Raw genomic sequence first — 56,396 nt, forward strand, 5'->3', positions numbered from 1 at the left:
GGAGCAGAGCCCGCTGGCGCAGACATTCCTGGCACTGGTGCACGAGGGCGAAGGACCACAGCTTTCATCGCAGCCGCCGGATGGCTATGGCTCCCTGGCAGACCTGGCCCGTTCAGAGGCAAAGCTCGACTGGCTGATGGCCCGACTGCCGGAGGTCTGGGACAGTGAAGATCCGCGCTTCGGCGCCGCCTGGTTGTTCGAGAAAACGGTCGAACACACGGTCTGGGCTTTCGTGGGCAGCTTCGCCGTTCACCACCGGGTGCCCCTGGTGGGCCCGGAGGCGGTTTGGGTCGCGTTTGATGAAGACGGCACCTGCTCCGCGCCGGTGGTGGCTGATACCCGCTTTGCCTGCCTGGCGGATGATCCGCACGCCGACCACCCCCAGGCAGAGGTCCTGGCTTCACTGGAGGCCCTACGGGATCGCCTGCTGCAGCAGTTGCATGATATCTATCTGCCCTTGGCCCGGGTGCTGGCCAAACCGGCCCGACGGGGACTGCGTACGCAGCTGCGCGTGGTGGCTGACCTGGCGGTGGTGGGCGGCTGGTGGTATGCCAGCGAGAGATGGGGCCAGGAGACCGGCTTCCGTTACGGCGAGATGCTTGGCCATGGCGGACCGCCCCTATGGGGACGGGATGGATTCCGTGCCTTTCCCCATCGTGGTCGGGTCTTCCACCACCGCGTCCGCAATACCTGCTGCCTGTTCTACACCCGCAGCGAGCGCCGGTTCTGCTTTACCTGTCCGCTACGCAGCAAAACCGACCGGCAGGAACGCTGGGCCCAGCATTTCGATGCCCGGATTGCGGAGGGCAAGGCATGATCAGGTCTGGCTGGCGATGGATTCTTATCCTGCTGCTGGGGTGGGTGGCTTCCGCCTCGAGTACGGAGCAGGGTCGTTTCCCCATGACCTTCGACCATGCCTTCGGCCAGACGGTGCTGCCCGAGCCGCCCAAGCGCATTGTCTCCCTGCAGCCGTCGGAACTTACCGACAGTCTGATTGCGCTGGGTCGCCCGCCGGTGGCCAGCACCAGCTGGGGTCTTGGGGATGCCCAGGCTGAGGCGGCCTGGCCACCGGTGATCAGCGATCCGGCGCGTGAGCTGGGAATACGCTCCATCGGCACGCCGACCGAGCCAAGCCTGGAAGCCATTGCCGTGCTGGAGCCGGACCTGATCATCGCCTACCCCTGGCAGGCCGAGACCTTGTATCGCCGACTTTCCCTGATTGCGCCCACCTTTGTTGTGACGACCGGCCAGCGGGATTTTCGCCCGGTGCTGCGCCAGGTTGCCCAGGTGCTGGGCGCCACAAGGCAGGCTGAGACCCTGCTTGGCGAGCTTCACCATCTCCAGGATGAGATCCGCCAGGCCCATGGTGGCACCGACATCGTGATCATTCGCCCCCGGCAGTTTTCCAGCTGGCTCTATGGCCCGGGGTCCAATGCTGGGCAATTGCTGGAAGAGGCGGGGCTCAATGTGCTGGTACCCATCGAGAACGCCTCGGTGACGCCGGACAGCCCAAACGCCATCAACGATCTTTCCCTGGAACGGGTTCCGGGGGTTGAAGCCGATTTTCTCTTTTTCATCCAGTACAACCTGGAGGAGCCGTTGGCCCAATACCTCCGTCATCCGATCTGGCAGCGCAACGCTGCGGTAAAGGAGGGGCGTCGGGCAGGCGTGCAGGGCATTGCCTGGACCAATCACGGACCGCTGGGCGCGCTGGAAATGCTCCGGGAAGCCAAACACGCGCTGGACAGCCGGTTGGCCCCGTAATTTTCTTGAGAATCATTACGGGTTTTGCGCTTTCGTTCGGAAGAGGAGATGGAACCGATCAGTTCACTTTCGAGGAATCATTCCATGTGCTCCATCTCCCCGCTTTCAAGACCGCAAAAACCGCCCGTACACAAGCTTTCTCTACTGGCGCTGGGTATTGCCGTTGCCCTGGGTACCGCGACTCCCTTGCAGGCACTGGCACAGGCGGGTGCCAGTGAAGAGCAGGCCAGCGCAAAGCGGCAGTATGACATCGCCGGTGGCTCCCTGGATGCCGTGCTCAACCGCTTCGCCCTCGCTGCCGGCATCGATCTCTCCGTTTCTTCCGAACTGACCTGGGGCAAGACCAGCCAGGGTCTGGAAGGACTGTACTCGCCGGAGGAGGGCCTGCGAGAAATACTCGCCGGCAGTGGCTTGAGCTACCGCGCCACCGGTGCCAACAGCGTCACCCTCGTGGAGAGCCCGGATGACGAGACAATGTCACTCGAGCCGATTATGGTGACGGGCAGTTCAGCTTCTGCGTTGCATAACGGCTATGCCAACACCTACGAGCGCCCGCAGCTGTCCGGCATCTGGAACCGCCCCTTGGTGGAGATTCCGCGCAGCGTCCAGGTCTACGAGCAGGAGCTGATCGAGAACCAGCGCGCACTCAGCACCCGCGAGGTGGTCAAGAACGACCCCAGCGTGCTGGCCCCGGACGCCAAGGTCGGCTGGTACGACAATTTCGCCATCCGCGGCTTCGGGCTGAGCAACGTCCAGAGCTACTTCATCGACGGCCTGCCCATGAACAACCAGGCCGAGCAGCTGATCGACAACAAGGAAAGCGTGGAGGTGCTCAAGGGGCCGGCAGCCTTCGAGTTCGGCTTTGCCCCTCCCGGCGGTGTCATCAACTACGTGCGCAAGCGACCCACCGATGAGCCTTACCGCTCGGTGACCGTCGATGCCGACAGCAACGGCCTGCTCTACGGCCAGGTGGATGTCGGCGGCCGACTGGGCGAGGAGCAGCGCTTCGGTTATCGGGTAGTGATGGCCGGCGAGGACACCGAGAGCTTTGTTGACGAGGTCGACGGCGACCGTCAGGTGTTCTCCCTGTTCACCGACTACCGCTTAACCGATGACCTGCTGGTGGAGGCCTCCTACGAGCACTACGACCGCAGTATCACCACCATGATGGGGGTGCCCATTCCCGTCACCGGCGAGTTTTTCGACCTTGATCCGGATACCTTCATCGGCCAGGACTGGGCCGATTACGAGACCGAAACCGAGACCTACATGGCGGGCCTGGTCTGGGATATCAATGCCGACTGGCGCCTGACCAGCCGCACCGCCTATCAGGACCTTTACCGCAGCGACCATCGCGCCTGGCCCTGGGATGCGAGCGCCAACGGCGACTGGGACGTCTACGAGCACTGGGAACGGGGTGAGCGCCCGACCTGGTCGCACCGCACTGCCGTGGAAGGCGGCTTCGACACCGGTGCCGTGCAGCACCGCCTGGTGGCGGGCGCGGACTGGTCCGAGGCCGAGCTGCACTACGATACGCTCAGCTGGGAGTTCGTCGGCACCAGCAATGTCTTCGATCCTGTCGAGCTTGCCCCCAGCGGCAAGCAGCCGGGGGACCCGGTGCTTCGCAACGCTTTTGAGCAGTACGGCCTGTTCGTACTTGACGACATGGCCTTCGGCGAGCATTGGGCGCTGGCCGCAGGTGGACGCTACGCGCGCCTGATAAACCGCAAGTATGATGCCACCGGAAGCGAGAATCGCGAGGATCGCTACGACGAGAACACTTTCCTGCCCATGGCCGCGCTGAGCTACTTCCCGCGTCCCGGCAGCCAGGTGTATCTCTCCTACGCCGAAGGGGTGGAGCAGGGCGGCCGCGCGCCCGCGTCGGCGACCAACGCCGACGAGTTCATGGACCCGCTGGATAGCCATCAGCTTGAACTGGGCGCCAAGATGGCGCTGATGGAGGATCGGCTGCTGCTCAGCGGGGCGATTTTCCGCGCGGAGAAAGGCCTGGAGTACACCGATGCTAGCAACACCTACGTGCAGGATGGCGAGCAAGTGCATACCGGCCTGGAGCTCAGTGCTCGCGGCGATATCACCGAGCGCCTGCGCTTGATTGCCGGGCTGATGTGGCTAGATGCCGAGCAGGAAGACACCGGTGACGACAGCCTAAACGGCAAGGACGTTGCCGGAGTGCCGGAATTCAGCGCCAGCCTCTACGGCGAGTACAGGCTGCCTATGCCGGGCCTTGTGCTCACCGGCGGTGCCTACCATGAAGGCGAGCGCTACCTGGACGGCAACAACGTGTGGAGCATCGACGACTATACCCGCCTGGACCTGGGTGCCCGTTATGGCTTCAAGGCGCAAAATCTGGACTGGACGCTGCGCTTCAACGTGGAGAACGTGACCGACGAGGAGTACTACGTGGGTGGCGGCGCCTGGGGTACCCTCGGCAACTACCCTTATGGCCGGGTGACCCCGGGGGCATCGCGTACTGCTCGCGTTTCCCTGCAGGCAGAGTTCTAACGTACGTCCGCGTTTTCTGAATGTACTGTGCTCGGGATGATGGTTCGCCATCATCCCTTTTGCTTTTCGGTTGAAATAGTATCAAATAAAAACTATTATCATTAGTATTTGTATTATAGCGAGCCTCCCATGCAATTTCTGTGTCCCATGCATCGTCAGCATTTCGCCAGATTCCCGCTGGAAGCCAAAAAAGATCTCTGGCTGCGCTGGATGGAGAACGCACGCACTCACAGTGAACAGGGGCAGTGGCGTGAGGTGATCGCGCTGGCGGGCAGTGCCTTTGAGCTAGCCTGCCTGGAGGGCGCCCCCGATGAGCCATGCCTGCATATTGAACTTACGCTATCCGCTATTCTGCTATCGGGTGTTCTGGCGGATCACGGTGACAGCGCGGCAGTGGAGCGGGTGATCTACCGCGCGCTGTCGTATTTGCAGGATGATGGCCATCACACCGCCTCGCAACACTGCTGTGGGTTGGGGGAGTGCGTTTCGGTGCTCATTGACCATTCGCGCCAGGCGGCCTTTTTTGCCGATTATCTCAACTGGCCTTCACTGCCATTCGGTGATCAGCACCGCGTCTCATTGGCCGTGACCTTTCACTGATGTAGTCACTACCATGTAGCCGCTATCGTGCCGGTAGCAAACGCGGTAGTGCTATAGGCCACCGGTAACGTGGCCGGTGGAAAGCTATTTCGGTAGCGGCTCAAGGAGGACCAGGCGGTCTCTCCTTCGCTGCGTGCTTCATGGGAGCAGTGTGCCATCTGTCAGCCTACTCACCGGCGTTGAACGTTGGTTCGAAATAAATGGATAACATTGTAACTATTAAGTCTGTTTTTTCGATATAATGGATATTATATTATCCAATATAGAGTTCAGTATGCGCCTTTCTCTACTCACTGCAAGCGACATCCAGCATGAGCTGGCCAATGCCGTTCGTCGCCGCCGGCGCGAACTGAAATGGTCACGTAGCGCCCTGGCCGAGCGCAGCGGGGTGCCGGCACCGACGATCAAGCGCTTTGAAACCACAGGGCAAATCTCGCTGCGCCAGTTCCTGCTGCTGTGGCAGTGCGTTGATCGGCTGGAGCGCGTGGCAGTGTTGGCGGCGCCTACGTCGGATACACCCCGCAGCATCGAGGAGGTGCTGCGCGATGACTGATTTCGTTCCCGTGCGGCAGTTGGACGTGCACCGTTGCCTCAGCGATGGCCGCCACGTGCGGGTGGGTCGGCTGGCGCAGAGCCGCCAGGGCGTGTTTTTTCAGTATGACGATGCTTACTACCGCACCTACCATAGCCTCTCGCCGTTTCAGCTGGCGTTCGATACCCGGCTGCATGCCGCTCCACCCACCCCGCACCGGGGGCTTCATGGTCTGTTTGCCGACTCGCTGCCGGATGGCTGGGGGATGATGCTGATGGATCGCCTGTTTCGCCAGCACGGCATCGCGCCTCATGACGTGACGGCATTGGACCGCTTGGCTTTCGTCGGCGAGCATGGCATGGGCGCCCTGAGCTACCGTCCGGTATTGGCGCTTGGTGCTATCGGCGAAGCCGCGCCTGAGTGTAGCCTGGGCGAATTAGGCGAGCAGGCTCGTCGTCTCTTCGAGGGCCAAACTGATACCGTGCTTGCCACCTTGGCCCAGGCCGGCAGTTCGGGCGGGGCTCGCCCCAAGGTGCAGGTGTACCTTTCCTCGGACTCCACCGATCAGGCCAGCACACACCCCCGCGAAGGGTGGGAGCCCTGGCTGGTCAAGTTCACATCCGGCGCGCTGGCATTGGGACATGAAGAAGGTTTATGTGAAGCCGCGTACTTGACCCTTGCCCAGCAGGCCGGCATCGAAACCCCGTGCTGGAAACTGATCACGCCGCCCGAGGACTCTCCGGCACGTGCCTGGCTGGCACTGCGACGCTTCGACTGTAGCGAGCGATCCGGGCGCTACCACATGATCAGTGCCTGCGGGCTGCTGGATGCCGACTTTCGCCTGCCATCGCTGGATTACGAGGACCTCATCAAGGCCGGCCAAGTTCTGTGCGGCAGCCCTGCCGTGGGACGAGAGCTGTTTCGTCGCTGCATCTTCAACCTTTTCGCCTGCAACCAGGACGACCACAGCAAGAACTGGGCGTTTCTCTTGGACGACGAAGGCCAGTGGCGCCCCACTCCCGGCTACGATCTGACCTTCAGCCCCAGCCCCTATGGCGAACACGCGACGGCGTTCCAAGGGCATGGTAAGGGTCCGCCACTCAAGGTCGTTCAGGCGTTAGCCGATCAGGCTGGTTTCAACCGCTGGAGCGAAGCAAGGCAAGCGATAGAGGAAATCGTAGCGGCAATCAGCGGCTGGAATGCAACCGCCAAGGCACTCGGCGTCAGCCTCCAAGTCAGGCGGGATATACAGCAGCGGCTGGACGCCGTTCACAAGGTAAACCGCCCACTCTGGAGTGCATGAAACCGGCGCTTTCTCATTGGCGCAACAGATGACATCTATCGTCCAAGCCGCGACAATAGCGCTGCATTAAGGCCCAAAGGGCAGGTTTGAGTTGATGACTGGCTGAGCGGTTATCGGGGGAGCGATGTTGCCACTGAACATCCTTTATCAGGATGAATCTCTTGTCGCGGTGCATAAGCCCTCGGGGCTTTTGATACACCGCTCGGCGTTGGCGCGGGGCGAGAGCGAATTTCTGCTTCAGCGTCTGCGCGACCAGATCGGCCAGCGGGTCTACCCGGTGCACCGGTTGGATCGGCCCACGTCGGGTGTCATGGTGTTTGGTCTCTCCGCCGAGGTGGCGGGGCGCTTGAGCGAATCGTTTACCGAGCGGCAGGTCGACAAGCGCTATCTCGCGGTGGTGCGCGGCAAAGCGCCCGCCGAGGAGCGCCTGGACTATCCGCTGCGCGAAGAAGATGGCACGCGCCCCAAGGCTGAAATGCCCGCGATGCCGGCGATGACCGATATTCGCTGCCTGGATAGCGTCGAGCTTCCCGTGCAGGTCGACCGCTACCCGCAAGCGCGCTACTCACTGGTGGAAGCGCGGCCGCTGACCGGGCGCCGCCATCAGATCCGGCGCCATCTGTCGCGGCGTGGCTACCCCATTATCGGCGATGCCAAACACGGGAAAAGTGTTCACAATCATTTTTTTGCCGATAAGCTAAGCGCGCCAAGGCTGTTGCTTGCCGCCACTTATTTGGCTTTCGACCACCCGGCGCTGGCCAAACGCGTGCAGCTAAGCTGCGCGCTGGACGCGACCATGACGGCGCTGTTTCACCACCTGGGTTGGGCGGGGCATTTGCCGCTGGATAGCGTACGCACGCCGCCGCGCAGCGCCGCTACTGCGCTCACGTCATTATCTTGAAGGGCTATTTTGAGGGGGACTATGTCGTCTGCTGATTACGACTTTCGCTTTGGCGGTATTCGCCGCCTCTATGGGCAGCGCGCCGCCAAGACGTTTCGCCAGGCCCAAGTGGTCGTCGTGGGCGTGGGCGGTGTCGGCAGCTGGGCGGTGGAAGCGCTGGCGCGTTCGGGCATCGGCAAGCTCACGCTGATTGACCTGGACGATGTGTGCGTCTCCAACGTCAATCGGCAGCTCCACGCGTTAAACACCACCTTCGGACAGCCAAAAGTCGAGGTGCTGGCCGAGCGCTGCCGCTTGATCGCCCCGGAGATTGAGGTTGTCGCCGACACGGCGTTTGTCACCCCGACCAATCTGGCCGAGCGTATCCCCAGTGACGCCGATCATGTGGTCGATGCCATTGATAGCGTGATCGCCAAGGCGGCGCTCATCGCCTGGTGCAAGCGACGTAAACTCCCCATCACCGTGACCGGTGCGGCCGGCGGGCAGACCGATCCGACGCGGATTCAGGTCGCCGATCTCACCCGCACCGAACACGACCCGCTGCTGGCCAAGGTGCGCTCGCGTCTGCGCCGCGACTACGGCTTCTCGCGTAACCCCAAACGGCGCTTTTCGGTGGCGTGTGTTTACTCCGACGAGCAGCTGGTTTATCCCGCCCCTGACGGCGAAGTGTGCCTGCACAAGCCTGGCGGCAATGAGGCCACGCGGCTTGACTGCGCCACGGGCTTTGGTGCCGCGACCTTTGTCACTGGCACCTTCGGTTTTGTCGCCGCCGCCAAAGTGCTCGAACGTCTGGCGAAAAAAGGCGCTCGGGCGGCCCACTCAACGACTACCCCAGAGGAGCGCCCATGACCGCCCCCGTTCCCGGTATTTACCGCCACTATAAAGGCAGCCTTTACGAGGTGATCGGCACCGCTCGGCACAGCGAAAGTGAGGAACCCCTTGTGGTGTATCGGGCACTGTATGGCGATTACGGCCTCTGGGTGCGCCCGCTGACAATGTTCACTGAAAGCGTCACCAAAGACGACCGCACCCAGCCGCGCTTCGCGCTGGAGAAGGCGTTTTAAGTTCGCATGGGTTAACCAAGGAAGCGCTTAGGCCCTCGATGTCGCCGCGGCAGACACTCAAAGATACCTTCGGTTTTGATGATTTTCGCGGCGGCCAGCAGGCCGTCATTTCCAGCGTTTTGCAAGGCCGCTCAACGGCGGCGATTTTCGCCACCGGCGCCGGTAAGTCGCTTTGCTATCAGCTGCCGGCACTGCACTTGCCGCACCTGACCCTGGTGGTGTCGCCGCTGTTGGCGCTGATGCAGGACCAGCTCGCGTTTCTCGAACGCCAAGGCATCGCGGCGGCCAGCATCGATTCCACTCAGGATCGCGAGACGGGCCGCGAGGTGATGGAGCGCGCTAAACGCGGCGAGTTGAAGATTTTGATGGTGTCGGTGGAGCGGCTGAAAAACGAACGCTTTCGCCACTTTCTCCGCCAGGTCCCTATTTCGCTGCTGGTGGTCGACGAAGCCCACTGTATTTCCGAGTGGGGACATAACTTTCGCCCCGATTATCTCAAGCTGCCGGACTACCAGCGCGATTTCGCCATCCCCCAGGCGCTGCTACTCACCGCCACAGCAACGCCCGCCGTTATCGCCGATATGCGCGAAAAGTTTGCCATTGCCCCCGAAAATGTCATCACGACCGGCTTTTATCGACCCAACCTTGAGTTGCTGGTGGCGCCCGCGCGGCAAGACCGCCAGCAGCAGCTGATTGACTGGCTCAAGCCGCAAATGCAGCCGGGGAGCCAAGCGCCCACGATTGTTTATGTCACTCTCCAGCACACCGCCGAGCGGGTGGCGAAGGCGTTGACGGCTCAGGGTATCGTCGCAACGGCGTATCACGCGGGGCTGGATGCAGCCCGCCGGGATGATATTCAGCATCAATTTATGCGCGGCGAATCGCCCTGTATCGTCGCCACCATCGCCTTTGGCATGGGCATCGACAAGGGCAATATTCGCAACGTGGTGCACTTTGATCTGCCCAAATCGATCGAGAACTACAGCCAAGAGATTGGCCGGGCGGGGCGCGATGGTTTGCCCTCCACCTGCCTGACCCTGGCCGGGCGCGATGGCCTACGGGTGCTGGAAAACTTCGTGTACGGCGATACCCCCGAGTACCGCGGTATTTATCGTCTGCTGGAAGAGATCGCAACGGCAGGCGCCGCGCCCGAGTGCCAGTGGGAGGTGCTGCTCAATACCCTTTCTCGCGATACCAATATTCGCCTACTGCCGCTAAAAACGCTGTTGGTACGGCTGGAAATGCACGGCATTATCGCCCCGCGCTTCGCCTTTTTAGCCGAGTACCGGCTGCGCTACCACCTTGAACCCGAATCAATAGTGGCGCGCTTTAACGGCGAGCGGGCCGCTTTTGTGCGCCTGTTGATCGACCATATTCCCATTGCTCGCACATGGGGCACGGTGGATTTCGAGCGCTTGCACCGAGCGGGGCAGGCGCAGCAGATTGATACTTCCCGTGTCCGCGTGATCACAGCGCTGGAGTATTTTCAAGATAAGGGCTGGCTGACCCTGGAAGGCAAGCGCATGACCGACGTGTTCGAGGTCTGCCAGCCACACTTCTCGATTGAGACACTCGCGGGTCAGCTTTACGACGAGTGCTTGGCCCGAGAACGCGCCGAAATCGAGCGGCTGCACGCCATGCTGGCGCTGTTTGAAACCGAGAGCTGCCTCACGCGGCGCCTGGCCGAGCATTTTGGCGACAGCACTTTTGATACACCCGGCAATACCGAGCAGGGCCGCTGTGGGCACTGCTCGGTCTGTTACGGCCACCCGGTGCGGCTACCGGAGGCGCCGCCCCACCCCCCGTTATCGGCGACGGATTTTCAGCGCCACGCACTGCCCTTTATAGAGCGCCACCATGCACAGTTTGGCCAGCCACCCAACGCGCAGCGGCTGGCGCACTTTCTGTGCGGCCTAACCATGCCGATCTTTACCCCGCTAAAAGCGCGTGGCCTCAATGGCTTTGCGCTCTTTGAGCAGCGCGCCTACCCCGAGGTGCGTGACTGGGCGGAGGGTTTCTTGGTCAATGCAAGCAGAAACTGAGAGCGTCAAAGGCGGCTTTTTTTACCGCTTATACTGCGTCGGGCAGTAGCCGCGCATGACATCCGGTGAGCGCAATGCGCGGTGTTTGGTATTGCGCCCCGAAACACGTTGGCGCCAGAGCCGAAATGAGGCCGGCTTGAGCTGATGACGCATGATCTTGATCACATCCGATTCGGTCAAGCCAAACAGGGTTTCGATGGCCTCAAAAGGCGTGCGGTCTTCCCAAGCCATCTCGATTAGGCGCGACTGTTCATCGCCTGGAAGACGGTGAAAGCGTTTGACACAAGCATGGGACATAGAGTGTTTCCTTGCGCTTCAGTGGTTTATGTTGTCGGCTTTTTAGCCGCCAGCAGGGCGCGAAATAGCGACCCCATCAGTACCGGCTCGTCGTGGCGAATCCAGAACCCCGCCTCATGCAGCAGTGGTTGCGCTTGCCGGGTGATATCGGTGGCGAGAGTTGATGTGATGGCATTCAGCGCTTTGCGTGCGCTCCCCGCCGGGTGGTCATCGGGCTGAAATTTATCCATGACGCAGAGTTGGCCATCGTCCCTCAGTACGCGGTGGGCCTCGGCAAGGCCACGCTGTGGGTTGGGCATGACGGCCAGTATCAGGTGCATCACCACGACATCAAAATGCGCATCGGGATACGCAAGGGCTTCGGCATCCATGACGTGGCAATCCACATCGCGCTGCAGGTGCTCGGCACGCTTTGCCGCGCGCTTCACCATGGCCGGGCAGAGGTCGGTGGCGTGGAGTTCGACTTCCGCGGGGATAAAAGGAACATCCAGCCCGGTACCGGCGCCCACCAGCAGCACCCGCATGCCGGGCTCCCAGTCGACTTGGCCCAACGCAATACGGCGTGGGCGGCGAAGTAGGCGCTCGGTGAACGCATCATAGAGCGGTGCATAGGCGGTGTAGCGCACTTGATTCCAACGAGTCGTGTTGAACATGCTTTCTCCCAGCGCGTTAACAGTACTAGTCTAGGCGATGACACGCACAATGTACCTTCGGAGTTGAAATGAACGCGTTAACATTTGAACACTCAGACGAAGCCAGCCGCTGGTACGCAGTAAATGACGATGTGATGGGCGGCGTCTCGCAGAGCGGTTTCACCGTGAAAGCGGGTGAAGGCCAGTTTCACGGCGAAGTGTCGCTGGAAAACGGCGGCGGTTTTGCCTCGGTGCGTCGCGAACCGGGCGATTTTGAGCCCACGCTGCATACCGCGCGGGGTGTTACCCTCACCGTACAGGGCGATGGACGCACCTACCAACTGCGCTTGAAAAGCTCACAGCTGACCGATGCTAGCGCCTACCGGGTGACCTTCACCCCACCTCAACACCAATGGACGACACTGCACTTCGCATGGCACGAGTTTGAAGCCGTGCGCCGGGGCACGCTGCTCACCGATGCGCCGTCGCTTGCGCCGCAAACGATCCACCAACTGGGGTTTCTGATCGCCGATCGCACTGCGGGGCCGTTCTGCCTGCGCGTTACCGAATTGAAGCCGCTTGAGTGACGTCCCACCAAGGTCGCCTCGTATGTCGTCGCGCAATCGGGGAAGCTAGGGAAAACTGAGAGGAGACCACCGTGAAACTGTCACCCGCTTACCGTCTCGCTGCCACCATCTTGCACGGCTTCGATGAGTACCGCGCACGCTTTAAAGACATCACTCAGGATGCCAGCCGGCGCTTTCGCGACGCCGCCTGGCGTGAAGCGCAGCAAGCGTCGGCGGAGCGTATCAACCTTTACGAAGAGAAGGTGGGCGACACCTTGGGGCGGCTAAAGCGGACCTTCCATCACGATGTGCTCACCCATTGCGAGTGCTGGCGCGAAGCGCGCATCCACTACGCCGACCTGATCAATCAGCGGCTGGACTACGAACTCTCGGAGACGTTTTTCAACTCGCTTTTCTGCTCCATTTTTCACCACCGCCATATCCGCAACGACTGGATGTTTGTTTACAGCTCGCGGGAAGGGGCGGCGCACCACTCCGGTATCGAGCTGTGTCGGCGCCAGCCGGTGAACGGCGACTGGCAAGCCGCCTTACGCTGGGCGCTAGAGGAGGCGCCGTTTGAAAATCCTTTTACCGATATCGACCGTGACACGCAGTTAGGGGCTGAGTTTCTGGAGGCCAATCTCCCCGAGGCGATTGTGCATGCCGACGACGCCGAGATGGAACTCCTTAAAAACGTGTTCTACCGCAACAAAGGCGCGTACCTCGTTGGGCGGATTTATGGCGGTGGCGAGCAGGTGCCGCTGGTGCTGCCGGTACTCCATGGCGAAGGCTTCGGCGAACAGGAAGACGCTGACCCGCGTCTGCACCTGGACACGGTGTTGATCGAGTCAGACGAAGTCTCGATTATTTTCTCGTTCACTCGCGCCTATTTTCAGGTCGAGGTGCCGGTGCCGGGGGAGTTCGTCGCTTATTTACAGGAGCTGATGCCGCAAAAGCCGGCGGGGGAACTCTACGCCTCGATTGGCTTTTTCAAACACGGCAAGACCGAGTTTTTCCGCGCCCTTAACCGCCAGGTCGCCAAGCGCGAGGATCAGTTCATTATCGCCCCGGGTGTGCGCGGCATGGTGATGGCGGTGTTCGTGCTGCCCTCGTTTCGCACGGTCTTTAAGATCATTAAAGACAAATTCGACCCCACCAAGGAGATGAGCCGCGAGAACGTGCGCGAGAAGTACCGCTTGGTCAAACGCCACGACCGCGTCGGGCGCATGGCGGATACCCAGGAGTTTTCCAACTTCATTGCCCGCCAGGATCACTTCTCGCCAGAGTGCTTGGAGCACCTTTTGGAAGTGTGCCCCTCGACGGTTTATCTGCGCGACGACAAGGTGATTATCAAGCACTGCTACACCGAACGCATGATGACGCCGCTCAATATCTACCTGGAAGAGTGCAGCGAGAAGGAGAAAGTCACCATTCTCAAGGATTACGGTAACGCCATTAAACAGCTCGCCGCGGCGAATATTTTTCCCGGCGATATGCTGCTGAAAAACTTCGGGGTGACCCGCCACGGGCGAGTGATCTTCTACGATTACGATGAAATCTGCTATTTGACCGAGTGCAACTTTCGCCACATTCCTGAGCCGCTCTACCCCGAGCAGGAGATGTCCAGCGAGCCGTGGTACTCCGTGGGGCCGAATGATATTTTCCCAGAGGAGTTCGGGCCGTTTCTGTTTGCTAACGTGCAGCTACGCAAGCTGTTCTATCAGTTGCACCCGGAGCTTTTCGACGCGGATTATTGGCAAGGCCTGCAGCAGGCGATCCTTGACGGTCGCGTGATTGATGTCTACCCGTACCGCAACAAGCAGCGATTCGCCGGCAGCGCCGGGCAGTTGGTTTATTGAGGCCCCTATTAGTGTATTAAAGCCAATATTCGTTGGTTGAGACCTCAAATAACCCGTTCGGGCTGAGCCTGTCGAAGACCGTGCGCGATATACGCACCCTTCGCAAGCTCAGGGGGAGTGGTTAGGGAGCGAAGCGTATGGCAGACGTACCCCATTTGGTGGTGTTTACCGGCTCGGGGATTAGCGCCGAAAGCGGAATAAAAACCTTTCGCGCCAGCGATGGCCTGTGGGAGAACCATCCGGTGGAGGATGTCGCCACGCCCAGCGGCTGGCGGCGTGACCCTGAGCGGGTGCTAGATTTCTATAACATGCGCCGCGAGCAGGTGCGCAAAGCCAAGCCCAATGCCGCCCACAAGGCGCTGGCCAGCCTAGAAAAAGCAGGCTTCAAGGTGAGTATCATCACCCAGAATATCGATGACCTGCATGAGCGCGCCGGCTCGCGCCATGTACTCCACCTGCACGGCGAGATACTCAAAGCCCGCTCCAGCGTCGATACGCGTATGCAGTACCCGCTACCCAAGGGCGGAATCGGTATCGGCGATTTGTGCGACAAAGGCAGCCAGCTACGCCCGGATGTGGTGTGGTTTGGCGAGTCGGTGCCGCTGTTTCCCGACGCCTGCGATCTCGCCGGCGAGGCGGATTTTCTGCTGGTAGTGGGCACCTCGCTTGCCGTGATGCCCGCGGCGTCGCTGTTAACCCATATCGACTACGAAACGCCCTGTGCCGTGGTCGACCCCAACGCCGACGAGCTAAGCCCGCCCGGCGTGCTGGCGATCAACACCACCGCAGGGGAGGGCGTGCCCGCCTTGGTCAATCAGTGGAAGCGCCAGGGCAACCTCTTGCTGCCTTAAAAAAACCTACGGCTGCCTTAAGCGTTTCGCGTTAAAAACCACGCTTTCATCACGTCGGTAATGTGGGTCATTTCCGGCTCGGAGGTGATATAGGCGGGCATGGTGTAGAGAAAGCGGCCAATCGGGCGCAGCCATACGCCCCGTTGGCGGGCAAAATCCCCCACTCCTTTGAGTGCCTGCGCCGAGCGTGCCTCGATCACCGCTGTGGCGCCCAGCACGCGCACATCGGCGACGTCCGGGTGGCCGTTTAGCGTCTTATCGTCGCGCAGTTCGCGCTGCAGCAAGCCGTTGAGGGTGGCAATTTTGCCCAAGTAATCCTCCTCCTCAAACACGCGCAGACTCTCCAGCGCCACGCGGCAGGCGAGCGGATTGCCCATGAAAGTCGGGCCGTGCATAAAGGCGTGGTGCTCGCTGTCGCCAATAAAGGCGTCGTGCACGCGGTCATGGGCAAGCGTGGCCGCATGGCCCAGATAGCCGCCGGTGAGCCCCTTGGAGAGCACCATGATATCGGGGGTCACCTCGGCGTGGTCGGCGGCGAAGAGCTTGCCGGTGCGGCCAAAGCCGGTGGCGACTTCGTCAAAAATCAGCAGCACGCCGAACTCATCGCACAGCGCGCGGGCGCCGCGCAGGTACTCCGGCGAGGTCATGTTGAGTCCGCCAGCGGCTTGGAGCAGCGGCTCCATCAGTAGGGCGGCGATCTCGTGGTGGTGACGCACGAGCACCTCGCGAAGCGCGGCTAAATCCAGCGCCACCTGATCGGGCGTGGCGTCAAATCCCGCCTTGGGCGCGGGGGCAAAGTGGTGCTCCGGCAGCAGGCTGGAGAACAGGCTGTGCATGCCCTCTTCCGGGTCGCACACCGCCATGCAGCCGGTGGTGTCGCCGTGGTACGCCTTCATCAACGAGAGCATGCGCTGCTTTTCCGGGTGGCCCGTGAGCACCTGATACTGCAGCGCCATCTTCATCGCCACCTCCATGCCCACCGAGCCACTGTCGGAGTAGAAAACGTGGTTAAGCCCTTCTGGCGTAATGCGCACCAGTTCCCGCGCCAGCCGGTCGGCGGGCTCGTGAGTTAACCCACCCAGCATGACATGGCAAAGCTCGCCGGCCTGCTCGCGAATGGCGTTGACCAGGCGCGGGTGGCGATAGCCGTGGATCATGCACCACCAGGAGCATGTCGCATCAAGCAGGCGTTCGCCGCTTTCGAGCGTGAAGTGGGCGCCTTCACCTCCCACCACTTTGGGTGCGGGTGTCTGGGTTTTGAGGTGCGCGTATGGGTGCCAAACGGGCGAGGTCATAGCGGCTCCTGGGAGAGTGCTGAAGAGAGTAGCGGGGCCAGCGAGAGATAGCGGTGCGCGGTCTGGGCCGAGGGAGCCTCAAGGTGAGGGATGACGCCCAGGCACGGCGCGGGCAGGCGGGCTTCCAGGTGGGCCAGATTGGCGCTGTAGCGCGCGGGCTCGGCGGCAAAATCGGCATCCACCACGCTGCCCACCCAGCCCGCGAGCGTCAGGCCATCATGGATAATCGCCTCTGCCGTGAGACGTGCATGGTTAATGCACCCGAGCTTCAGCCCTACCACCAGGATAACCGGCAAACCCATGGCGCAAGGAATAGCGGAGAAGTCCTCGCGCGCGTTGAGGGGAACGCGCCAGCCGCCGGCGCCTTCGATCAGGGTGAGGTCTCTTAGCGTCTCGGTGCGCGCTGCGTTGAGGGCGGCCACGACGTGGTGGGCACTGAGCGTTTGGCCGGCCTCGCTCGCCGCGATATGCGGGGCGATGGCGGGGGCAAAGGCCCAAGGGTTCACCGTTTGGTAGGCCACTGACGGCTCGCTTTGCGCTTGTAGTGCCAAGGCATCGCTGTTGCGCAGCCCCTCGGCGGTCATGTGGCTGCCGGAAGCGATCGGCTTGAGCCCCAGCGTGCTAAGGCGCTGCTTTTTGGCGGCATAGAGCAGCGCGCTTGTGACCAGGGTTTTGCCTGCGTCGGTATCGGTGCCGGTAACAAAAAAGGCGTTCATTGGGGATTTTCCAACTGCAGGGTGAAACAGTGATAGCTCACGGGCAGGCCTTGAGGCTCGCGTAGCGTTTCAAAGCGTGCTTTGGCGGCGGCAAGCTCGGCGCGGGTGAGCCGGGCGTCCGCTCTTGCTACCTGAGCGCCGACGCCTTTGATCGATGCCATGACGGCGTGAAGGTCGGGGTAGTAAAACGTGCGCGGCTCAATGGATTGCCTTAGCAATACCAGCCCGCTTGACTCAATGATGCCGTGAAGCTCGCGGGCACCGGGCAGGGGCAGCAGCGCCTCGGGGCGCTGCCAGGCGAAAGCGACCTCCGCGAGCGTACCGGGCAGTAGGGTGGTGATATGCGCCTGACCGCCAACGCTTAATACCCGCTTAAGCGCGCGCATCACGGCGTGGTTGTCGCGGCACCACTGAATCGCCAGATTGGAGAACACCACATCAAAAGCAGGCTTTTCAAACGGCAGGGTTTCGGCATCGCCCTGCTGCCAGGTGATGCGCGTGCCGTAGCGCACCCTGGCGTGCGCCAGCATGCCAGGGGCAATGTCGAGCCCGGTGACGCGGGCGTGCGGGTAGCGTGACGCGAGCCGGTTGCTCCAGTAGCCGGTGCCGCAACCCAGATCGAGTACCCGGGTGGCCGTCTCGGGTAAACCTTCCCAGAGTGACTCGCCAATATGGCGCTGAGCGCTGGCAAGGCGGTCATAATGCGGCGCCGCGCGGGAGAAGGCGTGCGCGACTTTCGCCTGCCATAGGCTTGCGGGCTCTTCGAGTAACGCCGCTGAGGTGCTCATGGTGTCTCCCCCGAGGTCAGTGTGTCGGCTTGGGCAGCAAGCAGCGCGGCAAGGCGCTCAGGCTGAGAGAGCATGGGGCAGTGCCCGGCACGCGCAAGCGTGGTGGCCTTGGCGCGTGCCGCACTGCCCAACAGCGGGTCGTGCTCACCCACCACGCGCGCGACCGGGCAGGGGGCATTCGCCAGGCGCTGGTGATTATTCAGCGTTGCTAGCCACGTAAGACCCTTCGCCAAGGTGGCGTGATCAGCGCTCGGCGCGTTTCCCAGCAGGTCACGCATCTGCGCGTGCGCGTGGCGGGCGTTGGGCTCCCCCTGCGCCTGCCAACGTAAGAAGTGCCGCCAGGTGGCGTTGGGATCGCGGGCAAAAGCACGGCGAAAGCTTGCCAGTTCGGCTTGGGTCACGCCGTCATCGCTACAAAACGCCGCGCCGGCGCCCAGCAGAATAAGCGCGCGCGGCGCGGGGAGCTTATCGAGCAGCGCGGTGGCGAGCAGGGCACCCAGCGACCAGCCGACCCACACGGCGTTATCGGGCAGTTGATGGGCCATGGCGTCGGTAAGTGAATCGAGCGTGGCGTTTTCGGGGAGCGCCGACGTATCGCCATAGCCCGGCCAGTCAACCGCACAGACGCTAATATGGGCAGGCCAGTAGCGCGCTAGCGGCTGCCAGATGCGTTGATCAACGCCCCAGCCGGAGAGCAGCACTAAGTGTGGATACGGGCGTTGGCGTGTCACGGTGCCTCCTCGCGCTGGCAAACGTCCAATCCTTCGAGCAAACGGTCGATGTCGTGGCGGGTGTGGCGAGCGCTTAAGGTGATACGCAGGCGGGCCTCGCCGTTGGGCACCGTGGGCGGGCGAATGGCGCCCACGCTAATACCGTGCTGCGCCAGTTGTGTCGCCCATGCCAGCGTTCGGGCCTCGCTGCCAAGTAGCAGTGGTTGAATGGGCGTGGTGGAGTCGCCCAGCGGTAACGCAAGTGCGCGCGCCTGCTTGCGGAAATAGGCAATATGGCGGTGAAGCCGCTGGCGGTGCTCGGGTTCGTGCTGAACAATGGTGAGGGCTTTTAGTGTTGCCGCGGCAATACTCGGCGGCTGGGCGGTGGTGTACACATAGCTGCGGGCAAACTGGGTGATATGCTCGATCAACGCGGTATCGCCGGCCACAAACGCTCCCGCCGTGCCGAGCGCCTTGCCCAGCGTGCCGACCAAAATAGGCACGTCGTGGCTTGAGAAGCCGCCGACACAGCCATGCCCCTTTTCGCCCAGCACGCCAAGGCCGTGGGCATCGTCGATCATCAGCCAGGCGCCATGCCGGTGGCTAACTTCGGCGAGGGCGTGAATATCGGCGATGTCGCCATCCATGCTGAACACGCCATCGCTGACGACGAGTTTGTATTGGCGCTCGCTGCGCGCTAACAGGCGCGTGAGGTCATCAGCGTCGCGGTGGTGGTAGCGCCGCGAGCGGGCACCGCTCAATGTAGCGCCATCGAGTAGCGAGGCGTGGTTCAGGCGGTCGTGAAAGATCGCCGTTTGCGCATCGGCCAGCGCCTGCAGCACCCCTAGATTGGCCATATACCCGGTAGAGAATAGCAGCGCGCGCGGGCGTCCGGTCCATTCGGCCAGGGCCTCTTCCAGCGCCTCGTGGACGCTCAAGTGGCCGCTGACCAAGTGCGAAGCCCCGGCCCCCGCGCCAAAGCGGCGCGCGCCTTCACTCTGAGCGGCTTGGACACGCGGGTCGTGGGCCAAACCGAGATAGTCATTGCCGGCAAAATCCCGCATCCCGCCTTCGTTCACACGCCGGCTACGCCAACGCTTTTGGGCAAGGCGCTGCTCGCGCGCGCTGACGAGCCGCTGTTGCCACGCTTCAGACACTTGCATCCACCGCCAGGGCCGCCACACGCTCGGCGCGGGCGTGTTGCTCGGCTTGTCGGGCTAAGCGCTCGGCATGAGTATCGTCATCTTCGCAGGTGGTGCGCCGCTCAGGGTGCAAGCCGAGTTTGGCGAACAGCGCCCGGTCACGCTCTGCCTGGGGGTTGCCGGTGGTGAGCAGCTTATCGCCGTAGAAAATCGAGTTGGCGCCGGCCATAAAGGCCAGTGCCTGGGTCGATTCGCTCATCTGCTCGCGGCCGGCGGAAAGGCGTACGTGGCTTTGCGGCAGCATAATGCGCGCCACCGCAATCGCCCGAATAAACTCAAGTGGGTCCAGGTCCTCGACATCCTCCAGCGGCGTGCCGGGGACTTTGACCAGCATATTAATCGGCACGGACTCGGGGTGCGGGCTGAGCTTGGCGAGTTCCTGCAGCAGCGCGCTGCGATCCCTAGCGCCTTCCCCCATGCCGAGAATGCCGCCCGAGCACACCTTCATGCCCGCTTCGCGCACGGTGGCCAGCGTTTCCAGGCGATCGCTATAGGTACGGGTGGTGATGATCTCGCCGTAGTAATCCGGCGAGGTATCCAGGTTGTGGTTGTAGTAATCCAGCCCCGCCGCAGCCAGTCGGTTGGCCTGCTCGCCATCGACCATGCCGAGCGTCATGCAGGTTTCTAGCCCTAAGGCTTTGACCTGGCGAACCATCTCTTCCACCGCGAGAAGGTCTTTATCCCGCGGGCTGCGCCACGCCGCGCCCATGCAGAAACGGCTGGCCCCCGCCTCTTTGGCCGCTTTGGCTTGCGTCACCACTTTTTCAATCTCAAGTAGCTTCTCTTTTTCGAGTTGAGTGTTGTAGTGACCCGACTGCGGGCAGTATTTGCAATCCTCGGGGCAGGCGCCGGTTTTGATCGATAGCAAGGTCGAGACCTGCACCGCATTGGCGTCGAAGTGCGCTCGGTGCACTTGCTGGGCTTGAAAGAGAAGATCGTTGAACGGAAGCGCGAACAGCACATTGATTTCGTCGAGCGTCCAGTCGTGTCGAGGGGCGGCAATATTGGCGGAAGCGGCAGCGGTGGTCACGGGTAAACCTTTTTGATTTTGAAAGTTGACGCGACTTTATCGGCCAAGGCTTTTTGTTGTCAACTTGGTTTTTATCATTGGTTTACGCAAGTGCCGGCATCAGCTTAATAAGGCAGCAGTGCGCATAGGCGCTTTTATCTCAGCCCAAACTTCGCCAATGTGATTGACCCCGAAGGTGAAATCCGTATAATGCCCAGCCATTGCCGGTGTGGCGGAATTGGTAGACGCAGCGGATTCAAAATCCGCCGCTGTAAAAGGCGTGTCAGTTCGAGTCTGACCACCGGCACCACTTTAAAATCAGGCGCTTAGGCGCCTTTTTTTGTGTCTGATGTTTTTGTCAGTCGACAAAGCACAGCACAAAACGCAAAGTAACCTTCCCATTAGTCGATAAACATACTGTGGCGAAGGCGGATGTTGACCCCCTCTCTTTATTCGGTCGAAACAGTGCTCGCGCTTATGCTGATTGGTGCGTCGTGGGCGACGCTGTTCGATCGGCTTCTGCTGCGCGCTTGTGTGATGTTTGTGGTCTTCGCACTAGCGTTGACGCTTGCCTGGTGGCTCCTTGAAGCGCCTTGGCTCGCCCTCGCCGAGCTGCTCTTGGGCGCGGTGCTAACGCCAGCGGCGCTCTTCTATGCCTTGGGCGTGCTGCCGCTGGGTTCGCCGCTATTGCCTAAGCGCGATTGGCGGGTAGAAACCTGGCCACACGCCGGTGTTCGGGTGTTACTGGCGCTAGGATGGTTGGTGCTTTTACTCTTGGCACTCTATACCTTGACGCCTACCTTTTCCGATGTCTTCGAGGAGAGTCCACTAATGGTGGCAGGCGCCATTATGGTCGCCAGTGGCTTGGGAGCTTTTGCGCTGCACCGTCATTCATTACGTCGCTTATTGGCATTCAATGTACTGGGGTCGGGCGTGTTTCTACTGTTGGCAGGGCTTGCGGGTACGCTAATCAAAGCGCAGGCGTTGATTATGGTCGGGTTGTTGGTGGCTTGGTTGGGCACGCTACTCGGGTCTTTGTTGATACGGCGTATCTATTGGCTGCAGGGCCAACGGAGCCTAACGGGTGGTGGCGAGAGGGAGGCGGGATGATCATGCGTTGGGGGCTGTGGGAGGCGCCGCTGCCAGCGCTTATGAGTACGCCCTGGCTGATGATGGCCAGCGTGTTACTGCCTGTTTTGCTGGGTGCTTTAGGGGCATGCTTTCCCCCTCGACGCGTTTGGCCGGTGTTATTAGCCGGTCTATTGGTGATGATGAGCGGCGTAGCGCTGCTGGCCAGCTTCATCACGGCAGGGGTTCAGCAAGTGGTGTTCTCGCTTGGCAGTATTGCGTTTACTTTGCGTTTGAACGGCGTCGCGGTGCTGATGCTGCTCGTCACGCAGCTGATTGCGTTGGCAGCGGCGCTGTACACGCCAAGCATGCTTCGGCAAATGCTCACGCCTACGCTGGGCCGCTGGCTGTGGGGAATGATGGGTGTGCTGGTCGCCACGCTCTCGCTGATCTGGATGGCGGTGGATTTGCTCACGCTCTATTTAGCACTGGAGCTGATGGGGCTGTCCGCCGTGGGCATGCTGTTGTTATCAGGCAAAAGCGCTGCCTTGGTCGCCGGGATGCGTTACCTACTATTGGCGCTGGTGGGGTCGCTTTTGTATCTGCTTGGCGTGGCGCTGATCCTGGGACAGTGGGGAACGCTATCGCTGGTGGTGTTGGCGGATCAAGTCAGCCCAGGCCCTGTGGCCGGGATTGCGGCGGCGCTAATGGGAGCGGGGCTGGCGCTGAAAGCAGCACTCTTCCCTTTGCATGCCTGGTTAGCCCCTGTGCATGGCAACGCTTGGACGCCGGTGAGTGCGCTGCACGCAGCGTTGGTCATCAAGGCGTCGCTCTATATGTTACTTATGCTCTGGAGTTTGCTGCTACCGACAAATGCTGCCGTGCCGGCTCTCGTGGCGATGTTTGGGGCGCTTGCCATCGTATGGGGTGGGTTGACCGCGTGGCGTGCGGAGACGCTCAAAGGGTTGGTGGCTTCTTCCACAGTGGCACAACTCGGGTATCTCATGTTGGCCTTTCCGCTGTTGCTAGCGCCTTATGTCAGTGCTCAAGCACAACAGTTGGCGTGGGAAGGGTTTTGGCTGCAGTTGACGGGCCATGCGTTGGCAAAAGCCTCCATGTTCATGGCCGCGGGTAACCTGATTTTTGCCACCGGCGAAAGCACGTTGAAGGGCCTGGCGGGTACCAGCCGCCGGTTACCCCTTTCACTTTTAGCGTTTGGTCTTGCTTCGGTGACCTTGATGGGGTTGCCGCCGAGTGCTGGGTTCATCGCCAAATGGCAGTTACTCCACGCGATAATGCTCACCGCTCAGTGGTGGATGATCGTCGTGCTTCTTATCGGCACGTTGTTAACCGCCGCCTATATTTTTCGTCTGTTTCGCTACTCTTTTATGGAGTCAGCCCCGCGCAATGTCTTTAAGCCACTTTCGTTGGAGATGAACGTGATGGCGCTCTTTTTGGCGCTAGCCTCACTGTTGTTGGGCCTGTTTGCCTACTGGCCTTTGTGGCTGTTGCAGGGCAGTGGCGTATGAACATGGCGTGGCTTCCGGTTGTTGCCCTGGCCATGTCGTTGATGGCCGCGGCGATTATTTTCTTGCTGCCGGAAAACGCTTGGCGGCTGCGTACCTGGGTCAACTTGAGTGCCGCGGTGGGTAAAGCTCTCCTGGTGGGGATTATGGTGGTACGCATCGTCGGTGGCCAGGAGGATACCTTTAGCCTGCCGGTGGTTGAAGGCGTCACCTTTGTGCTGCGCGCCGACGCGCTGGGGGTAATGTTTGCCGGGTTATCGTCGATTTTATGGCTATGCACCACGATCTATGCCATTGGCTATTTGGAAGACTCTCCCAACCGCAAGCGCTTTTTTGGTTTCTTTAGCCTCTGTGTCGCCAGCACACTGGGCATCGCGCTGGCGGGTAATCTTTTCACCTTTTTGATTTTCTACGAAATACTCACTCTCTCAACTTACCCTCTAGTGGTGCACCGTGGGAATGACACGGTGCTGGCGGCAGGGCGCGTTTATTTGCGTTACACCATGACCGCGGGAGTGGTGCTGTTTTTAGCGGTGGTATGGCTGCATAGCCTGGCCGGTAACCTCTCTTTTTCCGAGCCTTCGACGCTTAGTGACTATCTATCAAGCCACGGCATACCGTTAAGCGTGATTTTTGTGCTCTTGGTGGGCGGGTTGGGTGTCAAAGCGGCGATGGTCCCACTGCATGGATGGCTACCACGCGCCATGGTGGCCCCCGCACCGGTCAGCGCTCTGCTTCATGCGGTGGCGGTGGTCAAGGCAGGGGCGTTTGGTATCTTGCGCGTGGTGTATGACGTTTACGGCATTGCGCTGACCAGTTCGCTTGGCATGACCACGCTGCTGGCGGTAATGGCCTCGATCACTATTATTTACGGCTCCTCGCGAGCGATTGCCCAGCAGGAACTGAAGCCTCTATTGGCTTTTTCGACGATCAGTCAAGTGTCATACGTGCTGTTGGGGGTGAGCCTCTTGGGGCCCTTTGGCACCATTGGAGCGCTGGTGCATCTTCTCCATCAGGGCTTCATGAAAGTGACGCTGTTCTTTTGTGCGGGCAATTATGCTGAAGAGCTAGGGATTCACCGGATTGACGACCTCAACGGCGCGGGACGGCGCATGCCGCTGACCAGTATCGCGTTTACGATAGGGGCGTTTGGGATGATAGGTCTGCCGCCGATCGCCGGTTTTATCAGCAAATGGTATCTCGGCGTGGGTGCTGTTCAGGCAAATATGCCCATTGTGGTACTCGTGCTGGTGCTGAGCAGCACATTAAACGCATGTTATTTTTTGCCCGTGCTGCACCGTCTCTGGTTTCGCCAGGGACCATCGCACGGTCAAGGCGAATGGCCTGAGGAGCGCAAGTTGGGGCGTCTGGAAACCAGTGGCTGGCTGCTATGGCCGGCCATGTTGACGGCGCTTATCAGTGTATTGGCAGGGCTTTTGGCCGGGCTGCCCTTTAGCCCATTGGACTGGGCCACGCGGGTAGCGACGCAGGAGTATATGCCATGAGCCTCGTCGATCTGGTGCTACCGTTGGCGCTGGGTTGGCCGCTCGTATTGGCACTCAGGAGCCTTGCCTGCTTTTACAACCAATCTCCTGTAAATCAGCCCGTTTATCTCACCTGGGCATGGGTGTCGGCCCCTTGGCCGGCGCTGTTACTGCCCTTTTTGGGTGAAGCTCAGTGGACCATGGACAGTTGGCTATTGGGCTCGCTATGGGAGCTTGATGCTATCAGCCGCGCTTGGCTGGCGTTTACGGCGCTGTTATGGAGCTTTTCGGCGCTGTATGCGCGGGGCTATTTCGCCGCTGAACAACAAAAAGCGCAAACGGGGGAAAGCGATGCGCAGCGTCGCATGATGCGTCTGGCGGTTCTGTGGCCTTTGACGTTGACCGGCAACCTTTTGCTGATCATCGCGGAAGATATCGCCAGCTTCTATCTGGGGTTTGCATTAATGACCTTCGCCGGTTACGGCCTGGTGGTGCATACCGGCACCCGTCGGGCACTGCATGGCGGCCGTGCCTACCTGATTCTGGCCATACTCGGCGAAGGGTTGATGCTGGGGGGATTGCTGTGGGGCGCTGGCGAGGCACAAACCGTAACGCTGCCAGGCCTGCGCGAGGGGATTGCCAGCGCTGAACAGGGGGTATGGATGGCCTTACTGCTGTGGCTTGGGCTGGGTGTGAAAGCGGGCGTGATTGGGCTGCACGTGTGGCTTCCGCTGGCGCATCCGGTGGCACCGGCGCCCGCCAGTGCGGTGCTTAGCGGAGCGGTGATCAAAGCGGGCTTGTTAGGCTGGCTTAACGTGCTGCCGCTTGGCGTGTTAGAGGCTCACGGTGACTTTGCCGTGCTGGGGCGTTTTATGCTGGTCTTAGGGTTAGTCGCGGCGTTTGGAGCGGCGCTCTATGGCGTTTGGCAGCGTCACCCAAAAGCCGTACTGGCATACTCCAGCATCAGCCAGATGGGAATGCTCACAGCGCTGGTAGCGATGGGCTTGATTGCCCCTGCTACCTGGCCGCTTCTGTTGCCGGCGATTGTGCTTTTTGCCGCGCACCATGCCCTGACAAAGGGGGCGCTGTTTATGGGCACGGGCCTCAGTGAGCATCCGCCGCGTATGCCAAAGGTGTTACTGTTTGGGGGGTTGGCATTGCCTGGACTCTCCTTGGCGGGCGCAATCGGTGCCGGCATGGTAAGCAAATGGAGCATAAAAAGCGCACTTTATGCGCATGAGCACACAGGGCTGATGACGCTTTTAACCGTTGCCGCCGTGGGTACCTCGCTGCTGATGAGTGCCACGCTTTGGCGTCAGTGGCAGCAGTGGGGCGAGCCAGGAAGTAACGCCTGCTCGCTTGGTGGCTGGTTAGCCGCGATCATGGCCGCGCTGCTCACACCGTTATGGCTGCCGCTTCCACCCGATAGCCTTGAGTTTCCATCGGTGAGTGAATGGTGGGGCTTGATATGGCCCTATGTCGCCGGCGTAGGGTTAGTGACGGTGGGATTAGGGCTATTACGTCGCTGGCCGGTGTCGGACGTTCGCCTACCGGCAGGGGATGCGTGGTGGTTGTATGCTTCTTGGGCGGCATGGGTGCTGACGCGTGTTCAAGCGCAGGCCGAGAATTTATCCGCGCGTAAAAAGCGTACGGTGAAAGCCTGCTTGCGGGCTGAGCAACGCATGATGCGGATACTGGCACGCATCATTTCCTACGAAGTCTGGATGCGCCAGCACACAAGCGGCCTGATGATGGCGCTGGCGCTGGTGTTTGCCTTGTTGATGCTACTTTAGCAATATAAAAATAAGCCAAGTAAGGGGGAGTTGATGCCAAACCGTTCCACACTGTCCAATCAGGCCTTGATAGAAGAGCTTGATAGCGCGCAGGCGTACCTGTTGCAGTCAGAAAAGCTGGCCTCCATTGGCCAGTTAGCGGCAGGGGTGGCGCATGAGATCAATAACCCGGTGGGGTATGTCTTCTCCAATTTGACGACCCTTGCCGATTACGTCCAAGAGTTAATCAAGCTAATCGATACCATCGATAACGTCTCCTCTCTGGATGAGTTGAAGCGCTTCAAGCAAATGAGCGATTACGCCTATATTCGCAGCGACGTTCAGGATTTGATTCGCGAGTCTGAGGAGGGTATCGAACGGGTTAAAAGCATCATCACGGCGCTTAAGGATTTTTCGCATATTGAAGAGGATACGTTTAGCTACGCGGATATCCATCGCGGCATCGACACCACGCTGAACCTGGTGAACAACGAAATCAAATACAAAGCCGACGTGAAGAAAGCGTTTTCCGAGTTGCCCGAGGTGGAGTGCTTGCCGTCGCAGCTCAACCAGGTGGTACTGAACCTGTTGACCAATGCCGCCCATGCGATTGAAAGTCGCGGCACGATTTACGTGCGTACCGGCCAGGAAGGCGATCTCGTTTGGTTTGAAATTGAGGATACCGGCAAAGGCATCTCTCAGGAGCAGATTCCACGTTTATTCGAACCTTTTTACACCACCAAGCCCATGGGCGAAGGCACGGGGCTTGGACTTTCACTCTCCTACAGCATTGTGACCAAGCACAGCGGCGATATTGAGGTCTTCAGCGAGCCGGGCGCGGGCACACGTTTTCGCGTTTGGCTACCGATTCACCAAGACGCGCGACCGCGGGAGGCGAGCGAATGAGTCAATCGGCCAGGGTATTGATCGTTGATGATGAACCGAATGTGCTGAGCGCCCTACGGCGGGTACTACGAGGCGAGACGTATCGCGTTCAGACGGCTAGCAGCGGTGAAGAAGCGCTGGAAATACTGGCTGACGAGCCCACCAACGTCGTGGTTTCGGACAGCAAAATGCCTGGTATGGACGGTGCTGAACTCTTGAGCCGCGTTCAAGCCCGCTACCCCGACTGCATCCGCATACTGCTCACCGGTCATCAAGATTTAGAGGCGGTGACGCGCGCGATTAACGATGGTCATATCTACCATTACATTGCGAAGCCGTGGAACGATGACGATTTACGCTTCAATTTGCGCCAGGCGGTTGCCTTCCACGAAAGCGAGCAAGAGCGCCAGCGGCTAGAGGCGCTGACCCACGCACAAAATGAAGAGCTTAAGCGCTTTAACAGCGAACTCGAAGCGCGGGTTGAGGCGCGCACCTCGGAGCTACAGCAGGTGGCGAGCCAGCTTGATAGCGCCCACGAAGCACTCAAGCGCAGCTATGTCACCACCACCCGGGTGTTTTCGTCGCTGATTAATATGCGCTTACCCAAGCAGCATCAAACCAATAGCCAAATTACCCAGGTGATCAAGGCATTTTTGCAAGTTCATCCGGTGGATGAAGCGCTAAACCGTGACCTGCTGATGGCCGCCTCGCTGTATAACCTGGGCAAGCTTGGCTGGGACGACCACCTGCTTGGGCTTGCGTCGGAGAAGATGTTTGGCGATGACCGCGACCGCTACCAGAAATATCCTGAAACGGCGGGTGAGCTGTTGATGGCGCTGGAGCCTTTGCAAGGCGCGGCCAAGCTGATCCGCCACCATCAAGAGCGCTGGAATGGCAGTGGCTTTCCTGATCACCTTAAAGAGGAGGCGATCCCTTGGGGGGCGCGCCTGCTGCGCTTATGCGTCGATTTTATTGAGCTGCAACGCGGGCTGATGCTGGATCGCCACGTGAGCCGCGATAATGCCCTTATGCTGCTCGAAAAGCTCTCGGGCCGGGTGTACGATCCGGCGCTAAGCCGCGAGCTGGTGGCGTTTTTGCACGACCACGCGCCGGATATGGGCATTACCGATGCCTCGGTATTGGCGCTGAGTACCGATAAGCTGGAGCCGGGCATGATCCTGGTGCGCGACTTGCACTCCAAAGCGGGGCATTTGCTGCTGAATGAAGGTCGCGAATTGACCGCAGGGCTGATCGATAAGCTTATCAGCTTCGAGAGCACCGAATCGATCCGCTACACCCTGCTGGTGCGCACGCCGGATGAAGAGGCGCTGGTTGACGATGAAGAAACGGAAACCTAACCCCTTCCCGCCGATGTAGGCAGGAAGGGGTGGAAAGACATGGGTCTATAAAAGCGCTTCGGCGGCCAGGGCCAGGCGCGAGCGCTCCACGCTTTTCAAGGTGATGTGGCCGGCGTGGGGCCAGTCGCGAAAGCGCTCGACCACGGCGGCCATGCCGCAGGTGTTGGCGGTGAGGTAGGGCGTATCGATTTGGCCGACGTTGCCCAGGCACACAATTTTGGTATTGCGCCCGGCACGGCTGATCAGGGCTTTGAGCTGTTTGGGGGTAAAGTTCTGCGCCTCATCGATGATCAAAAACGTATCGTTCAATGTGCGCCCGCGCATAAAGCTGGGGGCGCGAATCTGCACCCGCGAGCCGATCAGCTGCCGGGTAGCGCCGCTGTCCCAGCTCGATTCGCCCTCCTCGTTGCGTAACAGGTTGTCCATGTTGTCGTGAAACGCGCCCATCCACGGCGACATCTTCTCCTCTTCGGTACCCGGTAGAAAGCCGATATCCTCGCCCATGGGAATCGGCGCGCGGGTAAACACCACGCGTTCAAACTGTTTAGCATCAAGGGTTTGTTGAAACGCCGCGGCGAGCGTCATAAAGGTCTTGCCGGTGCCGGCGTTGCCGGCAATGGTCACCAGATCAATCTCGGGATCCATCAGCAGGTTTAAGGTAAAATTCTGGCGGCTATCGTGGGCGTGGACACCCCATACCCCGTCATGGTGACGATAGTTGGTTAAAAGCTGCAGGCGAGCGGTGGAGGGCGAAAGCTCGCGGACGATGGCTTCGAACTCGGCGCCGTTTTCGCTGTCGGAGACCAGCATGCCGACGTGCCATTCGCGTGGCATCTGGCCTTTGAGTTGATAAAAGGTACGGTGCTCGACGCGTTCCACGGTGACATCGACGTTAAGCGACTCCCATAGCGTTGTCCCGCGCTGATCAGCGCCGGCGTAAACCTGGGCGCCCTCGATCATGGCGTCGCTGTCGTCGAAGGCGCGATCGCTAAGATAATCCTCCACCGGTACCTTGAGCGCCGCGGCTTTGACCCGCAGGTTGATATCCTTGCTGATCAAAATCACCGAGGCATCGGGGCGCTCTTCGCGCAGCCGGCAGGTCTCTGCGAGCAGGCGGTTATCGGGGCTTGCCTCCAAATTGTCGAGCGGTTTTAGGTCGTTGTAACAGAGAAAGCGCAGGCGGCCGGCCGTGCCGGTGGCGCGGGGAATCGGAATGCCGCGCTGAATATCGTCAAAGGTAGCGTGATGGGTAAGGTCGGAGAGGGTACGGCTGATTTGCCGAGCGGTGCGGGCAATTTCGCGGATGCCGTTTTTATGTTTATCCAGCTCCTCTAAAACGGTCATGGGAATGACCACATCGTGCTCGTCGAAGTGGTAAAGCGCCATGGGGTCATGGATTAAAACGTTGGTGTCCAGCACGTAAAGCCGCGTGGCTTTCTTCTCAAGTCGAACCATTATGGGTAGCACTCCTTGGTTGACGGCAACGTCGACACTGGCAGGCACGTTTTACAACGGTGTGACAGGCAAAACGTGGACATAACCGTGTCGTTCCCCGGCGTACTCACTTGACTCCTCTTTGGCCTATATTTGATCTTAGCGTGGTGGGCTTTGTGCGGTTTTGCCAGATTCGCGCTTCAACGCACGGTTTTGAGCGTCCCAGTTCAGTGACACGAAAGCGAGTTAACGATGACGCCAGCGGTGGAACAGGCCAAAAAAGCCGGGATTGCCTTTCAGCTTCATGAGTACCCGCACGACGCAGCGGCGCCCTCGTACGGATGGGAAGCGGCGGAGAAACTCGGCGTTGCTGCCGAGCAAGTGTTTAAAACCCTAGTGGTGGCGCTGGATGGCAAGGCGCTTGCCGTCGGCATTGTGCCGGTCAACCGTCAGCTAGGCTTAAAGCAGATCGCCAAGGCAGCGGGGGCCAAAAAGGCCGCCATGGCCACCCCCGAAGAGATCGAGCGCGCAACCGGCTACGTGCTCGGGGGCGTCAGCCCCTTGGGGCAGAAAAAGCGCCTCTTAACCGTGGTGGATGACAGCGCCCAAACCCAGGCAACGCTTTACGTCAGCGCCGGCCGCCGAGGGCTTGAGATGGTGCTAGCCCCAAGCGATCTTATCGCGCTCACCGGTGGGCGTTTGGCGGCGATCGCGGTGTAATCGCCGCGCGGCCAAAGTGCCTTTCTGATACTGTAATGGATAGTGAGTGTACTGAATAGACAGTGGCGTGCCGGGTAACAGGCCCCGTGCGCCGTTTTTGTTTTGCCGGGCTTTTCGCCCCTTCAGGAATTTTTTGTGTCCGACACCTCTTTTGCTTCTTTAGCGCTTCCGCCAGCGCTGCTGTCTAACCTTGACGCCCTTGGCTATCACCACATGACCCCGGTGCAAGCGCAAAGCTTGCCGCCGATGCTGGCCGGGGGCGATGTGCTCGCAAAGGCCAAGACCGGCTCGGGTAAAACCGCCGCGTTCGGGCTGGCGCTACTGGCGGGGCTGCGCGTGGAAGACTTCGCGGTGCAGGGTCTGGTGCTTTGCCCCACGCGTGAGCTGGCCGACCAAGTGGCCGAAGAGCTGCGCCGCTTGGCCCGCGCAATGCCCAATGTGAAGGTGTTAACCCTGTGCGGTGGCGCGCCCTTTGGGCCGCAGCTAAGCTCGCTTGCGCACGGCGCGCATATTGTCGTGGGCACGCCCGGGCGCATCGACGAGCACCTGCGCAAAGGCTCGCTTTTGCTCAACGCGCTGACAACGCTGGTGCTGGATGAGGCTGATCGGATGCTCGATATGGGCTTTCAAGCCGCGATCGATGCCATCATTGCCGATACCCCCGCCAAGCGTCAGACGCTGCTGTTCAGCGCGACGTTTCCCGATGAGCAGGCAGCCGGTGGCCTGGCGGCGATGACGCGCGGCGTGATGCGCGACCCCGTGACGGTGAACGTGCATGAGACCCACGATGCCAGCAGCATCGCGCAGCGCTTTTATGCCGTCGCAAACGATGAGTCGCGCTTTGCCGCGCTCAAAACGCTGCTATTGGCAAAACGGCCGACAAGTAGCGTGGTGTTTTGTAATACCAAGCGCGAAACCCAAGCGGTGGCCGATGGGCTGGTCGAGGCAGGTTTTGGCGCCTTAGCGCTACACGGTGATTTAGAGCAGAAAGATCGCGACCGCGTACTCATCCTTTTTGCCAACCAGAGCGCCTCGATTCTGGTGGCGACCGATGTTGCCGCAAGGGGCTTGGATATCGCCGAGCTCGACGCCGTCTTCAACTACCAGATTGCCCGCGAACTCGAGGTGCATGTCCACCGTGTGGGCCGCACCGGGCGGGCCGGCGCGAGCGGCGTTGCCTGTACCTTAGTGGCGCCCCAGGACACCTATCGGCTGGAGCGCTTAGCGGATCTGCTGGGTGAACCACTTACCACCGAAGCCTTACCCAAGGCGCCGAACAGCGCCCCGTTTGAGCCCCCCATGGCCACGTTGCAACTCGCGGGGGGCAAAAAAGACAAGCTGCGCCCGGGCGATATTCTCGGGGCACTGACCGGGGAAGGGGGCTTGCGTGGCGAACAGGTAGGCAAAATCAAAGTGCTGGCCCGTAGCGCTTATGTCGCGGTGGAGCGCCGCGCGATTCAACCGGCTCAAGCCAAGCTTGAGCGCGATAAATTAAAAGGGCGAGCCTTCAAGGTCCGTCGTGTCCGTTTTTAAGTGTGTGCGATGAAAATACCCAAACGATTACAGCCCCTGGTCGACGATGGCATGATCGACGAGGTGCTGATGCAGCTGATGAGCGGCAAGGAAGCGCAGGTGTACGTGGTGCGCTGCGGCGATGACGTGCGCTGCGCCAAGGTGTTCAAAGAGGCCAAGCAGCGCAGCTTTAAGCAGGCGGTGCAGTACCAGGAAGGGCGCAAAGAGCGTAACAGCCGCCGGGCCAGGGCGATGGCCAAGAAGACACGTTACGGACAAAAAGAGCAGGAGCAGGCGTGGCTAACCGCCGAGGTCGACGCGCTCTATCAGTTGGCCGGGGCAGACGTGCGCGTGCCAAAGCCCTACGGCTTCGTCGATGGTGTGCTATTGATGGAGATGATCAGCGACGCCGAGGGCGATGTGGCACCGCGCCTGGGTGATGTCACGTTGACCCAAGAGCAGGCGCTACGCTACCACGCCAAAGTGATACAAGACGTGGTCAAGATGCTCTGCGCCGGTTTGATCCACGGGGATTTGTCGGAGTTTAACGTGCTACTCGACGCCGAGGGGCCGGTGATTATCGACCTGCCCCAGGCCGTGAACGCCGCCGGCAATAACAGCGCCGCCGCGATGCTGGAGCGCGACGTGAACAACATGCGCGCTTACTTTGGCCGCTTTGCCCCCGAGCTTTTGACCACCCAGTACGGCAAAGAGATGTGGGCGTTGTACGAAGCCGGCGAGCTGCACCCGGAGAGTACGCTTACCGGCCACTTTGAGGTGGATTCGCACATCGCCAACGTCGACGAGTTGATGGAAGTGATCGACGATGCGAAAGAGGAAGAGGCCGAGCGCCAGGCGCGTATGCGCGATGACGACGATGATTGAGGGCGGTTGAAGCCGTATCGCCAGCGGGTTAGCACGCCAAAGAGCCACAGAGGGGGAGACGACGCACTAGTCACGCGGCCGCCTAGCGGTGTAATCTCAGCGCTTCTTATCGCCACAGAGGAATTTCTTATGACGTGTTCGCGTTGGGTAAGCGCCGCTACCGCGAGTGGTTTTCTGCTCTCATCAATGCTGTTGAGCGCCCCTTCCTTGGCGCAAGATAACGCTGAGACAGTGCGTTTTGCCGTGCCGGCGTGGCCCGGTGTCACGGTCAAAACCGCCCTGACGGCACAGCTACTGGAGGCGCTGGGCTACGAGGTGCGTCAGCAGGAACTTGGCTCCACGATTACCTATGAAGCCATGAATCAAGGTGAAATCGATGCCTTCATGGCCGCCTGGCTCCCCGCGCAAAACGGCATGTACGAGACGGCCATGGCGCGCGATACCATCGTGGATTTGGGTAACAACGTGGATGGCGCCCGGCTGGGCTTTGCCGTGCCAACCTATGTGTACGATGCTGGACTCACCTCCGCTGCGCAGTTCGCCAACGAAGCGTTTGCTGAGCGTCTTGATCAGACGATTTACTCCATTGAAGTCGGCTCGGGAATGAGTGACCTACTCAATGCCGCCGTAGACGACGATGTTTACGGGCTGGGTGACTGGAAGCTCTCGGAAACGTCCACGCCGGGCATGCTGAGTGCCGCCGCTGATGCCATCAACCGAGACGAGTGGATCGTTTTTGCCGGCTGGACGCCGCACTGGATGAATATTGAGTACGATATCCGCTACCTTGACGACCCTGAAAATATCTGGGGGGAAAGCGGCGGCAGAAGTGATGTCAAAACGCTGGTGACCCGTGATTTTTACGCGGCGAACCCCAACGCGACGCGTCTCTTGGATCAAATCGCGTTTAGCGCAGAAGATCAAAGCGCCATGATTTATGGCTTTAGCTATGAGGAGCGTGAGCCCGAGCAGGTAGCGCTAGAGTGGATGCGCGATAACCCCGAACGCGTGCAAGCCTTTCTTGAAGGCGTAACGACCACAGAGGGCAGCGCCGCCTGGGAGGCCGTTAATACGCAGTTGAAGCTAGAGGCGGAATAAGCGCAGTCACTTTTGCAGTGCTTCTCGCTCTTGAGAGGACGTTTGATCAGCTGGCCCGCGTGACGCGGGCCTTTTAGGCTCTGGCCGTTTCAGCCCTTGACGTCACCGCTGACCGCCCCAAGGTCTACGCTTGAATGACACTTCTGATTAGGAGACAACGACGATGCAAGCGATTCAAGTGAAAGCACCGGGTGGCTTAGACAACCTCAAAATAGTCGACATGCAAGCACCTGGAGAACCCGGGCCAGGCGAAATACGCGTGCGCCTGCACGCCAGCTCGCTTAATTTCCACGACTACGCCGTGGTCACGGGGATGATTCCCACCGAAGAGGGCCGTATCCCCATGTCCGACGGCGCGGGCGTTGTTGACGCCGTGGGTGAGGGCGTAAGCGAATTCGCCGTGGGCGATCGCGTGGTCTCCACCTTCTTCCCCCAGTGGCAGGAGGGCCCGGCGCGCGTGGGCGATTTTCGCACCACGCCGGGCGATGGCGTTGAAGGCTACGCCCGCGAACAAGTCGTTGCGCCAGCGACCTCCTTCACCCATCAGCCAGAGGGCTACAGCCACGCCGAATCCGCCACGCTGACCACCGCCGGGTTGACGGCTTGGCGTGCGTTGGTCGTGGATGGCGGCCTGAAAGCTGGAGAAACGGTTTTAGTGTTAGGGACCGGCGGCGTGTCTATTTTCGGGCTTCAGATTGCCAAGATGATGGGCGCCCGCGTGATTGCCACGTCGTCGTCCGATGCCAAGCTTGAGCGGCTCAAGGAGATGGGCGCCGAGCATGTGATCAACTACAAAACCACTCCCGAGTGGGGCAAAGAGGTCAAAGCGTTAACCAATGGCGAAGGCGTGGACCATGTCATTGAGGTGGGTGGCCCCGGTACCCTGCCGCAGTCGATCGACGCGGTCAAAATCGGCGGCCACATTGCCCTGATTGGTATTCTCACCGGCCGCGAGGGCGAGGTGCCTACCGCCAAGCTCATGGCCAAGCAAGCGACCCTCAAAGGGCTGATTGTGGGCAACCGTCGTGATCAGATTGAGTTTGTGCGCGCCATCAACGCCACTGGCATGCGCCCTGTCATCGACCGCGAGTTCGCCTTGAGCGAGATCGCCGATGCCTTCCGTCACGAAGAAGCCGGGAAGCACTTCGGCAAGATCTGCCTGACGTTCTGATGAGTGAAAGAGGCCGTGCAGTGTATCTTGGCTGGGATGTCGGCGGCTGGAACTGCGATCACAACCCGGCCAGCCGTGATGCGCTGGTGCTGCTGGATGCCTCGTTAAATATGCTAGGCACGCCGTGGCGGGGCAATCTGCGCGAAACGCTAAACGCGGCGGCCTCGCCACGAGATTTGGTCACACGGCTGCTGGCTGTGTGGCCTCACCGCAAGCGGTAACGAACGGTTCGTGATGGCGATCGATACGCCGTTGGCGCTACCCCAGGCGCTTTTAGCCTTGGCCCGTGGTGAGCCAGCCGCCTCCTTGGGCCGCTCCCAAGATAACCCCTACCTATATCGGCAAACCGAGCGCTGGCTGTTTAAGCACGGCGTGACGCCGTTATCGCCGATCAAGGACATGATTGGCAGCCAAGCCACCAAGGGTATGCACCTACTGGCACGCTTTGCGCCGCATATTATCGCGTGTGGACAGTGGCAGAGTGACGATGGGGCGCTCATGGCGGTTGAAGGGTACCCATCCCCCGCCAAGCGCTCAGCGGCGCTGGCAAACCTTCAAGCACGCTGTCAGCTTCCCGCCGAGTGGCAAAGTGCGCTCACCACGCCCACGCCGAAGCAGCAGGATCTGCAGGATGCCTGGCTGTGTGCTTTGGTGGCGTGGAGCTTGGAGCACGCTTGCGCGCTTCTCGCCTGGCCGCCGGCTGAGATGCCAGCGGCAGAAGGGTGGATATTTGTGCCGCAGGATGCCCTATTTAAAGCACCAAAGTAAGTTTAGGAAGCGCTGAGAACCAGTGTAATCATCAATCAGTGTGGCTCGGCCAGACTGTCTTTAACGGGTTTTAATCCGGCGAGTAATGTCTCAGGCGCAATATCTTGCTCATGAGGCCAAGTGACAGCCCCTAAAAAAACGCCAACCTGCGAGAAATACGCTTTGTCTTTCAGTTCCTTAAATATGCCGTGGTTGAGGTACGGTTTAAGGTCAAAAACGCCCTTCCGGCCATCTTCAAGCTCAACGAAAATTTGATAGTTGTCCATTGGGCGCACTTCTTTTACATCCCAGTACATCGTCACACCTCATAAGGGGTCAATTTTGTAAAGGGCTTCTCCGGCGATGGCCAACTCCCAGTCGGCCATCAATTCATCGCGGTGCGGGTTCAATCCATACATTGAAATGACGGGCATGGTGAACCTTTACCAGTGGTGTTTACGCGTTCTCCGGCAGCTCGCCGCTGTGGTAGACGTTTTGCACGTCGTCGAGGTCGTTGAGCATATACAGCAGTTTCTCGAAGGCCGCGACGTCATCGCCCTCCACCGGAGTGGTGGTTTGCGGCAGAAACTGAATCTCGTCAGCCTCGAAGTCGATCTCGCCGAAGGTGTCGAGCAGTGCTTGTTTGGCCTTGGCGTAATCGGTGTGAGGGGCGAAGACGGTGATGCGGCCCTCTTCGTGCTCGATGTCGGTGACATCCACGTCGGCTTCCATCAGCGCTTCGAGCACGGTCTCTTCGTCGTCGCCTTCGAAGGCGAAAATCGCGCAGTGATCAAACATGTGGCTGACGCTGCCGGGGGTGCCGATCTTGCTTTTGGTTTTGGTAAAGCAGCCGCGCACATCGCCAAAGGTGCGGTTAGGATTATCGGTCAAGCACTCAACGATCACCATCGCATTGCCGGGGCCAAAGCCTTCGTAGCGCGCGGCGGAGAAGTCTTCGCCGCCGGCGCCGCTGGCTTTATCCAGGGCTTTGTCGATCACATGCGAGGGTACCTGGTCTTTTTTGGCCCGTTCGATCAAACCGCGCAGCGTCAGGTTACTGTTAGGGTCGGTGCCGCCGGATTTGGCGCAGACGTAAATTTCGCGCCCATATTTGCTGTAAACCTTGGTTTTAGCAGCGGCCGTTTTGGCCATGGATTCTTTACGGTTCTGAAAAGCCCTACCCATCGTCAACTCCTGTGTCGTTGATATCGCTGGTGGTATGAAAAGCCACAATCTTACTCGACAACCCCTTTGCCTAACAGCGTTATTGCGCTCTCAGTAGGTCGGGATTTGCGCTACACTTGAGCGTTTTTGTACTGCTCAAGGAGGAACTTCATGCCGTTTTCGCTATGGCTATCATTGGCCGCTATTTGCGCCATGGGGGCGATGTCGCCGGGGCCGAGTTTGGCGCTGGTGCTGCGCCACACCTTGGGCGGGGGGCGCATGCCGGGAGTCACGGCGGGGCTTTTCCATGCCTTGGGCGTGGGCTTTTACGCACTGCTGACCGTATTGGGTTTGGGCGCGTTGATGGCAAGCTTTCCGCTGCTGTTTCAGCTGGTGACCTGGGGTGGGGCGGCCTACCTCTGGCAGGAGGCGATCACACCGCCGAGCGCGGAAATGGTGGCGCTACATGGCGTGGCCTCGGTGTTGCTTGCCGAGGGACTGCGCCGCGCGCTTCCCACCGCTTACCGGCGCCGGCGCGGGCCGTGGATGAGGCCGTGCGCGAACTGGAGCAGCGGCTTGGGCGGGCGCCGGAAGAGGGCGAAATCGCCGCCGAGCTGGAGATGCCGCTGGGTGAGTATCAGCAACTGCTGCACGACACCAATAGCGGGCAGCTTTTGCCCTACGAGGCGCTGGTGGAGGAGAGCGGCGAGCCCGCCGCCGAGCAGGGGGCGCAGAGCCAGCCGTTTGAGCAGCTGCTCGATAGCCAGCAGCGCGAACGCCTCGTCGCCGCCATCGATCTGCTGCCCGAGCGGGAAAAACTCCTCATGGCGCTCTACTACCAAGAAGAGCTGAACTTAAAAGAGGTCGGGGCGGTGCTTGGCGTGACCGAATCGCGGGTATCTCAGCTCCACAGTCAGGCGGTCAGCCGCCTGCGGGCAAAATTGAACGACTCCGCCTAAGCGGAGCCGTTGCACTTCAGGCGTGCCGAGCGCACGCGTTTTTTTGACTTGACGTGACCGGCAAGGAGCCGTTGATGAATCCTTCAACGCTAATCGGTATGTTTGCCAGCATCGTATTGCTGGTGAGCGTGCTCTTTTTTACCGCGGAGTCGCCCGAAAGCTTTCTTAATTTGCCGGGGCTGGCGATTGTCATCACCGGGACGCTGGCGGCGACGTTTATCAGTTACCCCCTGCGCGAAGTGCTGCGCGTGGTGCGCCTGGTGGGCGTGGTTTTTCGGCGCGAAAACACCTATGTGCGCGACGACATTAAAGAGCTCGTGGACATGTCGCGGCTCTGGTTTAAAGGCGACGTGCGCGCGGTGGAAGAGGCGTTGGAGTACACCCGCAACCCCTTTCTGCGCTCGGGCATTCAGCTGGTGATCGCCAATACCAAAGAGGATGAGATTTTCGACATGCTGCGCTGGCGGATTGCGCGGCTGAAAGCGCGCGAGCACGCCGAGGCGCAGATTTTTCGCACCATGGCCACCTACGCGCCGGCGTTCGGGATGATCGGGACCTTGGTGGGGCTCGTCAATATGCTGGAAGTCATGGACGCGGGGGATTTAGAGATCATCGGCCCGCGCATGGCGGTGGCGCTGCTGACGACCTTCTACGGCATCTTGCTCGCCAATCTGATTTTCAAGCCCATCGCGGTCAAGCTAGAGCGGCGCACCGAAGAGCGCTTGATCACCATGAACATGGTGCTGGAAGGGATCTCGTTGATCACTAAGCGCCGGCTGCCCTCGTTTATCGAGGAGACGCTCAACTCCTTTGTCGCCAACTACCACGACGAAATTCGCGATCCTAATGTCAAAACGCGCAAGGGTAAGGGGTAGCGGTCATGCTAGATCGCGATACCCGCCGTACGCTAGAGCCGACGCCGGCAGGCGATGGTGGTGAAGACGAGAGCTGGCTAACCAGCTACCTCGACGTGTTGACGCTGTTGATCACGCTGTTTGTGCTGCTACTGGCGCTGACGCCTTCGGGCGGCGGGGAGGCGAGCGACAGCGAGCGGCCACGACCGCCAAGCGCGGTGCCATCGATGTCACTGGCGACCATGGCCACGGGGATCATGCCGCGTCATGATGGCTTGCAGCCGCAGTTCTCCGGCCTCAGCGTGCCGGGGGTGAGCGTTGATCAAGGGCGCGAAGGCGTTACCCTGCGTATCGATGATAGCCTGCTGTTTTCCAGCGGCCAGGCGCAGCTAACCGCCCAAGGGCGTGGCGTGATCGATAGCCTGGTCTCCGTGCTTGAAGAGTTTGATGGGCAGATCTCCATTGAGGGCCATACCGATAACATCCCCATCTCAACCGCGCGCTTTCCCTCCAACTGGGAGCTTTCCGCGGCGCGGGCGATTGCCGTGCTGCGCCACTTAGAGAGCAAGGGGCTCAAGGTTTCGCGCATGCGCGCCGTCGGCTACGCCGACACCCAACCCATGGAGAGTAATGACACCCCGCAAGGCCGCGCGGCCAACCGGCGTGTCGAGCTACTGCTGCGCCAGCCGGCGGGCGGTTAATCTGTTTTTGAGGTAACACCGGTGACGCGATCGCCTGCAAAGAAGCGCTCAGCCTCATTGCTGTCAGCCCATATTCAGCCTTTCGGTGCCTTGATGGTGCTGGATGGCGAGTGTCGCCGTGTGCGTTCGGTGAGCGCGAACCTTGACGCGCTGCTGGATACGCCTTTGCCCAACCCCGAGAAACTCGCGCTTTCGTACCTGTTGGGTAAGCGGTTAAGCCAGCGCGTTCGCCGCGAAATGCAGGGGCGCGAGCGCTTGCCGGCCCCGCTCACCTTTGTGCGCCAGCGGCATGGGCGCAACGTGCGCTACCAGCTCCATGCGCTGCGCAGCGCGGGGCAGGTGTTGCTCGAAATTGAGCCGCTTCAGACCCTGGGTAAATGGCGCCTGCTCGGAGCCGTGAACGAACGGCTGATGAAGCTCGCCGATGCCACCCACCAGGACGAGCTGATCGACTACCTAGTGGCGTCCATCCAGCAGATAACCGGCTACGACCGGGTGGTGGTGTGCCACTTCGATAGCGACTGGCACGGCTTTATTGTGGCGCAAGCGCTGGGGGCGCGATTGCCCTCGATCCTAGGCCAACGCTTTCCCGCCCGCGATTTCCCCGCTGCGCTGCGCAGCGCCTATGAGCGCAACCCTATCCGCTACATTCAGGATGTTGAGGCCCCCGCCATCGGCTTTTACCCCTCGTCGGCGGCGCCATCGCTGGAAGACAGCCTGCTCCGCGCCCCCGCGGCGGACCGGGCGCGCTACTTAAAAAACCTCGGTGTGCGCGGCTCGTTAACCATCGCCATGCAGGGAGATGCCGGGCTTTGGGGCATGGTGGTCTGCCACGCCGCAACGCCGTATCCCACCCCACCGCCGGTGCGGGACGCCGTGCGCGCGCTGGTGCAAATGGCCACGCAGCGCCTGTTGCTGCTGCGGGCACGCCAGGAGGCACGCTATCTGCAGCGCGTGCAGGACAGCCTGGTGCTCTCCAGCACCGCGCGCAAGGAGCCGCGAAGCCCTTCGCGTTTGTTAAGCGCGCAGGCGGAGACGTGGATGGCGCTCTTTCGCGCCCACGGCGTGGCGCTCTGGATGGATGGCCATTGCTATCGTGCGGGCACTGCCCCGGCGCCCGACGTGATCGATCAGTTAGCCCAACGGCTGGGACGCAGCCACACGCACACGGGGCCCTGGTGCAGCCGCGAACTGGCGAAAGAGCCGCTCACCCGCTCGCTAGCATTGGATGAGCAGTGCGGCGCGCTCGCGGTACCGCTGCCGGTCAGCCAGCAGCAGCGCGGCTGGCTGCTGTTTTTCCGCCCTGAGCAGATCGACACGCGGTATTGGGCCATGCAGCCGGCGCAGGCCCCGTCGACGCTGGCGCTGCCGTCTTCGGCGTGGTGTGAGGAGGTGAGAGGCAAATGCGAGGCGTGGCAGCGCGTGGAACGCTTAGCGGCGGTGGATCTGGGCGAAGACCTGACGCTGGCGATTTCGGCCTATGAAATCAGCAAGCTTAACCGCCACCTGGAGCAGGAGCGCAAAGCGCTGGCGGACGCCAATCAACGCCTTGAGCAGCTGGCGCACTTCGACCCCTTGACCCAGGTGTGGAACCGCTACCGCATCGAGCAGGCCATTGACGCCGAACTGGTGGCGGCGCAGCGTTACGGGGCCTCTTTTGGGCTGCTGCTGTTTGATGTCGATCACTTTAAGGCGATCAATGATACCCATGGCCACGCGCTGGGCGATGAGGTATTGGTGGCGCTGGCGCGCTTGGTGGAAAACTCGCTGCGTGGCTGCGACCACTTAGGCCGCTGGGGCGGTGAGGAGTTTATCGTGCTGGCCAAGCACGCTGATCGTGAGGCGCTGGTCGGGTTGGCCGAACGGCTACGCGAGCTTGTGACCCTGCTCAGCGTCGAGGGGCTTCATAGGCCGCTGACGGTGAGCATCGGCGTGGCCGAATGGCAGCCCGGCGATAGCTGCAAAACGCTGGTGGCACGCGCCGATCAGGCGATGTACTGCGCCAAGCACGGCGGGCGTAACCGCGTGGAAGTCGCGACGGGGGAGGCATTGTGACGCTACGTTCGCGATTTGAGAGCTGGATGTCGCCGCGGCGCGCGACCTGGAGTGCCGTGGTGATGTTTATGGGCCTGTTGCTGCTGGTGGCGTGGGAAATGCGCCACTTCTACCTGACGCAGCAGCAGCAAGCGAAGACACACACCGCCGCGCACGCCCAGATGGTGGCTCATTGGCTGGAGAGCGCGCTGGAGGCGTCGCACCACTCGCTGCAAGGGGTGGGCGAGCTGTATCACTTAAGTCAAAGCGCGAGCCTGGAACAGGCGGATTTAGCCACCCTGTTAAAGCGCCGCCGCGATAGCTTCAACGTGTGGCAAGACGTGGCTTTGCTATCGCCCGGCGGCGAGGTGGTGGCCGCCACGACCGAACGCCCTTTTGCGGTTGACGAGACGCGCTTGCTCGACGCGCTCGCAAGCGGGCAAGACCGCATGGTTTCACCGCTTTATCACGAGGGCGAGAACGGGATGCCGTATCTACTTCATGGCCTGCGGATTGAAAACAGCGCCGGCGGGCTGGACGCGTTGGCGGTGGCGCGGCTGTCGTCACACTATATCGTCGCGCTGGTGAACCAGCTGCCATTGCACCAAGGGGACAGCGTGGCGCTGTTGGATACCTCGGCGCGGGTGATGGTCCAGCGTAGCGAGCAGCATCGAGAAGCCGAAGGGCTCCTGGACAGAGCGGTCAACACCGAGGAGCTTAACGCCTTTTTGGCCTCGCCCGCCCTAAGCGACAGCTGGGAGCGGCGCTCGCCGCTGGATGGTACGCGGCGGCTATTCTCCGGACGCAAACTGGACAAGGCGCCGTGGTTGGTGATTGTCGGCGAAGACACCACGGTGTACCTGCACGACTGGTGGCGGCGCTTTTGGGCGCTGCTGGTTGGCACGCTGCTGCTCGTGGGGCTCGGCGTGTTAACGCTGCGCCACTACCGTCAGCTCTATGGCACCGAGCAAGCGCTGCGCGAGCATCGCAATCGGCTGGCGGAGGAGGTAGACACGCGCAAAAAATCTCAGCAGGTCAGCGAGTTAAAAGCCGCTCAACTCAAAATCGCCGCCATGGCATTTGAGACGCACCTAGGGATGTTTATCGCCGATGCGGAAAACCGCATCGTGCAGGTTAATCGCACCTTCACCGAGATTACCGGCTACAGCGAAGCGGAGGTGCTGGGGCAGACACCGTCGCTGTTGAACTCGGGGCGCCACGACGCCGACTTCTACCGCGCCATGTGGCGGCAGTTGAAAGAGACCGGTAGCTGGCAGGGCGAGGTGTGGAATCAGCGCAAAAGCGGGGAAGTTTACCCGCAGTGGTTAACGATCAGCGTGGTGCGCAACGATGCCGGCGAGGTGACCCACTATGTCGCCACGCTCAGCGATATTACCCAGCGCAAGGCCGCCGAGCAGGAGATTCACCAGTTGGCGTTTTTTGACTCGCTGACGGGCCTGCCCAACCGGCGCCTGCTGATCGACCGGCTAGAGGCCGCGCTTAAAGAGACGCAGCGCGAAGGTCATTACAGCGCGGTAATGTTTATCGACCTGGATAACTTCAAAACCATCAATGACAGTCTCGGGCACTACTTGGGCGATGCCCTATTAAACGCCGTGGCCGAGCGGCTCACCCACATCGTGCGCGACGATGACACCGTGGCGCGCCTGGGCGGCGATGAGTTTGTCGTCATGCTGCACGCGCTAGGGCGCAATGAGCCGGCGGCGACGCAAAGCGCGGAAGCGGTAGCGCAAAAGCTGTTGAGTGCGCTGCTAGAGCCGATAGACGTCGAAGGGCATGTGCTGCAAATCAGCGGTAGCATCGGTATTACCCTGTTTCACGGCGATGCAGTGGGTGTCAGCGCCATTTTGCAGCAGGCGGACCTCGCCATGTACCAAGCGAAGGCCGCCGGGCGCAACGCCCTGCGCTTTTTCGACCCGTCGATGCAGGCGGCGGTGATGGATCGCGCGCAGCTAGAAGCCGATTTGCGCCATGTCATCGAGCGTGAAGAGCTGATGCTCTTTTACCAAACCCAGGTCAACGCCGAGGGGAGCGTAGTGGGCGTTGAGGCGCTGGTGCGCTGGGAGCACCCCAGCCGCGGGGTCGTCTCGCCCGGCGTCTTTATCCCCCTGGCCGAAGAGAATCACTTAATTGGCCCGGTGGGCGCCTGGGTGCTGGAAACGGCCTGCCAGCAGCTCGCCCAGTGGGCCCGCGACCCCGCGACCGAGGCGCTTAGCATCGCGGTGAACGTCAGCCCCAATCAGTTCCGTCAGGCGCAGTTCGTCGAGCAGGTCGAAGCCGTGCTGGCGCGCACCGGCGCGAACCCCCAGCGGCTCAAGTTGGAAGTGACCGAAACCCTGCTCATGGAGGACTTGGAGGCGGTGCGCTCGCGCATGGAGACGCTACGCGGGCTCGGGGTGCGCTTCTCCCTGGACGACTTCGGTACCGGTTACTCGTCGCTGGCGTACTTAAAGCGCTTGCCGCTGGATCAGCTCAAAATCGATCAATCCTTCGTGCGCGATGTGCTCGAAGACCCGGCCGACGCGGCGATTGTGCGCACCGTGATTGCGCTGGCGCACAGCCTAGAGCTTGAGGTGATCGCCGAAGGGGTCGAAACCCAGGCGCACCGCGACTGGCTTTACGGCGAAGGCTGCATGGCCTACCAAGGTTACTTCTTCTCGCGCCCGGGGCCTGCGGACTCGCTTTCGCTGTAACACTTGGCGTGCATACGCGTGATCGCGGCGTCGGCGCCCTTTAAGCTGAAGGTCATGTGCCACGGCTCGCCTTTGCCCTGCTCGAAGGCTAGAAAGAGCTGTGTGCCCTCTTGCATGCGGGCGAGCAAGGTATCCAGCTCATTGATGTAAAAGTGGGCATAGAAGCCGTCGTCGCCACGCTGGGTAATAAACTCCGCGACCGCTTGGCGAATCTCGCCGTCGTCCACGCGAATGAGCGCTGGCACCACGTTCAGCGTATCGCTTTCGCCCTGGTGCTCTTCAAGCGTGACGCGCAACTCCAGCCAGGGCAGATCACACACGTTGCGCGTGGCGTTCACGCTGAGGGTGGCGTCCGTATAGCTATGATCCTCCACGGCGCGAAAATGGTGCTCATCGCCCAGGGTGAGTGCCATCGACTGCCAGTGCCCGTGGCGCTCGGCATCGCTGACGTTAAAGGAGGTGGCTAAGGCAGTGCTCGACAGCCAAATGATCGCGATCAAAAGGCTGGGTAGCAGGGGGCGTAACAGGCTGGAAGGCATGCGAATCTCGTTGGCAAAGCGGTATCGCGCCAGCCTATAACGGCTGCCGCGCGGAAAAAAGCTAACGCGCTGATTTTTCTATATCTGGTAGATTTTTTCTAAAAAGATAGCCTATATGGTGGCTGTCAAGTCTATACTTCCCCCCTGTGCGCCGTATAATGCGCGTCGATTTCCGCTCTGCTGTTTCACAGTCGCAACGTTCCCGTCGGGAAGGAGTTTAGCCCCATGAGCACTGCTGCCAACGCCGTCAAAACCTCCAACGATGTCCCGCTTCAAGCGCCATCGCGGGAAATTTGGGACGCCAAATATCGCCTGAAAGATCGCCATAGCCAACCGGTCGACCAGGACGTGGGCGCCACCTTCGAGCGCGTCGCCCGGGCGTTGGCAGCGGTGGAAGGGGATAAAGCGGACGAGTGGCTGCCCAAGTTTCGCTGGGCACTGGAGCACGGCGCCATCCCGGCGGGGCGGATTCTCTCCAACGCCGGCGCCGAGGCGTACAAGCCCGCCGTGAGCCTGATCAACTGCACCGTGTCGCGCACCATTCGCGACTCCATGCGCGATATTCTCGACTCCGTGGTTGATGCCGGCATGACGCTGAAATCCGGTGCGGGCATCGGCTACGACTTCTCGACGCTGCGCCATAAAGGGGCGTTCGTGTTTGGCGCGGGCGCCGGCACCAACGGCCCGCTGGCGTTCATGGATATCTACGACAAAATGTGCTTTACCGTCGCCTCGGCGGGTGGGCGCCGCGGCGCGCAGATGGGCACCTTCGATGTCGGCCACCCCGATGTGCGCGAGTTTATCCAAGCCAAGCGCGAAGCCGGCCGCCTGCGCCAGTTCAACTTGAGCCTTTTGATCACCGATGAGTTCATGGAGGCGGTGAAGCGCAACGCCGACTGGCCGCTGGCCTTCCCGCTGCATCCGGGCGAAAAAGAGGACGTGAAGCCGGAGGATTTGATCTACCGCGACTGGCCGGTGATCGAAGAGGGCTACACGGTCGATGACGAAGGCCGCGTGGCGTGCCGCATCGTGGAGGTGATCAAAGCCCGCGAGCTGTGGGATACCATCATGTCCTCGACCTACGACTACGCCGAGCCGGGCTTTATCCTGATCGATCAGGTCAACCGCATGAACAACAACTGGTTCTGCGAGGACATCCGCGCCACCAACCCCTGCGGCGAGCAGCCGCTGCCGCCGGAGGGCGCGTGCCTGCTCGGTTCGGTCAACCTGACCAAGTTCGTTATCGACCCGTTCGGCAAAAAGCCGCGCTTTGACTGGGAGCGCTACCGCAAGGTCGTGGCGATCTTCACCCGCATGCTGGATAACGTGGTCGAGATCGCCGGCCTGCCGCTGCCGCAGCAGCAGCGCGAAATCGAGAACAAGCGCCGCCACGGCATGGGCTTTCTGGGCCTGGGCTCGACGCTGACCATGCTCAAAATCCCTTACGGTTCGAAAGCGTCGCTGGCCTTCACCGAGGAAGTGAGCCGCCACCTGGCGCTGGAAGGATGGAAGCAGGCGCTGGAACTCTCCAAGGAGAAGGGCATGGCACCGGTGCTGAGCGAGGAGCACACCATCACGCCGAAGATGATGCGCGAGCGCCCGCAGCTGAAAAAGGATGGCTACGAAATCGGCGACAAGGTGCCGGGGCGTATTCTGCACGCCCGCTACAGCCAGTACATGGCCAAGGTCGCCGAGTACGAGCCGGAGCTGGTGGCCGCGCTTGCCGAGCACGGCGCGCGCTTTACCCACCACAGCTCGATCGCGCCCACTGGCACGATCTCGCTCTCCATGGGCAATAACGCCTCCAACGGCATCGAGCCCTCGTTCTCGCACCGCTACTTCCGCAACATCATTCAGTCGGGCAAGAAGACCAAAGAGCAAGTCGAGGTGGTCTCCTTTGAGCTCGCGGCGTATCGCCACTTTATCGCCGCTGACGCGGTCGAGAGCGATCTGCCGGATTATTTCATTACCGCCGATGCGGTCACGCCGGAGCAGCACGTGGCGGTTCAGGCCGCCGCGCAGCAGTGGGTCGACTCGGCGATCTCCAAAACCGTCAACGTGCCGACCGAGTTCCCGTTTGAGCAGTTCCAGGACCTCTACCTGCAGGCGTATGAAAGCCGCCTGAAAGGCTGCACCACCTTCCGCTTCAACCCGGAGGCCTTCCAGGGCGTGCTGGTGCGCGAGGACGATCTCAAAAACACCACCTACGTTTTTGAGCTGGAAAACGGCGAAACCGTCGAGCTTAACGGCGATGAAAAGGTGGTTTACGATGGCGAAGAGCACAACGCCGCCAACCTGTTTGATGCGTTAAAAGAGGGCACCTACGGCAAATGGTGATGGCGAACGTCACCCGAACGCATTCCTTTTTTTGCCGCAGTGCAAGACGCCAGTGAACAAGGCAGTGGAGAAGACAATGGCTGTTGAAATTACCTCGAAGATCGTCGGTTACCGCATCAAGCAGGATGAGCCCGCCCCAGTGGAACCGACGTTACCGGACGAAAACCCGCTCACGGTGCGCATCCCGTCGCGCCCGGAGGGCACGCTCGAAGCCGTCTCGGAGAAGATCTCCTACGTCGGCGCGGAAGGACGCAAGAAGGTCTACCTGCTGGTCTCCTTCATGCCCGTTGAGGGCGTGGTGGGCGGCAAGCGCGTGGTGATCGAGCGCCCGGTGGAGTTTTTCTTCCCCTCCGGCCAGCTCTCAAGCGAACACCAGTGGATCACCGCCACCATGCGCAGCCTATCGCTGGCCGCGCGCGGCGGCTATGTGACCCAAGCGGTGGCCGATCTGCGCAAGGTGGCGTGGGACAAGGGGCTGGTGCGCTGCGGCTGGAACCGCTGGGGCAAGCCGATGTTCCACGACTCGGAAGTGGCGGCGATCGCTTGGTCGATCCAGCAGATTCTCTACCGCCGCGGGTTCCTCGATCAGGACGGCAACCAAGTGCCGGTGGAGTCGCTGGTGGAGCGCTACCAGCACCGCATGCAGCACGGCCACGCCTGGCAGCCGCCCGCCGAGGAAGAAGAGAGCGTGGAAAGCGGCGCGGTCGAGCCGATCGGCGGCCCGGCGCAGGCTGAAAGTGAAAGCGACGCAAAAAAGGCGGAAGCCGAAGGCGCCGGCCCCACGGTGGTGGGCCACTGCCCCGAGTGTCGCGGTGAACTGATCATGATGGACGGCTGCCCCACCTGCTACGCCGGCTGTGGCTGGTCCAAATGCGGCTAAGGAGCTTGTGGGGGTTTACCTACAGGGTTGACGGCTAGGATTCGGGAGGCGCGTCTTCAAACAGCGGGCGCAGGTTGGTGTTGAGGTAGAGGTCATTAAAGCTCGCCTCCTCGGCCAGCGCCTTTATGTCAGGGACGTTGATGGTGTGGTGATTGCGGTAGATAAGCCCATCCTCGCTCATTGCCGAGAGGGTGCGGCTAACGTGCACCGGCGTCAAACCGAGCAGGTCACCCAGCTGCTGCTGCGACAGCGGCAGGCGAAAGCTCGGCCCGCCCTCGGGCATGGTCTGGCGCAGCCGGATATACATTTCGTGAAGAAAATGCGCCAGGCGCTGGCGAGCGCTGTGCCGGGCCAGGGTGACCAGGCGCTCGCACAGCAGCGCCTGCTGGCGGTTGGAGATGGCGAACGTCACCGTGGTCAGGGTCAGGGAGTCGCGAAAAAGCTCCAGCAAGCGGCGGTGGGGGAAGTAGCAGACGGTGCCATCCTCGATCATCGTCACCCCCTCCAGGTGCTCGTTGAAAGCGAATTCGCGCAGGCCGATGATGTCGCCGGGGAGAAATATCTCCATGATCTGTCGGCTACCGCAATCGAGGTTGCGATACGAATACGCCCAGCCGGCGCTCAGAGTGCAGAATTCGCTGGCGGCCTTGCCCTCCTGCCACAGGGTCGTGCCGGCGCTCACTGCGGTAGGTGCCTTCTCTAAACTAGCCAGAATCTCCTTCTCTTTGGGGCTCAAACGGCGGTAGTGTTCGAAGTGACGGATAATGCAGCTTTCTTCGGGCGCCATTGGCGGTATGCTCTCTACGGTAAGTTGGAGTTAAAGCATAGCTTACGGCGGCGACATGGCAATGCCGCCGCCGTAAACCCGAGGGTTAGTCAGTCCCCCCGTGCTTTTTTGGTCCGTTCAAGCAGCGGCGCCATAAAGCGCCCGGTGTGGGAGACGTCCATCTTCGCGACCTGTTCGGGCGTGCCTTCGGCGATGATCCGACCGCCGCCGGCGCCGCCCTCCGGCCCCAAGTCGATCAGCCAGTCGGCGGTCTTGATCACGTCCAGGTTGTGCTCGATCACCAAGACTGTGTTGCCGTGGTCGCGCAGGCGGTGCAGCACCACTAGGAGCTGGCGAATATCCTCGAAGTGCAACCCGGTGGTGGGCTCGTCGAGGATATAGAGCGTTTTGCCGGTATCGCGCTTGGCCAGCTCGCGCGCGAGCTTGACCCGCTGCGCCTCACCGCCGGAGAGCGTGGTGGCGCTCTGGCCCAAGCGAATGTAGGAGAGCCCCACGTCGAGCAGCGTCTGCAGGCGCCGGGCGATGGCTGGCACCGGGCTGAAAAACTCAAGCGCCTCCTCCACCGTCATCTCCAGCACTTCGTGGATGGTCTTGCCCTTGTAGTGAATATCCAGCGTTTCGCGGTTGTAGCGCTTGCCCTTGCACACATCGCAGGGCACGTAGATATCGGGCAGAAAGTGCATCTCCACCTTGATCATACCCTCGCCCTGGCACGCCTCGCAGCGCCCGCCCTTGACGTTGAAGCTGAAGCGCCCGGGCTTGTAGCCCCGCGAGCGCGCCTCCTGGGTGCCGGCGAATAGCTCGCGGATGGGCGTGAAGATGCCGGTGTAGGTGGCCGGGTTGGAGCGCGGCGTGCGCCCGATCGGGCTCTGGTCGATATCGATCACTTTATCCAGCTGATCGAGCCCTTCGATCTGCTGGTAGGGCGCGGCGGTCAGGGTGGTGGCGCGGTTGAGCTCGCGGGCGGCAATCGGCATCAGCGTGGCGTTGATCAGCGTCGACTTACCCGAGCCGGAGACACCGGTGACGCAGACAAAGCAGCCCAGCGGCAGGTTGAGGGTGACGTCTTGCAGGTTGTTGCCCGTGGCGCCACTGAGTTTGAGCTGTTTTTCCGGGTTGCCGGGAATGCGATGCGGCGGCACGGCGATCTCGCGGGTGCCGGAGAGGTACTGGCCGGTCAGCGAGTCGGGGTTATCCATCACGTCTTTTGGGGTGCCTTGGGCGACGATTTCGCCGCCGTGCACGCCCGCGCCGGGGCCGATGTCGAGCACGTGGTCGGCGGCGCGAATGGCGTCTTCGTCGTGCTCGACCACGATCACGGTGTTGCCCAAATCGCGTAGCCGCTCCAGGGTTTTCAGCAGGCGGTCGTTGTCGCGCTGGTGCAGGCCGATGGAGGGCTCGTCGAGGATATACATCACGCCGACCAAGCCGGCGCCGATCTGGCTGGCAAGACGTATACGCTGCGCCTCGCCGCCGGAGAGCGTATCGGCGCTGCGCTCCAGGTTAAGATAATCGAGCCCCACGTTGACCAGAAACTCCAGCCGCGCGCGGATTTCGTTGACGATCTTCTCGGCGATTTCGCCCTTGCGCCCCGGCAGCGAAAGCGCGGCGAAATAGCGCAGGGCATCGCCAATCGGGAAGCGTACGATAGCGGCGATGTTGTGGTCATCGACGTAAACGTGGCGCGACTCCTTGCGCAGCCGCGAGCCCTGGCAGGTGGCGCAGGACTGCACGGCGATGTACTTGGCCAGGTCGTCGCGCACCATGCTCGATTCGGTTTCGCGGTAGCGGCGCTGCAAGTTGGGCAGCACGCCTTCAAACGGGTGCTCGCGGGTTACCTTGCGGCCGCGGTCGCTGACGTAGCTGAACGGGATCTCTTCGTTGCCGCTGCCGTGCAGAATGATCGCCTTCTCGCGTTCGCTCAGGTCCTGCCACGGGGTTTCCAGGGTAAAGCCGTAGTGATCGGCGAGCGCCTGAAGCTGGGTAAAGTAGTAGACGTTGCGCCGATCCCAGCCCTTGATCACCCCCTCGGCGAGCGACAGCTCCGGGTGGCTGATCAGCTTGTCGGGGTCGAAGTACTGCTGAACGCCCAGGCCCTCGCAGGTGGGGCAGGCGCCGGCCGGGTTGTTGAACGAGAACATACGCGGCTCAAGCTCGGCGAGCGAGTAACCGCACACCGGGCAGGCAAAGCGCGAGGAGAAGGCCATGTCCTCCTGCTCGCCGTCCATAAAGTGGATCATCGCCGTGCCGTCGGCGAGGTTCAAGGCGGTCTCAAACGACTCCGCCAGGCGCTGGGCGATGTCGTCGCGCACCTTGAAGCGGTCGACCACGACGCTGATGTCGTGCTTTTTGCGCTTATCCAGCGGGGCGATGTCGTCAAGCTCCAGCACCTGGTCGTCGATCTGCACGCGCACGAAGCCCTGGGCGCGCAGCTCGGCGAGTAGCTGCAGGTGCTCGCCCTTGCGACCCTTGACCACCGGGGCGAGCAGCATCAGCTTGGTGCCTTCGGCCAAGTTCATCACCTGGTCGACCATCTGCGAGATGGTTTGCGCTTCCAAGTCTTCGCCGTGCTCGGGGCAGCGCGGGGTGCCCGCCCGGGCGAACAACAGGCGCAGGTAGTCGTAAATCTCGGTGATGGTGCCGACCGTGGAGCGCGGGTTGTGGGAGGTGGACTTCTGCTCGATGGAGATCGCGGGGGAGAGCCCTTCGATGTGGTCGACGTCGGGCTTTTCCATCATCGACAGAAACTGCCGCGCATAGGTGGAGAGCGACTCCACGTAGCGGCGCTGGCCTTCGGCGTAGAGGGTGTCAAAGGCGAGCGACGATTTGCCCGACCCCGAGAGCCCGGTGATCACAATCAGCTTATCGCGGGGAAGCTTGACATCGATCTGCTTGAGGTTGTGGGTGCGGGCACCCCTGACCAGAATGCTATCCATCACTACCCTCCATCAACACCTCGCGTCGCGCGGCAAAAGGGTAATGATACGTTTCTTATACCCTGTTCGGCAAAGCGGAGGAGATTTGATACAGGCGGGCCAATCTTTCCGCCGGCTGTTTTCAACTGTCGTTTCCACCACCGAGGGCAACGCGCTAGAATGGCGGGCTATCTTCGGCGTGGGGCGTTGATCGCTGGCGGGAGCACTCCCCCTGAGACCTATCCCGTTCGGTTTCACGCCGCGTTATCAATGGCCGGTATCGCGCCCTTTTCATCGTATTTACCACAAGGATGCTATGCGTAAGGTTTCCGCACTGCTATTGGCCTCCGAGCGCCGTGCGATTAGCGGTCTCGCCGGGCTCTATGCCTCGCGTATGCTCGGGCTTTTCATGGTATTGCCGGTACTCACCCTCTACGCGGACGCCTTGGCCGGCGCCACGCCGCTGCTGATTGGCGTGGCGCTGGGGATTTACGGCTTGACTCAGGCGTGCTTGCAGATTCCGTTCGGCCTGCTCTCCGACCGCTTCGGGCGCAAGCGCCTCATTGCCATAGGGCTTCTGCTGTTTGCCGCCGGCAGCGTGGTAGCGGCGCTGGCGGATTCGATCGCCGGGGTGATCATGGGGCGCGCCCTGCAGGGCAGCGGGGCGGTTGCGGCGGCGATTATGGCGCTGCTGGCGGATCAGACCCGCGAACAGGTGCGCACCGCCGCGATGGCGACAATCGGCCTCTCGATTGGCCTCTCGTTCGCGCTGGCGATGGTGCTGGGGCCGTGGCTTGCAGCGTGGGTCGGGCTTGCCGGGGTGTTTTGGTTCACCGCGGCGCTGACGCTGATCGGGCTTTTAGTGCTGTGGCGCTGGATACCGCCGGCGCCGCGGCGATTGAAGCACCGCGACGTGGGCATGGACCGTCGCCAGTTGCGCCATGTGATCACGCGGCCCGATCTGTGGCGGCTGGATCTGTCGATTTTTACCCTGCATTTGCTGTTAATGGCGATTTTTGTCGCCGTGCCCTTTCGCTTGGTCGAGGCCGGTATCCGCGTCGAGCATCACGGCCTTGCCTACTTGGGGGTTATGGGCGCAGCCTTTGTGCTGATGATCCCCATGGTCATCATCGCCGAGAAAAAACAGCGCATGAAGCTCATGTGCCTATTGGCGATTGGCGCGATGGTGCTGAGTTTGGCAAGCCTAGGGCTGCCGCTCTCTCAGGGCGCTGGGCTGTTTTTCTGGCTGCTGCTGTTTTTCACCGGCTTTAACTTGCTAGAAGCCACGCTGCCTTCCATGCTCAGTAAACTCGCCCCCGCCGGTGCCAAGGGCACGGCGATGGGGGTCTACTCCACCGGGCAGTTTCTCGGCGCCTTCTTGGGCGGCACCCTGGGCGGGTGGCTGGCGCACACCTGGGGGCTTTCGGCGGTGTTTCTCGGCGCGGCGACGCTTGCGCTTTTATGGTGGATCGCCATGCTGTCGATGCCCTCGCCGCCGCCGCTGTCCAGCGAAGTGGTGGCCCTGAGCGAGGAGCAGACGGATACGATGGACGTTTTGCTGGAGCGCTTGGCGGATGTCGCCGGCGTGGAAGATGTGATGGTGGTACCCGAGGAGCGCCTGGCCTACCTCAAGGTCAACCGACAACAGCTTGACCAAGACGCGTTATCCCGGCTTTTATCACCCCCTAAGCGCTAGGAAAAGATTAAGTCACCTGCACGATGTAAGCCGTCTTTTCGGCCCCGTTTTGCAGAACGATTTTGTAAACACAGAATTCAAAGACAGAACTTAAGACCCAAACTTAAGATCAGAGCTTAAAGACAGATAAGGAGCAGCTTTTATGGCGCGCGGCATTAATAAAGTTATTTTGATTGGCAACTTAGGGCAAGACCCTGAAGTCCGTTTCACCCCCTCGGGCACGGCGGTGGCGAACCTTAACCTTGCGACCACCGATACCTGGATGGACCGCCAAAGCGGGCAGCGCCAGGAGCGCACCGAGTGGCACCGCATCGTGCTGTTCAACAAGACCGCCGAGATCGCCCAGCAGTACCTGAAAAAGGGCTCCAAGGTGTACATCGAAGGGCGGTTGCAGACCCGCAAATGGCAGGACCAAAACGGTCAGGACCGCTACACCACCGAGATCGTCGGCAACGATATGCAGATGCTTGATTCTCGCGGCGGCGGCGACTTCCAGGGCGGCGGCATGGCGCAAGACAGCTACCAAGGCGCCCCGCAGCAGGGCGGCTACGCGCAGCCGAGCAACCAGTTTCAGGGCGGTGGCCAGCCGGCACCGCAACCGCAGCGCGGCGCGCCCCAAGGCGGCTACCCCAACCAGCAGGGGGCACAGAAACCGCAGCAGAACCCTCAGCAAAACAGCAACTACGGCGCGCCGGACCCGGGCAATTTCGACGACTTCGACGACGAGATACCATTCTAGGCCGGCCGAAACGCAAAAGCCCCGAATGTTCGGGGCTTTTTGCTTCGTTGGGGTTGGGCCTTTCGGCTTCCTCTCATTCGGCGCTGACGTCTTTGAGAGGCCTTGCGTTCTCTTGCACTTCTTCCAGAATGCGGCAGGCATTCTCTTTCTGTTCGACAATCTCTTCGAACAGCGGCCGCAGTTCCGGGGCACTGCAGACAGCCAACAACTGCGTGTAAAACTGGCGAGAATGCTCGCCGGCCGCCAGAGCGTTCTTCAAAGCCTCGCATGCCATGAGGCGGTCGATGACGAAAAAGTGCTGGCGTCGCATATCGGTGGGCATGGTGCCCGGGTGGTGGGAGAGGACGAGCGGCTCGCTCATTTGAAGTCCCTTGGCCTTCTCCTTGAGACGCGCCAAGCGCTGCTCGCAATCCATCCCCAACGCCGCCATTAGCTGGCTGATCGGTACACTGCTGGGCAGGAAGCTGAGTTCAAAGCCGCGGAAGCGGTGCCTCTCTTGGGTTTCGTGCTCCACACCCAAAAACAGCTGCTCTTCCGGCAGGCAGACGCGAGACAATGTATCTTGAGCTAATGTATCGGTTGTTGTTCTTGCTGTGGCTTCATTCACGTGATTCTCCCCCGAGAAATCGAATGTCGGACTTGCCCTATTCACGCTAGGAGAGAATCGTTAAATGCACCCATAACTTGGGTTATCGGGCGTCACGGTTTGGCGGTGAATTTGCTTTGGATCAATCTGGCAGGACTCGCGGTGGCGAAGAGTGTTGGACGCGCCTGGGTTAAGCGTGGAAAATAGCCGCTCTCAAGCCTGTCAAGGAGATAGTGTGAAGCTGCTGATTGTAGATGCGGGGCACTGCTTGAGCCTGGCACTAGCGCGGGAGGCGGGGCGCCGCTCGGATACGGAGTTGGTGATCGAGCAGGATACGTCTCTCACGCCTGAACGCTTGCGGGAGGTGGCGCCGGATGCGGTGATCATCCCGCCGCTGGCGCACCCGCTTACCCTGGCCCCGGCGGCGGTCACCGCCCACGCGGACGCGGTGGATAGGTGCCTTGATGCGTGTCGCTCTCAAGGGGTGGCCATGGTGTGGTGCGTCTCGGATCAGCTTTACGAAGACGGGTTTGACGTGCCGATTGACGAGCACGTGGTGCCGGCACCGCGCGATGAAAGCCTTCGCCGCTTGGTTAACACCGGCAACCGGATTCGGGCCGAGCACCCGCGCCATTTGATTGTGCGCTTGGGGCCGCTGTTTGCGCTCGAGGGCAGCCACGCCTGGGTTAATGAAATCATCGATAGCCTGGTGGTGGGCGATAACGTGCGGGCGGCGGAAGATGTGGTTTTCTGCCCCACTTCGGCGGATGCGGTTGCCCTTGCGCTGGTGGGCATGCTGCAGCAGCTATGCTGCGGGGCCAACGCCTGGGGCGCGTACCACCTGGCGGGCACCGAGCCGGTCAGTGCTTTTACCTTTACCTCAATGGTGCGCACCCAGCTGGCGACCCACTTAGAGGGGCGCGGAGAAAATATTCCTTTGGGCGAGGTGAAGGCGCTGAACCATCACCATGATGCCAAGCTGCGCCGAGTATTGAACTGCCGCCGCGTGCTGGATGTGTTCGGGGTGCATCAAAAACCGTGGCGCTTGGAAGTGGGCAGATTATTGGATGCGTGGTGCCTAAGCCGTGACGCGCAAAAAGCGGATAGCGCGGAGGGCGCGTCTTGATCAACATCCTGCGTAGCGCTGTTTTTTACCTGGGATATTTCACCGTCATGC

51 protein-coding genes, 1 tRNA gene and 2 pseudogenes (2 of these 54 cut by a window edge) are annotated in these 56,396 nt (G+C 61.0%); 39 read left to right on the forward strand and 15 right to left on the reverse strand.

The features are described from left to right. The 10 genes from BQ9846_RS16705 to BQ9846_RS10655 all read left to right on the forward strand — a co-directional run. Positions 1 to 817, forward strand: the 3' portion of a protein-coding gene (locus BQ9846_RS16705; protein ID WP_075880934.1) for a (2Fe-2S)-binding protein. It extends 14 nt beyond the left edge of the window; only the last 817 of its 831 coding nucleotides appear in the window; its start codon lies off the left edge, out of view; the stop codon is at positions 815 to 817. 83 nt (positions 818 to 900) lie between these two features. Then, a complete protein-coding gene (locus BQ9846_RS10615; RefSeq protein WP_075880935.1) occupies positions 901 to 1,764 on the forward strand; it encodes an ABC transporter substrate-binding protein in 864 nt (287 codons plus the stop codon). Between the two features lie 84 nt (positions 1,765 to 1,848). Further along, complete coding sequence (locus tag BQ9846_RS10620) at positions 1,849 to 4,287, forward strand: TonB-dependent receptor (RefSeq protein WP_075880936.1); 2,439 nt, start codon at positions 1,849 to 1,851, stop codon at positions 4,285 to 4,287. Positions 4,288 to 4,416: 129 nt separating this feature from the next. Next, positions 4,417 to 4,887: a hypothetical protein gene (locus BQ9846_RS10625; protein ID WP_075880937.1), complete on the forward strand. Its 471-nt coding sequence runs from the start codon at positions 4,417 to 4,419 to the stop codon at positions 4,885 to 4,887. 274 nt (positions 4,888 to 5,161) lie between these two features. After that, positions 5,162 to 5,440, forward strand: a complete 279-nt coding sequence (locus tag BQ9846_RS10630; protein WP_075880938.1) for a helix-turn-helix domain-containing protein — start codon at positions 5,162 to 5,164, stop codon at positions 5,438 to 5,440. After that, the gene (locus BQ9846_RS10635) at positions 5,433 to 6,722 is read left to right on the forward strand and encodes a type II toxin-antitoxin system HipA family toxin (protein ID WP_075880939.1); all 1,290 of its coding nucleotides are present in this window, start codon (positions 5,433 to 5,435) and stop codon (positions 6,720 to 6,722) included. Before BQ9846_RS10630 ends, BQ9846_RS10635 begins: the two co-directional genes overlap by 8 nt. Positions 6,723 to 6,846: 124 nt before the next feature. Next, positions 6,847 to 7,623 carry a pseudouridine synthase gene (locus BQ9846_RS10640; protein ID WP_075880940.1) on the forward strand — a complete coding sequence of 259 codons (777 nt, stop codon included), beginning with the start codon at positions 6,847 to 6,849 and terminating at the stop codon, positions 7,621 to 7,623. Positions 7,624 to 7,644: 21 nt separating this feature from the next. After that, the gene (gene tcdA / locus BQ9846_RS10645) at positions 7,645 to 8,472 is read left to right on the forward strand and encodes a tRNA cyclic N6-threonylcarbamoyladenosine(37) synthase TcdA (RefSeq protein ID WP_075880941.1); all 828 of its coding nucleotides are present in this window, start codon (positions 7,645 to 7,647) and stop codon (positions 8,470 to 8,472) included. Further along, on the forward strand, positions 8,469 to 8,687 hold the full coding sequence (locus tag BQ9846_RS10650) for a DUF1653 domain-containing protein (RefSeq protein WP_075880942.1): 219 nt from the start codon (positions 8,469 to 8,471) through the stop codon (positions 8,685 to 8,687). Before tcdA ends, BQ9846_RS10650 begins: the two co-directional genes overlap by 4 nt. A gap of 38 nt (positions 8,688 to 8,725) precedes the next feature. Further along, entirely contained in the window at positions 8,726 to 10,729 is a 2,004-nt protein-coding gene (locus tag BQ9846_RS10655; RefSeq protein ID WP_075880943.1) for a RecQ family ATP-dependent DNA helicase, read from the forward strand. 21 nt (positions 10,730 to 10,750) lie between these two features. On the opposite strand, the gene BQ9846_RS10660 is transcribed toward BQ9846_RS10655, so the two are convergent. Together BQ9846_RS10660 and BQ9846_RS10665 are read right to left on the reverse strand one after the other, a co-directional pair. Beyond that, positions 10,751 to 11,026 carry a TIGR03643 family protein gene (locus BQ9846_RS10660; protein ID WP_075880944.1) on the reverse strand — a complete coding sequence of 92 codons (276 nt, stop codon included), beginning with the start codon at positions 11,024 to 11,026 and terminating at the stop codon, positions 10,751 to 10,753. 26 nt (positions 11,027 to 11,052) lie between these two features. Then, complete coding sequence (locus tag BQ9846_RS10665) at positions 11,053 to 11,679, reverse strand: class I SAM-dependent methyltransferase (RefSeq protein WP_075880945.1); 627 nt, start codon at positions 11,677 to 11,679, stop codon at positions 11,053 to 11,055. Between the two features lie 68 nt (positions 11,680 to 11,747). On the opposite strand from BQ9846_RS10665, the gene BQ9846_RS10670 reads away from it, so the two are divergent. From BQ9846_RS10670 to BQ9846_RS10680, 3 genes are all read left to right on the forward strand, one after another. Continuing rightward, positions 11,748 to 12,245 carry a CIA30 family protein gene (locus BQ9846_RS10670; protein ID WP_075880946.1) on the forward strand — a complete coding sequence of 166 codons (498 nt, stop codon included), beginning with the start codon at positions 11,748 to 11,750 and terminating at the stop codon, positions 12,243 to 12,245. A 71-nt stretch (positions 12,246 to 12,316) separates the two neighbouring features. Continuing rightward, positions 12,317 to 14,083, forward strand: coding sequence for a bifunctional isocitrate dehydrogenase kinase/phosphatase (aceK, locus tag BQ9846_RS10675; RefSeq protein ID WP_075880947.1), 1,767 nt, complete (start codon positions 12,317 to 12,319; stop codon positions 14,081 to 14,083). 137 nt (positions 14,084 to 14,220) lie between these two features. After that, positions 14,221 to 14,934: an SIR2 family NAD-dependent protein deacylase gene (locus BQ9846_RS10680; protein WP_075880948.1), complete on the forward strand. Its 714-nt coding sequence runs from the start codon at positions 14,221 to 14,223 to the stop codon at positions 14,932 to 14,934. Positions 14,935 to 14,951: 17 nt separating this feature from the next. On the opposite strand, the gene bioA is transcribed toward BQ9846_RS10680, so the two are convergent. From bioA to bioB, 6 genes are read right to left on the reverse strand one after another with little or no spacing between them, the layout of a single operon-like run. Further along, positions 14,952 to 16,229, reverse strand: a complete 1,278-nt coding sequence (gene bioA, locus BQ9846_RS10685) for an adenosylmethionine--8-amino-7-oxononanoate transaminase (RefSeq protein WP_075880949.1) — start codon at positions 16,227 to 16,229, stop codon at positions 14,952 to 14,954. Further along, positions 16,226 to 16,945, reverse strand: coding sequence for a dethiobiotin synthase (bioD, locus tag BQ9846_RS10690; protein WP_075880950.1), 720 nt, complete (start codon positions 16,943 to 16,945; stop codon positions 16,226 to 16,228). Before bioD ends, bioA begins: the two co-directional genes overlap by 4 nt. Next, positions 16,942 to 17,733, reverse strand: coding sequence for a malonyl-ACP O-methyltransferase BioC (bioC, locus tag BQ9846_RS10695; RefSeq protein ID WP_075880951.1), 792 nt, complete (start codon positions 17,731 to 17,733; stop codon positions 16,942 to 16,944). The genes bioD and bioC overlap by 4 nt, the downstream gene beginning before the upstream one ends. Next, on the reverse strand, positions 17,730 to 18,464 hold the full coding sequence (locus BQ9846_RS10700) for an alpha/beta fold hydrolase (RefSeq protein ID WP_075880952.1): 735 nt from the start codon (positions 18,462 to 18,464) through the stop codon (positions 17,730 to 17,732). Before BQ9846_RS10700 ends, bioC begins: the two co-directional genes overlap by 4 nt. Further along, a complete protein-coding gene (bioF, locus tag BQ9846_RS10705; RefSeq protein WP_075880953.1) occupies positions 18,461 to 19,606 on the reverse strand; it encodes an 8-amino-7-oxononanoate synthase in 1,146 nt (381 codons plus the stop codon). The genes BQ9846_RS10700 and bioF overlap by 4 nt, the downstream gene beginning before the upstream one ends. Beyond that, on the reverse strand, positions 19,593 to 20,675 hold the full coding sequence (gene bioB / locus BQ9846_RS10710; protein WP_144049413.1) for a biotin synthase BioB: 1,083 nt from the start codon (positions 20,673 to 20,675) through the stop codon (positions 19,593 to 19,595). Before bioB ends, bioF begins: the two co-directional genes overlap by 14 nt. Before the next feature lie 202 nt (positions 20,676 to 20,877). Here bioB and BQ9846_RS10715 point away from each other — a divergent pair. From BQ9846_RS10715 to nosR, 7 genes are all read left to right on the forward strand, one after another. Then, positions 20,878 to 20,964, forward strand: a tRNA-Leu gene (locus BQ9846_RS10715). A gap of 122 nt (positions 20,965 to 21,086) precedes the next feature. Then, positions 21,087 to 21,764 carry a hydrogenase subunit MbhD domain-containing protein gene (locus BQ9846_RS10720; protein ID WP_083651560.1) on the forward strand — a complete coding sequence of 226 codons (678 nt, stop codon included), beginning with the start codon at positions 21,087 to 21,089 and terminating at the stop codon, positions 21,762 to 21,764. Then, the gene (locus BQ9846_RS10725; protein ID WP_083651562.1) at positions 21,761 to 23,251 is read left to right on the forward strand and encodes a complex I subunit 5 family protein; all 1,491 of its coding nucleotides are present in this window, start codon (positions 21,761 to 21,763) and stop codon (positions 23,249 to 23,251) included. Before BQ9846_RS10720 ends, BQ9846_RS10725 begins: the two co-directional genes overlap by 4 nt. Positions 23,252 to 23,253: 2 nt before the next feature. After that, positions 23,254 to 24,753: a complex I subunit 5 family protein gene (locus tag BQ9846_RS10730; RefSeq protein WP_235818954.1), complete on the forward strand. Its 1,500-nt coding sequence runs from the start codon at positions 23,254 to 23,256 to the stop codon at positions 24,751 to 24,753. Beyond that, a complete protein-coding gene (locus BQ9846_RS10735) occupies positions 24,750 to 26,525 on the forward strand; it encodes a complex I subunit 5 family protein (RefSeq protein WP_075880955.1) in 1,776 nt (591 codons plus the stop codon). The genes BQ9846_RS10730 and BQ9846_RS10735 overlap by 4 nt, the downstream gene beginning before the upstream one ends. Positions 26,526 to 26,558: 33 nt before the next feature. After that, a complete protein-coding gene (locus BQ9846_RS10740) occupies positions 26,559 to 27,410 on the forward strand; it encodes an ATP-binding protein (protein ID WP_075880956.1) in 852 nt (283 codons plus the stop codon). Continuing rightward, positions 27,407 to 28,747: a response regulator c-di-GMP phosphodiesterase, NosR family gene (nosR, locus tag BQ9846_RS10745; protein ID WP_075880957.1), complete on the forward strand. Its 1,341-nt coding sequence runs from the start codon at positions 27,407 to 27,409 to the stop codon at positions 28,745 to 28,747. Before BQ9846_RS10740 ends, nosR begins: the two co-directional genes overlap by 4 nt. A gap of 45 nt (positions 28,748 to 28,792) precedes the next feature. On the opposite strand, the gene BQ9846_RS10750 is transcribed toward nosR, so the two are convergent. Then, complete coding sequence (locus tag BQ9846_RS10750; protein WP_075880958.1) at positions 28,793 to 30,202, reverse strand: PhoH family protein; 1,410 nt, start codon at positions 30,200 to 30,202, stop codon at positions 28,793 to 28,795. A gap of 231 nt (positions 30,203 to 30,433) precedes the next feature. On the opposite strand from BQ9846_RS10750, the gene ybaK reads away from it, so the two are divergent. The 7 genes from ybaK to BQ9846_RS10780 all read left to right on the forward strand — a co-directional run bounded on the left by ybaK (position 30,434) and on the right by BQ9846_RS10780 (position 36,335). Beyond that, on the forward strand, positions 30,434 to 30,901 hold the full coding sequence (gene ybaK, locus BQ9846_RS10755; protein WP_075880959.1) for a Cys-tRNA(Pro) deacylase: 468 nt from the start codon (positions 30,434 to 30,436) through the stop codon (positions 30,899 to 30,901). A 135-nt stretch (positions 30,902 to 31,036) separates the two neighbouring features. Next, a complete protein-coding gene (dbpA, locus tag BQ9846_RS10760) occupies positions 31,037 to 32,434 on the forward strand; it encodes an ATP-dependent RNA helicase DbpA (protein ID WP_075880960.1) in 1,398 nt (465 codons plus the stop codon). Positions 32,435 to 32,443: 9 nt separating this feature from the next. Beyond that, complete coding sequence (locus tag BQ9846_RS10765) at positions 32,444 to 33,298, forward strand: PA4780 family RIO1-like protein kinase (protein WP_075880961.1); 855 nt, start codon at positions 32,444 to 32,446, stop codon at positions 33,296 to 33,298. 129 nt (positions 33,299 to 33,427) lie between these two features. Next, positions 33,428 to 34,396, forward strand: coding sequence for an ABC transporter substrate-binding protein (locus BQ9846_RS10770; protein WP_075880962.1), 969 nt, complete (start codon positions 33,428 to 33,430; stop codon positions 34,394 to 34,396). A gap of 163 nt (positions 34,397 to 34,559) precedes the next feature. Continuing rightward, positions 34,560 to 35,567: a zinc-dependent alcohol dehydrogenase family protein gene (locus tag BQ9846_RS10775; RefSeq protein ID WP_075880963.1), complete on the forward strand. Its 1,008-nt coding sequence runs from the start codon at positions 34,560 to 34,562 to the stop codon at positions 35,565 to 35,567. Then, positions 35,567 to 35,788 (forward strand): hypothetical protein, encoded by a 222-nt coding sequence (locus BQ9846_RS17020; protein ID WP_235818955.1) that lies wholly within the window; start codon positions 35,567 to 35,569, stop codon positions 35,786 to 35,788. The genes BQ9846_RS10775 and BQ9846_RS17020 overlap by 1 nt, the downstream gene beginning before the upstream one ends. A 13-nt stretch (positions 35,789 to 35,801) precedes the next feature. Further along, the gene (locus BQ9846_RS10780; protein WP_235818956.1) at positions 35,802 to 36,335 is read left to right on the forward strand and encodes a hypothetical protein; all 534 of its coding nucleotides are present in this window, start codon (positions 35,802 to 35,804) and stop codon (positions 36,333 to 36,335) included. A gap of 35 nt (positions 36,336 to 36,370) precedes the next feature. On the opposite strand, the gene BQ9846_RS10785 is transcribed toward BQ9846_RS10780, so the two are convergent. Together BQ9846_RS10785 and BQ9846_RS10790 are read right to left on the reverse strand one after the other, a co-directional pair. Next, a complete protein-coding gene (locus tag BQ9846_RS10785; protein ID WP_075880964.1) occupies positions 36,371 to 36,631 on the reverse strand; it encodes a DUF2442 domain-containing protein in 261 nt (86 codons plus the stop codon). Positions 36,632 to 36,770: 139 nt separating this feature from the next. Beyond that, entirely contained in the window at positions 36,771 to 37,499 is a 729-nt protein-coding gene (locus BQ9846_RS10790) for a YebC/PmpR family DNA-binding transcriptional regulator (RefSeq protein ID WP_075880965.1), read from the reverse strand. Positions 37,500 to 37,700: 201 nt separating this feature from the next. Here BQ9846_RS10790 and BQ9846_RS17025 point away from each other — a divergent pair. The 6 genes and pseudogenes from BQ9846_RS17025 to BQ9846_RS10820 all read left to right on the forward strand — a co-directional run. Further along, a pseudogene (locus BQ9846_RS17025) lies at positions 37,701 to 37,841 on the forward strand (LysE family transporter); the annotation flags it as partial. A 5-nt stretch (positions 37,842 to 37,846) separates the two neighbouring features. Then, a pseudogene (locus BQ9846_RS10800) lies at positions 37,847 to 38,437 on the forward strand (sigma-70 family RNA polymerase sigma factor); the annotation flags it as partial. Positions 38,438 to 38,511: 74 nt separating this feature from the next. Further along, on the forward strand, positions 38,512 to 39,312 hold the full coding sequence (locus BQ9846_RS10805) for a motility protein A (RefSeq protein ID WP_075880966.1): 801 nt from the start codon (positions 38,512 to 38,514) through the stop codon (positions 39,310 to 39,312). Between the two features lie 5 nt (positions 39,313 to 39,317). Beyond that, complete coding sequence (locus tag BQ9846_RS10810) at positions 39,318 to 39,992, forward strand: OmpA/MotB family protein (RefSeq protein ID WP_075880967.1); 675 nt, start codon at positions 39,318 to 39,320, stop codon at positions 39,990 to 39,992. A 21-nt stretch (positions 39,993 to 40,013) separates the two neighbouring features. Further along, the gene (locus tag BQ9846_RS10815; protein ID WP_268874681.1) at positions 40,014 to 42,047 is read left to right on the forward strand and encodes a sensor domain-containing diguanylate cyclase; all 2,034 of its coding nucleotides are present in this window, start codon (positions 40,014 to 40,016) and stop codon (positions 42,045 to 42,047) included. Then, positions 42,044 to 44,740 (forward strand): bifunctional diguanylate cyclase/phosphodiesterase, encoded by a 2,697-nt coding sequence (locus BQ9846_RS10820; RefSeq protein WP_144049414.1) that lies wholly within the window; start codon positions 42,044 to 42,046, stop codon positions 44,738 to 44,740. The genes BQ9846_RS10815 and BQ9846_RS10820 overlap by 4 nt, the downstream gene beginning before the upstream one ends. Here the strand turns inward: BQ9846_RS10820 and BQ9846_RS10825 are convergent. Next, on the reverse strand, positions 44,695 to 45,279 hold the full coding sequence (locus tag BQ9846_RS10825; protein WP_075880969.1) for a hypothetical protein: 585 nt from the start codon (positions 45,277 to 45,279) through the stop codon (positions 44,695 to 44,697). The genes BQ9846_RS10820 and BQ9846_RS10825 overlap by 46 nt on opposite strands. Positions 45,280 to 45,504: 225 nt before the next feature. Between BQ9846_RS10825 and BQ9846_RS10830 the strand changes: the two genes are divergently transcribed. Together BQ9846_RS10830 and BQ9846_RS10835 are read left to right on the forward strand one after the other, a co-directional pair. Further along, a complete protein-coding gene (locus tag BQ9846_RS10830) occupies positions 45,505 to 47,616 on the forward strand; it encodes an adenosylcobalamin-dependent ribonucleoside-diphosphate reductase (RefSeq protein ID WP_075880970.1) in 2,112 nt (703 codons plus the stop codon). 76 nt (positions 47,617 to 47,692) lie between these two features. Further along, positions 47,693 to 48,496: a ribonucleoside-diphosphate reductase gene (locus tag BQ9846_RS10835; protein WP_075880971.1), complete on the forward strand. Its 804-nt coding sequence runs from the start codon at positions 47,693 to 47,695 to the stop codon at positions 48,494 to 48,496. Positions 48,497 to 48,530: 34 nt separating this feature from the next. Here BQ9846_RS10835 and BQ9846_RS10840 read toward each other — a convergent pair whose 3' ends face one another. Together BQ9846_RS10840 and uvrA are read right to left on the reverse strand one after the other, a co-directional pair. Then, on the reverse strand, positions 48,531 to 49,283 hold the full coding sequence (locus tag BQ9846_RS10840) for a Crp/Fnr family transcriptional regulator (protein WP_075880972.1): 753 nt from the start codon (positions 49,281 to 49,283) through the stop codon (positions 48,531 to 48,533). Positions 49,284 to 49,372: 89 nt separating this feature from the next. Beyond that, positions 49,373 to 52,219, reverse strand: coding sequence for an excinuclease ABC subunit UvrA (uvrA, locus tag BQ9846_RS10845; RefSeq protein ID WP_075880973.1), 2,847 nt, complete (start codon positions 52,217 to 52,219; stop codon positions 49,373 to 49,375). Between the two features lie 295 nt (positions 52,220 to 52,514). Here uvrA and BQ9846_RS10850 point away from each other — a divergent pair, with 295 nt between their 5' ends. Further along, a complete protein-coding gene (locus BQ9846_RS10850) occupies positions 52,515 to 53,894 on the forward strand; it encodes an MFS transporter (RefSeq protein WP_075880974.1) in 1,380 nt (459 codons plus the stop codon). Positions 53,895 to 54,036: 142 nt separating this feature from the next. Continuing rightward, on the forward strand, positions 54,037 to 54,633 hold the full coding sequence (ssb, locus tag BQ9846_RS10855) for a single-stranded DNA-binding protein (protein ID WP_075880975.1): 597 nt from the start codon (positions 54,037 to 54,039) through the stop codon (positions 54,631 to 54,633). A 73-nt stretch (positions 54,634 to 54,706) separates the two neighbouring features. On the opposite strand, the gene BQ9846_RS10860 is transcribed toward ssb, so the two are convergent. Further along, entirely contained in the window at positions 54,707 to 55,240 is a 534-nt protein-coding gene (locus BQ9846_RS10860) for a hypothetical protein (RefSeq protein ID WP_144049415.1), read from the reverse strand. A gap of 214 nt (positions 55,241 to 55,454) precedes the next feature. Here BQ9846_RS10860 and BQ9846_RS10865 point away from each other — a divergent pair, with 214 nt between their 5' ends. Beyond that, on the forward strand, positions 55,455 to 56,345 hold the full coding sequence (locus BQ9846_RS10865; protein WP_075880977.1) for a sugar nucleotide-binding protein: 891 nt from the start codon (positions 55,455 to 55,457) through the stop codon (positions 56,343 to 56,345). Then, on the forward strand, positions 56,342 to 56,396 hold the start of the coding sequence (locus BQ9846_RS10870; RefSeq protein WP_075880978.1) for a lysophospholipid acyltransferase family protein. Its footprint extends 674 nt past the window's final position; the window shows 55 of its 729 coding nt (coding positions 1-55); its start codon is at positions 56,342 to 56,344; its stop codon lies off the right edge, out of view. Before BQ9846_RS10865 ends, BQ9846_RS10870 begins: the two co-directional genes overlap by 4 nt.

The organism is Vreelandella massiliensis, from assembly GCF_900155385.1.
GTDB lineage: Bacteria > Pseudomonadota > Gammaproteobacteria > Pseudomonadales > Halomonadaceae > Vreelandella > Vreelandella massiliensis.

What these genes read in the sequence shown, in the direction of transcription:
- BQ9846_RS10615 (WP_075880935.1), top strand. Translation starts at nt 901, where the DNA reads ATGACCTTCGACCATGCCTTCGGCCAGACGGTGCTGCCCGAGCCGCCC.
- BQ9846_RS10620 (WP_075880936.1), top strand. Translation starts at nt 1,849, where the DNA reads ATGTGCTCCATCTCCCCGCTTTCAAGACCGCAAAAACCGCCCGTACAC.
- BQ9846_RS10625 (WP_075880937.1), top strand. Translation starts at nt 4,417, where the DNA reads ATGCAATTTCTGTGTCCCATGCATCGTCAGCATTTCGCCAGATTCCCG.
- BQ9846_RS10630 (WP_075880938.1), top strand. Translation starts at nt 5,162, where the DNA reads ATGCGCCTTTCTCTACTCACTGCAAGCGACATCCAGCATGAGCTGGCC.
- BQ9846_RS10635 (WP_075880939.1), top strand. Translation starts at nt 5,433, where the DNA reads ATGACTGATTTCGTTCCCGTGCGGCAGTTGGACGTGCACCGTTGCCTC.
- BQ9846_RS10640 (WP_075880940.1), top strand. Translation starts at nt 6,847, where the DNA reads ATGTTGCCACTGAACATCCTTTATCAGGATGAATCTCTTGTCGCGGTG.
- tcdA (WP_075880941.1), top strand. Translation starts at nt 7,645, where the DNA reads ATGTCGTCTGCTGATTACGACTTTCGCTTTGGCGGTATTCGCCGCCTC.
- BQ9846_RS10650 (WP_075880942.1), top strand. Translation starts at nt 8,469, where the DNA reads ATGACCGCCCCCGTTCCCGGTATTTACCGCCACTATAAAGGCAGCCTT.
- BQ9846_RS10655 (WP_075880943.1), top strand. Translation starts at nt 8,726, where the DNA reads ATGTCGCCGCGGCAGACACTCAAAGATACCTTCGGTTTTGATGATTTT.
- BQ9846_RS10660 (WP_075880944.1), bottom strand. Translation starts at nt 11,026, where the DNA reads ATGTCCCATGCTTGTGTCAAACGCTTTCACCGTCTTCCAGGCGATGAA.
- BQ9846_RS10665 (WP_075880945.1), bottom strand. Translation starts at nt 11,679, where the DNA reads ATGTTCAACACGACTCGTTGGAATCAAGTGCGCTACACCGCCTATGCA.
- BQ9846_RS10670 (WP_075880946.1), top strand. Translation starts at nt 11,748, where the DNA reads ATGAACGCGTTAACATTTGAACACTCAGACGAAGCCAGCCGCTGGTAC.
- BQ9846_RS10680 (WP_075880948.1), top strand. Translation starts at nt 14,221, where the DNA reads ATGGCAGACGTACCCCATTTGGTGGTGTTTACCGGCTCGGGGATTAGC.
- bioA (WP_075880949.1), bottom strand. Translation starts at nt 16,229, where the DNA reads ATGACCTCGCCCGTTTGGCACCCATACGCGCACCTCAAAACCCAGACA.
- bioD (WP_075880950.1), bottom strand. Translation starts at nt 16,945, where the DNA reads ATGAACGCCTTTTTTGTTACCGGCACCGATACCGACGCAGGCAAAACC.
- bioC (WP_075880951.1), bottom strand. Translation starts at nt 17,733, where the DNA reads ATGAGCACCTCAGCGGCGTTACTCGAAGAGCCCGCAAGCCTATGGCAG.
- bioF (WP_075880953.1), bottom strand. Translation starts at nt 19,606, where the DNA reads ATGCAAGTGTCTGAAGCGTGGCAACAGCGGCTCGTCAGCGCGCGCGAG.
- BQ9846_RS10720 (WP_083651560.1), top strand. Translation starts at nt 21,087, where the DNA reads ATGTTGACCCCCTCTCTTTATTCGGTCGAAACAGTGCTCGCGCTTATG.
- BQ9846_RS10725 (WP_083651562.1), top strand. Translation starts at nt 21,761, where the DNA reads ATGATCATGCGTTGGGGGCTGTGGGAGGCGCCGCTGCCAGCGCTTATG.
- BQ9846_RS10730 (WP_235818954.1), top strand. Translation starts at nt 23,254, where the DNA reads ATGGCGTGGCTTCCGGTTGTTGCCCTGGCCATGTCGTTGATGGCCGCG.
- BQ9846_RS10735 (WP_075880955.1), top strand. Translation starts at nt 24,750, where the DNA reads ATGAGCCTCGTCGATCTGGTGCTACCGTTGGCGCTGGGTTGGCCGCTC.
- BQ9846_RS10740 (WP_075880956.1), top strand. Translation starts at nt 26,559, where the DNA reads ATGCCAAACCGTTCCACACTGTCCAATCAGGCCTTGATAGAAGAGCTT.
- nosR (WP_075880957.1), top strand. Translation starts at nt 27,407, where the DNA reads ATGAGTCAATCGGCCAGGGTATTGATCGTTGATGATGAACCGAATGTG.
- BQ9846_RS10750 (WP_075880958.1), bottom strand. Translation starts at nt 30,202, where the DNA reads ATGGTTCGACTTGAGAAGAAAGCCACGCGGCTTTACGTGCTGGACACC.
- ybaK (WP_075880959.1), top strand. Translation starts at nt 30,434, where the DNA reads ATGACGCCAGCGGTGGAACAGGCCAAAAAAGCCGGGATTGCCTTTCAG.
- BQ9846_RS10765 (WP_075880961.1), top strand. Translation starts at nt 32,444, where the DNA reads ATGAAAATACCCAAACGATTACAGCCCCTGGTCGACGATGGCATGATC.
- BQ9846_RS10770 (WP_075880962.1), top strand. Translation starts at nt 33,428, where the DNA reads ATGACGTGTTCGCGTTGGGTAAGCGCCGCTACCGCGAGTGGTTTTCTG.
- BQ9846_RS10775 (WP_075880963.1), top strand. Translation starts at nt 34,560, where the DNA reads ATGCAAGCGATTCAAGTGAAAGCACCGGGTGGCTTAGACAACCTCAAA.
- BQ9846_RS17020 (WP_235818955.1), top strand. Translation starts at nt 35,567, where the DNA reads ATGAGTGAAAGAGGCCGTGCAGTGTATCTTGGCTGGGATGTCGGCGGC.
- BQ9846_RS10780 (WP_235818956.1), top strand. Translation starts at nt 35,802, where the DNA reads ATGGCGATCGATACGCCGTTGGCGCTACCCCAGGCGCTTTTAGCCTTG.
- BQ9846_RS10785 (WP_075880964.1), bottom strand. Translation starts at nt 36,631, where the DNA reads ATGTACTGGGATGTAAAAGAAGTGCGCCCAATGGACAACTATCAAATT.
- BQ9846_RS10790 (WP_075880965.1), bottom strand. Translation starts at nt 37,499, where the DNA reads ATGGGTAGGGCTTTTCAGAACCGTAAAGAATCCATGGCCAAAACGGCC.
- BQ9846_RS10805 (WP_075880966.1), top strand. Translation starts at nt 38,512, where the DNA reads ATGAATCCTTCAACGCTAATCGGTATGTTTGCCAGCATCGTATTGCTG.
- BQ9846_RS10810 (WP_075880967.1), top strand. Translation starts at nt 39,318, where the DNA reads ATGCTAGATCGCGATACCCGCCGTACGCTAGAGCCGACGCCGGCAGGC.
- BQ9846_RS10825 (WP_075880969.1), bottom strand. Translation starts at nt 45,279, where the DNA reads ATGCCTTCCAGCCTGTTACGCCCCCTGCTACCCAGCCTTTTGATCGCG.
- BQ9846_RS10830 (WP_075880970.1), top strand. Translation starts at nt 45,505, where the DNA reads ATGAGCACTGCTGCCAACGCCGTCAAAACCTCCAACGATGTCCCGCTT.
- BQ9846_RS10835 (WP_075880971.1), top strand. Translation starts at nt 47,693, where the DNA reads ATGGCTGTTGAAATTACCTCGAAGATCGTCGGTTACCGCATCAAGCAG.
- BQ9846_RS10840 (WP_075880972.1), bottom strand. Translation starts at nt 49,283, where the DNA reads ATGGCGCCCGAAGAAAGCTGCATTATCCGTCACTTCGAACACTACCGC.
- uvrA (WP_075880973.1), bottom strand. Translation starts at nt 52,219, where the DNA reads ATGGATAGCATTCTGGTCAGGGGTGCCCGCACCCACAACCTCAAGCAG.
- BQ9846_RS10850 (WP_075880974.1), top strand. Translation starts at nt 52,515, where the DNA reads ATGCGTAAGGTTTCCGCACTGCTATTGGCCTCCGAGCGCCGTGCGATT.
- ssb (WP_075880975.1), top strand. Translation starts at nt 54,037, where the DNA reads ATGGCGCGCGGCATTAATAAAGTTATTTTGATTGGCAACTTAGGGCAA.